Consider the following 56,183-nt stretch of genomic DNA (forward strand, 5'->3'; position numbering starts at 1 on the left):
AATTAATACGTTTAATAATTCAAATCGAAATTGAAATTCAATTTTATTTCTTTTTATTTTTTCACTTATTTGCTAAATTAATATTTAAAATTATTTCAATTACCGTTCGCATATTTTCATTTCATAAATATATTTAATTTTTACTCTATTGGATATTTCACTATTTAATATGTGATTTTTCTCACAACTTCTTATAACTCTAAAAAACATCACTATTTAAGCGATGTTTTTTAGTATCTATTTATCGATCTGTCTCAGTATAACTAATCCCTAAGTACTTATCTGTTCTTGGATCAAATTCCACATTAACAAAAACTCCAAATTCTCTACTTCCATCTTTTACTCTTAACCATAGCTTGAATTTCTCAATTGAGACGGTTAGTGATTTTTGTTCTCTTCCTATGTGTAAATAATCGATAACATCCGATTGAGGATATCGTTGGATTGTTTTTTCTACTGCAATTTTCCCCCATTTTGCATATGGAGGTTCAGAAACAGGTTCTGCTGTCGCTGGATTCAGTTTGATAAATAAACAAAATAGGAATGTGAAAGTGAAAATTACTCTATAGATTTTTTTCAATTGACCTCCTCCTTTTTGCTTCATATCTTACTATTTGACCTCTCTACCCTATCTATCCATTCATTGGTTGTGTAATATATATCAGTTTTTACGCTTTTTGTTAATAAAAAGAAATTTTTTACAAATAGTAATTGTATATGTATTTGATTAAGGAGGATTTATTTTGCAAAAAAAATTTCACTATAAAACTGCATTTATTATCATTTGCATAATTTGTATTTCATTGATTACGGTGAATGCATACTTACCTAAAAAACAAGTTGATGCATTTAGTAATCAAGTGCTCAGTCGCGGTTCAACTGGCCAAGATGTTAAAGAGCTTCAAGAGCGCCTTATATTTATTGGATTTTTAGACGACAAAGCTGATGGAGTTTTCGGCTGGAATACATACTGGGCTCTTCGTAATTTTCAAAAGGAATTTGGTATGAAGGTTGATGGGATTGCTGGGACTAAATTAAAAGAAATGTTAACGAAAGCAACCAAAAATTATAAAGGTACTACATCAAATAACACAGCAAATAACAATACTTCTAATAATAAACCAGCAAAACCGAATACAAATAAACCCAAAAATTCGAATGCGAAACCAAATGATAAACCGATTGCAAATGCACCTAACGGCTATACAGATAACGACATTAAATTAATGGCAAATGCTGTATATGGTGAATCACGTGGTGAGCCATATATTGGTCAAGTTGCGGTTGCTGCAGTCATATTAAACCGTTTGACAAATGCTTCTTTTCCTAATTCTATATCTGGTGTCATTTATCAACCAGGTGCATTTACAGCAGTAGCAGATGGCCAAATTAATTTAACACCTAATGCACAGGCTAAAAAAGCCGTAATTGATGCGATAAATGGTTGGGATCCAACGACTGGATGTATTTATTATTACAATCCTAAAACAGCAACAAATAAATGGATTCGTGGTCGCCCTATTATTTTAACAATTGGTCAACATAAATTTTGCAAATAAATGTAGTGAGGTGTCATTATGAAAGGTAGTTGGATTGTTGCAGGTGCATTAGGAGCCGCTCTTATTGGAACTGGTTATTGGGGATATACTCAACATCGCAATTTGAATGAAATGAATTTAAAGGCTGAAAATAGTTACCAGAGAGCCTTTAATGAATTAACATACGATATAGATTTATTACATGATAAAATTGGTACGACGTTAGCGATGAATTCTAGAACGTCCCTCTCCCCTGCTTTAGCGGATGTGTGGCGAATTTCGATTCAAGCTAAGTCTGACATAGCGCAGCTTCCACTTAAATTTGTACCATTTGATAAAACACAGGCCTTTTTAACAGGCGTAGGTAACTTCAGCTATAAATCAGCGGTTCGTGATTTAGATAAGGAACCTTTAACAGATAAGGAATTTGATTCATTAAAAAAAATATATTCAACAGCTGAAAAAATTCAAGATGGTTTGCGGAATGTTCAAACTAATATCATGAATAAAAACTTAAGCTGGATTGACGTTGGTCAAATGGCTGAAGAAAGAAAAGCACCTCGTGACAATAGTATCGTTAATGGATTTAAACATATTGAACAAGTAAAAGCAACGACTGACAAAGATTTTGGGCCTACATTTACAAATGGGCAGGAAGAATCTAAGGGATTGAAAAAACTTACTGGAAAAAAAATATCTGAAACAGAAGCAAAAAAAATAGCCCAAGATTATGTACCGCTCAAGAATGTAGAAAAAATTCAAGTTAATAAAAGTCAAAACCGTAAATTCGAACCTTTTTATGCGATCACGATGGCTCATACGAAGCCTACAGCTGATACTTATATGCAAATAACAGAAACAGCAGGGTTACCAATCTTTTTTATGACGACACGACCAATGAAAACGCAACAAATTGGCTTAGATGATGCGGTGAAAAAAGGATTAAGTTATTTAAATTCAAAAAAGTATAAAAACATGGAACTATATGACAGCTCTCAATATGATACAGTTGGTGTCCTTCAATACGTTAAATCAGTAAATAATGTACGGATTTATCCTGAAGCTATTCAATTAAAAGTTGCTTTAGATAATGGCGAAGTAATTGGGTTTAATGCGAAAAATTATATTACTTCAAACCATGTACGTAAAATCCCAACTCCTAAGCTTACGCTTGCGCAAGCTAAAGGAAAACTTAATAAAAATGTGAAAGTTGAAGAAGAACGGTTAGCAGTCATCTTAAATGACTTTAATAAAGAAATACTTACTTACGAATTTTTATGTACTTACAATCACGATACGTATGATATTTATATTAATGCGATGAATGGCCGAGAAGAAAAAGTAAAAAAATTATAAGATTAAAAAAGAAAAGCACAAGTTTACGACACCTTGTGCTTTTTCTTATTTAGTACGATTTACGTTAATTGCATTAATATATTTGGATCTTTAATTTTTTGATCTTGAGCTAATAAAATGATTTTTGATAAGATTTCCGCTGTTTTTGGATCCTCATCGATAAACGGTAAAAAGACTTTCCCTCTATGCTGTGAATGTACTGGGATAATATATAAAGAACCTTTTGCATTCTTAAATGCGTTTCCGCTTCCAAGATGTACGTTATATTCTCCAAGTTTTCCGTTGATTTTTGCATGATTTTGAGAGAACTCTACATTCGTGATATTCATCAACCTTAGAGACTCATGAATAATTGCTTTTCTCATTTCGATCGTAGATAAACTAGCTTCAGGATCAACTCCTCCTACGTGAGCAATACTAACTACTAAATCAAGATCCCTCATTACTTCAGAGTAGATAATTTTAGGTATTTGTTCAATTGAAATATTTTCATCTGTTTTTCGATTAAAAAATTCAATTGTCTCAATAGTAGGTGCCTCAACATCTGAAGGTGAAAACCAATCCGCTACAGCAAAAAATCTTGCAATGATATTTTCATTATAATAAACCTTTTGAAGTCCCTCTTCGTAGCTTGCTGTCCATAAACGACTCTTTAATAAAGAGACCGTTTTTCTAGGCTGAACTTGATGACCTGCATAACGTCTAGATACCTTACCGTTCGTTAATTCATCAATTGTTGGTAAATACAATTCTCTGAACACTTGTTTAAATGGCTGAACAATCTTATGTTCAAAAATAAACCTCTGGCATACACTCCACATCCCATTTTCATACAAATGGATAGGATGAGCAATTTTCAGAATATCAGAATCTGCTAGTTGGTATTCTTCTCCATTCGGACTAATAATTTTGTTTTCTTCAAAAAATCCAATCTTATGATCATTTACGAAAATTAGCTTTTTCAGTAATTGATTGACAATCATATTGTTAGTTAAATTGTTCATCTCTTTTACAGTAAAAGTAGTTTCTGAAACCATAGATCGTTCTAATTCTGTTTTCGCTCTTCTTAATTGTTCTTTTATTTCTTTCTTTACTTCATTTATTTTCAGAATATATTCATGCTTTTTATATTTAGCTGGAACAGATTTAATAATCTTATCTTTGTTTTGGATGGATAAGTTCACATTTTCCTTTTCATTAAACGCAAGTTTTACTGTAAGTTCATCAATCTGTTTCGGTTCAAAGTAGGTAATATATTCTTCAGCCTTTTTAGATTCCAAATCCCAAGTCATTCGAATCGTGTCTGAAAAACCTGCGTTTCTAGCTAGATTTCCTAATGCAATTTCAACTATTTTTGCTTCAGAAGCTCTTCTTTGTGCTCCGAATTGCTTACTTTCCTTTAAGAATTGCTGGATTAATTCATAGCGACTTACTAAATCTTTTGTATTTGAATCATCTAAAGGAACTAAACTATAGCATAATAAATGATCTTTATTTCTCTTATCAATAACTGATTTTTTCAGATTATCTAATTTTAACTTACCTAATACAGCATCTGCGAATAACTGTGATCTCCGGTGATTTGACCCACCAGAAATATATTTAGCACAATCATAAAGAATATCAAAACGGTCTGACCCTAACTCAACATACGCCTCATTAAACCAATTAATATCAAATGCACCATCATTAAATTGAATTGGTTCGATTGGAGAATACTGTGCTACAATAGCTGCTTTTTGATCATCAAAATCTTCATTAATATGTGCATGGAAATACCAGGCAGCGCTTTTTAAACCGCTCCAATTTAAATATTCAGAGACTAAATCAAGCCATTGTGGTGCATACATAGCAGCTTCAAGTAATCGTTTATCTGATATCTCTTTTCCTTTAAATAATTGAGTAAATAGTTCGAGGTTATCATATTTACTTGGATAACATGCTTTTAACAATGAACTAAACGACTCTTTTTTCGAAATTTCATCTCCTCCTGAGTAAAAATAGCCTCGAATAAAACCTTCTTCTTCAAGTCTCTCAAGAATTTGAACAAAGTAGCTTGCCCCTTCAAAATAATGAATTCCATCTGCAAAATTCGTAACACTAGTTGCTAAATCGCCACGTTCCAACTCTATTTCCAAAACCCTATTTAATACTTTAAGGACTAAAGGAGTTATTTCTGGATACTTCTTAAGTAAATCACTATTTTCTTGATAGATTTCTCTAAAGAACCTATTATGACTTTTATCACATAGAATTTCTTTAAGTAACTCATTTACATCAATAACATCTAAAACAAAGGCACGTATTAAATCCTCTGGTGAATGTTTAAATAAACGCTTATTACAGTAATGGTAAAGATAATTTTTATATTCAAAGTATTGAATAAATGATTGATCGTCATAAACGGATTCTTCCATCCATTCAATTATCGATTCAGACAAATAATCAAAGATTTTTAAACAATTTTTTCCTTCTGGTATGAGTAAAGAAAATGATTTTAATTGATTTAGCACATAATGAAACTTTTCTTCTTTTGGAAGGTCTTCAAAATAAGCCTGAATAATACAGTTAATTTGTTCATAATACTGCTGTTCTTCAAACGATTCATTTACTTTCTTAAAGCTTGTTATTGGGTAAAATGATAAAAGTAAGTCTTTCTGCCAGTCTTTTAATGGTGCACTATTTTCTGCTTCAGTTAATTCATAATTTCGATACCTATAATCCCAAGGGTCAAGTGTATTAAAGTAATAATTTACTAAGTAACTACTGTTTAAATAAAACCATACTTCAACTAGTTGATTCGTATTTAGCTGACTAGCATCTAAATATTCTTTCCAGACATCTGATAATGGTAATTGATCAATCCATTTCAAATGATCTTTTATAGTATTGTGTCGAACTAATTCTAACTGACTACCTAACAAAACTGTTTCTTTTTGTCCATCCCAATGTTCAATTTCGAATTCATAATCTCTATTTTCATGAATTAATTCAGATAGACCATTTAAAAATGAACCTATTTTATCTTCACTAAGTGTAAACCATTCTTGTTTCTTAAAGGCTTCTTCAATTTCAAGCTTTTGAACTGACCTAGATTTAGTAGGATCATATAAACCAAATCCATTTTTATCGTTCCACTCTTGTTTCGTTAATTTTTCAATCTGTAACCGCTCATTTTCAGTTGGCTTCGTTATTAAAGAAAGTAATTCCTTATATTTTTCAAAGTTGGAGCTATGTAGTTTATTTTCTTTCGTTTGATTCACAATATCTAAAGCACCAAGTCGTTGCGGTGCTTTCTTACTACTAAATAATCGTTTTAACGAATCCGTTAATTGCTCTTCTTTAAGATTTAAAAGTAAATGAATCGCTTCTTTTCGAATGAATGGTGTTTTAAGAGCAAGTAATGACTCAATTCGTGGAATATCTGAGTCGTTTAATTTTAATTTTTTAATCTTATCGATTGCCTCTTCTCTAATTATTACACTTCTATCCGATAACGCATTAAAAAGATATTCCTTTTGAGCTGGATCATCATAATTCACTATAAAATAATTTAAAAACTGTGATCTTGTATCAGCTGTCATATATTTTTTGTAATCCATTAACTTAGTAATCCAATTATGATCTAAGTCATATGCCGTTAAATAAAATAAAATTTGAATGATTGTATCAGGAGAATAGGTTAGTTCCATTTGTTTAAATGCGCTTGAACTTAATACTTTATTTTCCTTTGGACCATTTTCTAACAAATTACGAAAATACATAAACTGATTTTCTCGAACTATTTTATCGTTTAAAAGAGGTTCTTTGTAATAGGTAACTTTATTTTCTTTACTTAAATCGTTATATCGGGTTGAACAACGATATGGATAATTAGTTATTGTCCATGCTTGCAATTCAAAATCCGATTGTACTATATGATTATGTATCAGTGAATAAACAAGCGGTTCATTTTCAAATTGAGCAATAAAATAATGTGCGACGACTTTTTGATAATATTCTCCATTTGAAAGAATATGACTGATCTCATTTATCAAATTAGCTTCCTCATATACACCATTTGCCCATAATGAAATATACAGTTTATCAACATTGTTTTCTGATAGCCATTCATTACGTATTTCTTCTTTCCTTAATGCCATCGAAATATTAGTCATAAATTGATTGATGATTCTTTTGTTATTTGCTTCAAAATCAATACCCGTCCAAACGGCAAGCGCTCTGACAATCGAACTAAAACGGGTTAAATTATTTTCAATGATAACTTGAAGTAGATAACTCATACCTTCAATAGTACCTTGATCCATCGATTCAACGATATTTTGTCTTAAGCCTTCCTGTAAACCCGCTGCTAAAAGTAGTTTTCCTAAAACTTCATAGCTTTCTGGCTGATGAGATTTAAACAACCCTTCAATCATCCATCTACTTAGTAAAGCAGTGTTATTTTCACCAAATATGATTTCGTTTAATGCATTTTTTATTTCTTCATGTTCAGAATCAAGTTCATAAGCAATATAATCACTTAATATTGACTGATAATAGTAATGATCAATTAGTTCAGATGTTGACGTTAGGATTGATTTTAAAGACACATCGTGCTGATTTAATCGAATTAATGACATTGCTTTTCCGATGATTCTATTAGTATGTACTGTAAGATCTTTCGTTCGAAACGGACGTCTTTGATAGCTATTCGCATATGGATAGTCAACAATATGATTGATGATGTAAGTCATTACTTTACATTCATTTTCACCTAATAAGACTTTGATAATTTCTCTAATTGGTTCAAAACAGTCATTAGTAGTTGAATCTTGATTTTTTATTAATTCTTTTTTTATTGGATAAACATAATCATCATAGTAGTACGGATCTTTTTTAGCGCCATTAATCAGTAATCTAGCAATTTTTAAGTGTTTACCTTTAAACACGTCTAATTTTTCTTCTAATCTTTGAAAATATTCCTTATTTTGTTCCATGTTAAAGTCCTTTCTACCACATACGGCCCGTCAGCATCGTTAATTTTATAAATGTAATCTCATCATTCTCATGTAACTCTATGTTTTCCTGAAGACTTTCTATTTCCTTGTCGTTTAAAAATACTTTAAACAGACAATCTTGAAATGCTTGTAAAGCAGTTGAGATTGCTTCATTTAAATCAACGATTGTGTCATTCTTTTTCAAATCAAAACCAATCTTTCCAACTGTAGATTTTAAGTTTATTTCTTCTTCAGTTAAATATGGAAGAAACGGAAGATCAATTTCTTTTTGATTATATGTATTTACATTTAATGAAATTAGTTCTGTTAGTAATTCTTCAAGATTTAATGGAACATTTACAATTTCAATTGGTTTTTTTTCTAAAAAGCCTTTTCGTTTAGATAAACTTTTTAATGTAATAACAATCTGCATCTGTATCTTCTCCTATATGGTGATAAGTTAATTTTAGACGATTATTCTAGAACTTGAAATCTATTAATGATTAAAAATAAGTATGGAATCTTTTAAAATCTCATCGTTTTAATTATACAAAACTAAAAATTATGTAATATTAGGTAAAAATAGTAAAATATGGATATAGATTCACATTACCTAGGATAAACTCTTAGACTTTGCGGATTGTTCACTACAAATTATGGAGGTGGTTTGAAATGATGAATTTTGTTCAAGTCAATAAAAAAGAGCAGGATCATCTGCTCTTTTTTGAATGTACTTAGATTGATTAAAATATCTTCAAATATTGAAGTACAACAATACTAACCCCTAGGAAAATTACATAATAACCAAAAATATTCAGTGATTGCTTTTTTAATAAATTGATCATCCAACTAATCGCTAAATATCCGAATAAAGCTGCGGCTAAAGTACCAAGGAATAATGGGAAAAATGCGATATGTTCAGCTTTCCCTCCTAGAAGATCCTTTCCTTGAAAGACAATTCCACCTAAAATTGCAGGAGTTGAAAGTAAAAAAGAAAAATATGCAGCACTCTTCCGTTCCATCCCTTTAAATAATGCAGCAGCGATTGTTAGCCCTGAACGAGAAACCGCTGGAAAAATAGCAAGTGCTTGAAATGAACCGATGAATAAAGCATCTACCCATGTTAGCTCCTCCATCGTTTTCTTTCCTTTTTTCCTTTTATCAGCAATAAATAAAACAATTCCCGTAAAGATAAACTCCCAGCCAATTGTTTTGCCTGAAACGGAAATTTCATCGAAAAAATCTTTAAATAATAAGCCAACAATGACAGCGGGTAGTGTTCCTACAAATAATAATAAAGTTAATTTTGAAAACGGCTTTTTAATCAAACTTTTCCATTCTTTACTGTAAAAAACAAAGACTGCTAATAAAGTACCAATATGCATTAAAGTATCTAATAACAGACCTGCTTCATCTAACCCAAATAAATGTCTACCAAGATATAAATGGCCTGTACTACTAATCGGTAGAAATTCAGTTAACCCTTGAATGATGCCTAAAATAATTGCTTCAAAACTAGACATAATCAATACTCCTTTCATCCAAATTAGTAAATTATATGCAAAAATCATTCAATTCTTGTCCAAATTATTAAAATAAAAAAGCATCATGTTAGATGCTTTTTACTAGAGGATTCTTCTTCTTTAACTTGAGTTGAAATATAAGCTGTAGCATTTAATAGCTTTAATTCATCAACGCCAGTATCGATCTTAAGTTTATGCAAACATGATATTAAATCTTCTGTTCCAGTCATCCTATTTCTTACTTCAGATGGAAAACAACCTCCGAATCCACCATTTGCTGATTCAAACCGCAAAATCCCATAAGTAAGTGCTGTAAATATGTTAGATAAACCACATCCATAAGTATTATAAAATTGTATTGAACAGCGCTCTTTAGGTACTCTTAATAGTAATTCCTCTAAAAATATCTTAACTTGATGAGGTGTTGCTCTTCCAACAGAATCAACAAAGGATAGCTCTTCTACTCCATCATCTAATAATTGCGATGCCAACTCGATTGCTTTTTGATGATGAACTTCTTCACCATGGCATCCGAATACGGTTGTTATATAAGCACGCGTTGTTATTTCATAATCTTTCGTTACTGTAGTCATTTGTTTAATATCCTTAAGTGACTGTTTAATAGAGCAATTTTTAATTTTTTCATTATACGATTCGCTTGCTGATAGAAAAAAGTTAATCTCGTCTGCATCTACTACAAATGCTCTCGTTAAACTTCTCTTATTAGGAACTAATACTCCGTACGTTAAACCATTTTCTCTTTTTAGCTTTAATACTAATTCAGTCGCTTCATTAAACTGTTGCTTATTTCCGGAGTGGAATAATGTTGATACCTCGATGTGATTTAATCCACTATCGACGAGATGTTGAATCCATTGTAGTTTTTGTTCAATAGATAATCGTGATCCATATTGAAAATTCATTCGAGGCCCAATTTCTTTAATACATACAGACTGTGGCAGGTTCAATATGATCGACTCCTATTCTACTTTATTTTTTACAAATCTACTTCTTTTAAAATATCCTTGTATTAATTCTATTAAGTGGTAAGAGTTATATGTTTAATTGTGTAGAATCTTTTTTCAAAAATAAAAAAGCCCTCGATAAAATATCAAGAGCTTTTCAAAATTATTATTTTAAATTTATAATGAAAGCGAATAAGTGAAACTACCATATTTTGCATAAAAATACATTTTCAAATATATAAACCCGGTGATTTTTGGAAGAATATACATTTATTTGGAAATTTAAACTTCTAAATCTTCGCCTTCTTCGATTACATGGAATAATAAATGAACTAAATGATGAATCGAGCTAGAAGCATCAAGCTCAACTTCTTCTTCTTCAGAAGTTTCATCAACAAATTCTAAATCATTTAAATATAAAGCCATGAATTCATAATAGTCTTTCATTGCAAATGAATAGCACGCAACTGGCTCTTCATCCTCTTCATTGTATTGAAGCACTAAATGAGACACATTCCCTTCATTATCCTCTGAATCTAAAAACACAAAAAAGCCTATATTTGTATCGATTTCAAATAAATGTCTAGTTCCACCTTCAGTGGATTTATGATACTCCTCGTCATTCAATTTTTGAATCATCATATTGTCAACATTATCTTCTTTATGAAATGTTACATTAAAAGATTTCATCCTCATTCTCCTTTTATATGTATTTAAAACGCATGACTTCATTATGTAACATTCCCTATTTTATAGCAATTATTTCCATAATTTAAAAAAGAATAAGTGGGAAATCTACAATTAAAAGGAGTGGGTTTGATTGAGTAGAAAAAATAAAATCTTAGTTCCTGAATCTAGAAAAGCTTTAGATGCTTTAAAAGCTAAAGTAATGAATACTACTAGCCCTGAAGCTGCAAAATTTGAAGCTGCAAAAGAAGTAGGAGTTCCTTTAACAAAAGGATACAATGGCAATTTAACATCCCATCAAAACGGTAAAGTTGGTGGCCGGATTGGTGGAAATATGGTGAAAGAATTAGTTAGGATGGCTCAGGAGAATTTAAATAAACGTTGATGACGGGGTTTATTAATAGTATTTATATTTTGTCCTTCTCTCATAGAATATAGTTTTACTTTCCCATATTCAACCATTAGTTACACCATTTGACTTTTCCTTATTGGTATTTTTGATGACAACATAATATGACTCACGATCTTCAACTAAAGCATGTGTATAAGAACCTTATTTATTGCTATTTATTAAACACTCTTCTTACTGTGCTATTTTGTTGATAAAGTTATAAAATCGTATTTAGATTAATTGAAAATGTTTACTTTTTTAGTCTTAAAAATTTTCTCAAACTGGCCTAATTCTTTTCTATTAATTCTTCATAATGTCCATTAATTTCTTTTTTAACTTAACTTCATAACATTATATTTTTATTAAGTAAATTAGGCTAGAGCCGTTTCCATCCTTCATTTGCCTACATATTTTATCTTGTTATCATAAAAGGAAGGAGCGAGATATTATGTATTACTATGGTAATTATTACACTTATCCAACTCAATCTTCATTCTTACAACATCAATATTATCAACCAACCAATCATGATGAGTATGACGTAGATAGACAGCAAGGACAATTTCAATCTTTTACAAGACGAATAAATGAGTTAGAAAGACGAGTAAATCAGCTAAACAGGGAAGTAAATCAACTTCAACAAACTTCAGAACGTCACACTAGACGCTTAAATAGATTAAATCAGCGACTTCGTGTGGTTGAGCAAAGACTTCATATACCATTTTCATCTCAAGATGAAGGATTTTAGTAAAACTAAAACTTTGAAAAAAAGATTTGGAAAATACTTTATTGAAAGTCAAGTAAATGAGAAAAAATATGTATATTTAAGTGTTTTTATTTAAAGTCATACATGGTATGACAAAAAACGAAGGATAGAAAAACAGATATGATATCTGTTAATTCTATCCTATTTTTGTACTACATTGGACATCATATACTACAACAACATTTTTACCTTATAGAACTACCATGGTAGTTCTATAAGATTGTCAAATAATACTCCATTAGATATGTTCCTGTTTTGGTCGATACCATTTCGTAATTAATATGTAAGCTACATATCCTAAATCGTTATGATGATACGCATTGATTGTTGCCCAAATCGTGAATAAGGGACCAATAGATAGCTAACCCAGCTAATAAAACAAAACCTTCAAAGGTACAAGAACTACTGTATTCCAGTTCGACATACCACCTTATACCGTCTCATACGCCTTAAACCTGTACAATCCCTTTAGTACTAACGATTTAATACCTGTCGTTACATCCCATCAAAACGGTAAAGTTGGTGGCCGGATCAGTGGGAATATTGTGAAAGAATTAGTTAGGTTGGCTCATGAGAATTTGAATAAACGTTACTGTAACTCCGCATTAATCTTGTTATACCAAATATGTGAACGTACTTTTTTATAACAAGATAGAAATAAAATAACCTTGTGCCCAATTAAGGAAACAAGGTTATTTTTATTTTAATCTTACTTTTATTTCTACTAGAAAAGTCCATGTATTATATATTTAACGAAATCAGCAAAACCTTCTCCTACACCTGTATTAACCATTTCGTGATAAGCATTGTTTATACTTAAAACAACCGATATCGTAATAAGGATGGGCACTATAATCATTACTTCCTTTTTCATATACTACAACACCCCTTAACCTAACGTTAGGTTTATCATAAAACTGATTAATAAAAATTAAAAAATAGTTTATATTAAAATTGTATACAATGTGTATGTAATTTTCAATTGTGAAATATTTCCAATAATAAGTCCTAATTTAAACTTTGAATAAAAAAAATCAGATTGTAAGAAGTAGATCAAATTATCAACCTCTTATAATCTGATATATTTTTTAATCTTCGTCCTTTACGTCTAGGTCTTCAGGAATTGGTTCGTTATAATAATCTGCAATTATTTTCTTCGCTTTTTCCATTTGTTCTAAGTGATTATTAAATTGCTCTTTGTAAATTAAGTATTGTTCACCATCGTGGACTACTCTTATTTTTTGATCCTGAATTAATTGTTTAATATAAGATTCATCAAGATTTAAGTATTCCGCTGTTTCTTTAATTGTTAAATACATTTTGTTCTCCTTCGCTAATCATTGTGAATTTATCATACCATAGAATTTAATTTGATTATTTATTTTAGAGCAAAGCAAAAGAACACGAATCAATTGATTTGTGTTCTTTTTTCACTTTTTATATTTTTAACTAAAACTCAGTTGGTGTACCTTGATGAAAATACATTTTCCATTGACCATCTTTTAGCTTCCAAATGGAACTACGTAAGGAATGTTGTTTTTTTATTTCGTTAAATATTCGATAGGTAACTAATGTAATTTCGTTCGATAATGGATGAATTTCAAAATCGCTCAACTCCATTTTTACGATTCCTATCCCATGTTCTAATTGGTCATCTTTATATAAAACTCTTCCAGAACTTCCGAATTCGAAAAATTCATCGGCTAGTAGTTTTTTTAGTTCAATTTGAGATGTACGAATTTCTGGTTTAAGTAAATTTTCTTCTAACGTTCGTAGATGGTCTTTTAAAGAATTTAAACTTTCCATCGATCATTCACCTGCCTAGTTTTAGTTGGTGTGATTAAAATTAGTATGCTTTACCCCAATAAACCATTACATCCGTTTTCTTTCCACAGCAGACACATGTTTTTGCGATTTGTTCTTGTTCAAATGGAATACATCTTGAAGTTAATCCAACTTCTTCTTTTATTTGTTCTTCACAAGCTACGTCTTGACACCACATTGCTTTATAAAATCCTTGATTTTCTTCGCTGATTTGTTTTAGCTCTTCCATGGAAGTAGCTTCAAATGTTTTTTCTGTACGATTGTTTAGTGCTTTTTCATAAAGGGATGATTGGATCTCTTCAAGTAATTTTGTAATGTTATCTTCTAATGTATCTAATGAAACAATCGTTTTTTCTCTTGTGTCTCGTCGGACTAAAACTGCTTGATTCTTTTCGATATCCTTTGGTCCGATTTCTACGCGAACTGGTATACCTTTCATTTCATATTCGTTAAACTTCCAGCCAGGCATTTTATCCGAAGTATCGATTTTAACGCGAGCAACTTTTAAAATACGATTTTTTAATTCAGTAGCCTTTTCAATGACACCTGCTTTATGCTGTGCAATTGGAATAACCATTACTTGTGTTGGTGCTACTTTTGGAGGTAAAACTAATCCACTATTATCACCATGAACCATAATTAATGCTCCGATTACCCTTGTCGTCATGCCCCAAGAGGTTTGGTGAACATATTGTCTTTTTGAGTTTTTATCTGTGTATTGAATATCAAATGCTTTTGCAAAACCGTCTCCAAAGTTATGTGATGTACCGCTTTGTAATGCTTTACCATCATGCATTAGACTCTCGATTGTGTATGTTGCTTTTGCACCAGCAAATTTTTCTTTTTCTGTTTTTTGACCTTTAATAACAGGAATCGCTAAGAAGTTTTCTAAGAAGTTAGCATAAACATTTAGCATTTGAATTGTTTCTGCTTGTGCTTCTTTTGCGGTTGCATGTGCTGTATGACCTTCTTGCCATAAGAACTCAGTCGTTCTTAAAAATGGTCTAGTTGTTTTTTCCCAACGAACTACTGAGCACCATTGGTTATAAAGTTTTGGTAAATCATTATAGCTTTCAACTGTTTTTGAAAAATGCTCACAAAATAGTGTTTCCGAAGTTGGACGTACCGCTAAAGGTTCAGCTAATTCATCATGGCCACCATGTGTCACCCAAGCAACTTCAGGTGCAAATCCTTCTACATGATCAGCTTCTTTTTGTAATAATGACTTAGGTATAAACATTGGCATATATACATTTTCATGATCTGTTTGTTTAAATTGAAAATCTAATTCTTTTTGGATATTTTCCCATAATGCATAACCATAAGGTCTTAAAATCATGCATCCTTTAACACTTGAGTAATCGACTAATTCTGCTTTTTTTACAATATCTGTATACCATTGTGCAAAATCAACATCCATATCTGTAATCGCTTCAACAAATTTTTTTGAACTCATTTTTTAAACTCCTCATCGATTTTTAGAAAACAAAAAAAGCCGAGAATAATCAAAAGGGACCATTCTCGGCGTTACCACCCTAATTATTATATAGAACTATACGAAAATAAGCGGATTATAAACAAAAAACACCATGAATGATCAAAAGGGACCATTCATGGCGTTACCACCCTACTTATTATGTAAACTCTACATAATCTCTTAACATCTTTAACGGGAAAACCGCTGTAGCCTACTTATCGTTCGGTACAGAGACTCCAAGGCTGGTTCAGAATACTTGCTTTAGGAATTTGCACCGACCATTCCCTCTCTAAAAAGCTTATAAACTTACTATTCCTTTTCTAAGTCATTTATTAATTTAAAGCTATAATACGTGAACAAATTGTATCTGTCAATGTGTATTATGCACATTTATTTAAAATTTCTTACATTTCTTACTATATTGCTTCATTTTTTACTTTTTTTGTTCGTCTTTTAGGTAAAGGAACTTCAGATAATAGCATACCGCCAACAATGAATGTCCCACCGATAATTGTTTGAATAGATAATGTTTCATTTGCAAAAAGAACTGCAGTAAATGCCGCAAAAACAGGTTCAAATATAAAAATTAATGCTGCTTTCGTAGAAGAAATATGTTGCTGAGCAAACATTTGAACCCAAAATGCTATACTCGTACAAAATACCGCAGTGATCACTACAGCAAAAATAAACGTCGGATTGATCCAAAGTTCTTTTGAAAAAGACACAGAAGTATCTTCAAATATTAGAGAAAAAATCGAACTACTAATCCCAACTGTTGCAAGTTGAATCGTCGTAAAAGTGATTGGATCCATTTGCTTCGTATATTTTCCTGATAAAATAATATGGAATGCAAAAGCAACGGCACCGAATAGTGTTAGTACATCTCCAAGATTTATAGAGAATGAATCACCTAAAGTTAAGAAACTTAATCCTAGTAATGCGATTAAACAAGCAATTACTGTAGACCAGTTTGAGCGTTCTTTATAGACTAAATATAAAAGAACAGGTACTAATACTACACATAAACCAGTAATAAAACCTGATTTTGATGATGTTGTATACTTCAGTCCAAATGTTTGAAGTAAATAGCCTAAAAACAACATGAATCCAATACCACTAGTAATAGCGATTTGTTTAACCGTTAATTTAGTTTTTTGTTTTCTTTTAACGATAAATGGTAAAAGGACTAAAGTTGCGAGGATAAATCGAAATGCGTTAAATGCAAACGGATCAACGTATGCAATCGCATTTTGGACTACTACAAATGTTGTGCCCCAAAGTAATGTTACGATAATTAATGAGATGGTAGCTATTCTTTCTATTCTCAGGTCTCTCATCCCCCCTCCATATGATTGGCTCCAAAAATTTAGCAAGTAAACGTAAAAAAAGATGTGAAATACACACATCCAAGTACTTATAAATTTATTCGGTTCCACATTTCATTATATCCTTATTTTATCATAGTGTGTAATGAAATTGTCTTATAACTGTAAAATTTCTATCTTATGATAATTTTCAAGTGAATGTTGCTCGAAACTTAATTTTGTTTATCATTGACTCGACAAATCCACATCCATATACTTAAATACAGAAAATAGAAAAAGGTGATTGGATTGGATTTTGAAATTACATATTTATCGTTTTATGTTGTAACTGTAGAAGGTAAAGGTGAACAATCAGATAAACGATATAAACATTTTCAAACAATTGATGAATCAACGTTTGAAGAAAGTGCTTTGAAAGGCTTTTTAGAAGGGGAACTTGAAAGAATTGTTAATCGAAAAGTTGAAAGACATCCAAAATCCGATTCTGTACCTACGAAATTAGGTCACTTTATCGTTGAAGAAGGCTACGCTTTAGACTCAAATCCAAATTATAATTTATTCCAACGTATACGTGATGCAAAATCAATCGAAGAATTTAAGGCAGAAAATGAAACTTTAGTCATTAATTACATTGAAACGAGTGCAGTTCGTGGAGGAGCGTTTTTAGTCATTCAAGCGAAACTAAGAAAATATTTTGACGATCCATTCTTATTTGTACTAAAATGCGATTTCGAACCAAAGGTTGCATCCATTTCAGATGAATCTACCCTTATCAAAACAGTTGAAATGGCCATTACAACAAAAAATATGAAATCGATTCAATACCCTTATATGGAAGAATTAGGGATGATTTCCGAGAGTGAATTAAAAATCCATCAAGCCTCTCATGCAAGATATTTTGAGGACTTCTTAAAATTTGTATCATATTCTGAATCAATGCCTGAAATTGTTAAAGCCCAAGTAATGGAAATGGTTTATGATAAAATTGAAGATGTATTTGAAGAAGAAAGCGTTGAGAGACAACAATTCGATGCAGCAATGGAAGTTTGGGCAGCAAGTCCTAAACGTGAAATTCAAGAGCATTTTACTCCTAATGAAGTAATCGAAGCAGCGGCACAAATCGTGGAACATACCCCAGAAATTGAATTATCATTTAAAGCTGATCATTTTTCGGTAAAAGGAATGCTAGCTGATTTTGGTGATAATCTACATATTGCAAAAGTAAACGGTCGATATGTTGTTATTTTAGAAGCCGATACTTTGCAATTTGAAAAAGGATTTTCTCCGATTGAGTTTTTGAAACCTGATGAGTTAGAAGATGTAATTGAGCGCATTGGCCAGAAAGTGAATATGACTGAATATTGAACTATAGAGAGAACTCATCTAATAAAAAATTAAAAGACAGTTGGCTACTATTAGCCTGCTGTCTTTTTGATTTAAACTAAACCATCTATGCCTATTTTTTAAATTGTACTTTTTTTAATAAGTGGAAGTCCAAAACCATATGGTATGTGTCTCCTATACGTCTAGCAAATATAGACCTTCTCGCTCCTCCTGAACTAATAATCTCGATTCTCCTCAAGAATATCCTCCCTAGGTAACTATTAAAATTAATAAAGCGATCCTAAGTACCTCTTATTATGTAAAACCTTATCCTTTCTATTTCCGTCCTGAAATAGCTCACTTGATTATCTTAAAAATTGACACATTCACTGTTAACTTTTTATGAAAGTTTCCTATCTTAATATAGTATATGTTAACCTAAAAAAATATTTAGTTGACATATAATTTAAGTTTCATTAATATGATAGTTGTTATCAGAAAATTAACATTAGGAGAATCAACAATGAAAATCAAAGAAATTACATTTGTAGCAATGTTTGCAGCAGTTATGGGTGTCCTTGGACAAGTTCCTCCAATTATGTTATCCTTTACACCAGTTCCAATTACTTTACAAACGCTAGGGGTTCTTCTTACTGGTGGAGTGTTAGGTGCAAGATTAGGTGCACTTAGCCAAACAATCTTCTTATTACTAGTTGCTGTAGGTATGCCACTTCTATCAGGTGGAAGAGGTGGATTTAGTGTATTTGCTGGTCCAAGTGTTGGTTATTTAATATCATGGCCTATTACGGCTTTTGTAATTGGTTATTTATTATCACGTTTTAAAACGTTAAAATTAAAATATGTCTTATTGATTAATTTGACTGTTGGTATTCTATTAATCTATTTAATCGGTATTCCAATTCAAGCAGCTATTATGGAAATTCCAGTTTTTACAGCTGTAAAAATAAGTTTAGTTTATATCCCAGGTGATGTGATAAAAGCGATCCTTGCTTCAATTTTAGTATATAAACTAAGACAGCATCCAGTTTTTTCAAACTCATTGACAACAAACTATTCAAAGCAATCAGCAAAAAATATATAATTCGTTTGGGACACTTTTTTCGTGTCTCTTTTTTATAGGGGTGATTTAGAATGGCAAATATTACAGAAACTTATCAGAAATTCGCTACATTATCGCCTAACAAAATTGCGATACATACTAGTATTCAACAAATTACTTATAATGAATGGCATCAATTAATTAACCAAACCGCTAATTGGCTACATACTCAACCTTCAGATACGAAAACAATAGGGATTCTTTTACCAAATGGGATCCCTTTCTTGCAAATGTTTGCAGGAGCTTGTAAGGCTGGTTGGATTGCCGCTCCGTTTGATATGAAATGGAATTTAGCGGATTTAGAAAAACGAGTAAAACTTTCGAATCCCTCAATTATTGTTACGACAAGTGAAATTTACAATAAGTTTAATTCACAAATTCCAAATTTGAAACCAATGGATGAATGCTTGCAAGAAATCGCAAATTACGATTCTCTTTCTTCAATAGAATTGGAAGAGAATTTGCCTTTTTATGTTGGATTTACTTCTGGTACAACGGGAAGCCCAAAAGCTTTTATTCGTTCTCAAGATTCATGGGTAGCTAGCTTTGATTGTAATCGGTTTGACTTTGGATTGGATGAATCAGATCAAACGCTTATACCCGGAGCATTAATTCATTCTCACTTTCTTTATGGTGCTATAAGTAGTTTATATTTAGGTGGAACCGTTTATCTTTTAGAAAAATTTTCACCTAAAACCGTATTACAAATGATAGATTCCTCACCACTTTCCACAATTTATGTTGTTCCGACAATGATTGAAGCATTATTAAGAGAAGGAATTCAAGTCAATAAATCTATAAAAATCCTTTCTTCCGGTGCAAAATGGACTGAAAAATCTAAAATAGAGTTTCGTCAATTGTTTCCTGAAATGACAATATACGAATTTTTTGGGGCTAGTGAACTAAGCTTCATCACCGTTTTATCTGATCCAGATGGTATTGAAAAGGTAAAAACGGTTGGAAAACCTTGTTATGGTGTAGAAATACAAATTCGTCGTCAAAATCAAGAATTGGCTAAAGCGAATGAAACCGGAAAAATATATGTCAGAAGTAAGTATATAATAAATGGTTACTTTGAAGAAAATGAGCGCGTGATTCACTCAATCCAGGACGAAGACGGTTGGGCTACTGTTCATGATATGGGTTATATTGATGAAGAAGGCTTCTTGACAATAAATGGACGAGAAAAAAATATGATTCTTTATGGAGGAATTAATATTTTTCCTGAAGAAATCGAAAAAGTCATTTCTCTTCATCCGAGTGTTGAAGAAGTTGCCGTTATTGGACTTTCTGACCAGTATTGGGGTCAGATTGTGACTGCTGTAATTACTGGGCAATGCACTTCTTTTGAGTTGAAAAAATTTTGCAAGACATACTTATCTTCTTATAAAATCCCACGCAAATGGTTTTTTCAAAATGAAATGCCGTATACAACAAGCGGTAAAATTGCGCGTGCTGAGTTAATTAAACAAATAGAATTGCAGGTGACTAAACATTAAAAGAGCTGTCATTGTCAAAGCAAAGCGAACACCAATCGGAAAAGTCGGTGGTATCTTAAAAGATTATCAACCACATGGGCTTGCGGCTCCATTACTCAAGCAGTTGGCAAATGGATTGGAAAATCAGATTGATGACATCATTTTAGGAAATGTAGTAGGTCCAGGTGGGAATGTGGCTCGCGTTTCTGCATTAGAAGCAGACCTTCCCCTTTTTGTCCCAGGAGTTACAATTGATCGTCAATGTAGTGCCGGATTAGAAGCAATTCGAATGGCTTGTTATTTAGTTCAAGGTGGGGCTGGAAACTGCTATATTGCTGGAGGTGTTGAAAGTACTAGTACCTCCCCGTTTCCTTCAAAAGCGAGATTTGCTCCTGATAAAATTGGTGATCCAGATATGGGTATCGCAGCGGAAAATGTAGCTGAAAAATATTCTATTTCAAAAGAAACTCAAGATCAATATGCTCTACTAAGTTATACAAGAAGCTGGGAATCACATAGCAAAGGAGATTTCAATCAAGAGATTATTCCAATTGGTGATTACGCTCAGGATGAAGTATTTTCTAAAAAAAGAAAAATGGAAGAACTTTTAAAAAGAGCAAATCCTGTATTTAAAAAGAACGGTACTGTTACAGCGGCAAACAGTTGTGGAATTCATGATGGAGCATCTGCAGTATTAGTTATGGAAGAAAATGTGGCTATAAAAAACGGGTTAAAGCCTGTATTACGATTTGTGGATAGTCAAGTTTCTGGCGTGCATCCGAATTATCCAGGTGCAGCTCCAATCCCTGCTATTCAAGACTTATTAACGAGAAACAATTTAACTGTTGCAGATATTGATCTTTTTGAAATAAATGAGGCATTTTCATCTAAAATAATAGCTTGTTCTAATGAACTATCCATCCCTACCTCCAAATTAAATGTATGTGGTGGAGCATTATCGATCGGCCATCCTTATGGAGCCTCTGGAAGTATCCTGATTACAAGACTTTTCTATGAAGCACAAAGAAGAAAACAGCTAGACATGAATTATGTTTTGGCTGCAATTGGAAGTGGTGGTGGAATCGGATTAGCTGTCTTATTCGAGGTCATAAAATAAAAATAAAGAATTTTAAACAAATAAGAAATATAAAGCGAGGAAGAAGTATGAAAGTAATGGGTTCGATCGATAACCATACACGTTGCAAACATTACCATACAGAAAAAGATATTATTGCTATTAAATTCAAGTGCTGTGACACATACTTTGGATGTTTTTATTGCCATGAGGAAAGCACAAATCATGAACCAATAGTCTGGAGTAAAAACGAATGGGCAACAAAAGCAATTCTTTGCGGTAACTGTCATGAAGAATTAACGATTCAAGAATATCGAGATAGCAACTATAAATGTCCAAAATGTGAATCAGATTTTAATCCTGGGTGCAAAAACCATTATCATTTGTATTTTGAATGAAATTAGAATATCTTCCCATCTTTTGTATAGGAGCTGAATAATTCAGCTCCTTATTTTTGTTTTCATCTTTCAAAAGAAGGTTTTGTATTCCTCCTTTTTTACAATCTTTTAGTTACGATTGTGTTTGAAGAGCAACTCTCAAACCCAATCCAATATACACGAACCCAATCATTCTTCCCATCCATTTTGGTCCTTTTGTGTTTTTGCTAAAGATTTTTTTACTGATGACACTTGATAAAAGTACTAATAAAGTTGTGTATAAAATACTAAGTAGTACAAATGTTAACCCCAAAGTTAACAGCTGGAAGAATACGGATTGGCCATTATGTTGAACAAATTGTGGTAAAAGAGCTAAGAAAAATAATGCAGTTTTAGGGTTTAATACTTCTATCAGTACAGCTTGGCGAAATGAAAGTTTACTATTTATTTCTTTTTGTACAGTCGTTTTTTTACTAGTTTTAGATTTTCTTATAAGTGCAGTAATCCCCAAGTAAAATAAATAGGCAGCCCCTAAATATTTCACGACTTCAAAAGCAAATGCTGAAGTCATTAAAATCGCAGAAAGCCCAAAAACTGATGCACAAGTGTGAATCAAATCACCAACAGCGATTCCGACCCCCGTTAATATTCCATTCCATTTCCCACCCTTCATTGTTTGCGATAATGTTAATATTACAGCTGGACCTGGTATCAAAAATAACGTTAAAACTACTAAAATGAATGAAAGCATTACGATGCACTCCTCTCGTTATTTTTTAGCCTATTATACACCATTTTTTTGTAGTAATTACCTAAAACTACCATTATTTCAAATATAATAAGCCGATTTCCACAATTAGAAAATCGGCTTTTCTGCTATTTCTTATCAAATTATACTATTTCAATATACCCTTCAGTTCCATGTACGCGGATTCTTTGTCCGTCTTTTATGAGCTTGGTAGCATTCTCCACTCCGACTATAGCAGGTAAACCATATTCACGTGCAATAACCGCTCCATGAGTCATCAGTCCACCCACTTCAGTCACCAATCCTTTAATCGCTACAAAAAGTGGTGTCCAACTTGGGTCAGTAAATGATGTAACTAATATGTCTCCTTCTTCCAGATTTGCATCTTCCATATTTAAGATGACACGTGCACGCCCTTCTATAACTCCGGAAGAAACAGGAAGACCCACGATCGCATTGGCTGGAAGATTTCCTCGTTTGTATTCACCTTCAATTATTTCACCATCTGATGTAATAACACGTGGAGGGGTTAATTTATTAAATAATTTGTACTCGTCTTTTCTTTTATTTATGATGTGGTAATCAAGTTTTTTTGTACGAACAACTTCATGTAACTCTTCAAAAGTAAGATAGTATATATCTTCCTTTTCGAAGATAACATTAGCTTCTACGAGTTTTTCTGCTTCTTTTAACATTTCTTGTTTATAGACAAAATAGCGACTAATCATTCCGTATTTTGGATATTCACGATAACCGATGAAATTTCTTATTAGGCTAATTACTTCTTTTATCTCTTTCGCTTTTTGTATACCACTTGGTAATTGTTTCAATCGTTCTAAAAGCTCTTCCTCTTTTTTCAATGCTCTTTGTAGCCCTTGATCAAATTTCCTTTTACTTTCATTAGGCTCAAAATTTTTGATGTTACTAAGAATCATATGAATTAGAATAGTTGGTTTTTCGCTCCAACGTGTATTCGTAATATCAATTTCGCCAGTACATCTCATTCCGTATTTACTGAGAAAATCATCAATTGCATCCTTTGTTTCCTGTCCACCATCAAATTTAATTAGTTCGTACAAAAAGTGATCATCTTTAACATGTTCTAAAAAGTGAATGATTTCTGGATAAGGACGAATCACATCTGCTACATCCAATAACGCAAGACCCATTTCAGAAGTAATGTTGTTAGGTGCAGATTGAGTAAGTGTATCCCCTACACTTTTTTCATCTAACCACTCGTTCATTTTTTCATTGATCCATTCCGTTGCATTCATAGCAGACATAAACACCGCCGAACTTCGTGGATCAAATAATAGCTCTCTTAATTTTTGAATATCTTTAAGAATAAAATCCATTAACTCTGTTCCTGATTTCGTTTGAATGTTTTGTTTTAACTCTTCGATTGATGTTTTGTTTTTGTTAATCAATTCAGAAACGATCGTAGGATCGTTTTCGATTAGTGGTTTAAAATTTGACGATGATTGATCTTGGCTGTTTCTAGTTGTGCTCGTATCTTTATTCTCCGGTGATGACTGAATAAAATCTTCTCGCGCTACAACCTTTAAAAGAGCGTCTTTTAAGAGCGGGTCGGATTTTCCGATGGCATCTATAAACATTTTTCTTTTGTCAGGTGAAGAAAGATTTTGAGAAATATCAACAAATAACCTACCTCCAGCTTTACGCATAGGTGCCCTAGTAGTTAACATCCAAAACGACAAACCCAATGGTTTAATTGGATCAGTCATCATTTGTTGATGGCCGACAGAAAGATAGACGTGATTTTCATGGTCATTTAATTCGGGGATTGGAAATAATGTAGTGATGGGGCGACTTTGGACAATGTAAAATGTATCATCTACTAAGCACCATTCGATATCTTGAGGACAGCCAAAATAAGCTTCAATTTGTCTTCCTGTACTTTCCAGTTCTAAAATTTGCTGTTCAGTAAGGGCTTGAGTGTTTTGTAGATACGTTTCAATTTGTTTTGTCTCTGTACCTCCACCTTTTAGTCCAAAGATCGCTAATTTTTTAGTAGCAATTCTATTTTCAACGATTTTGCCCTCTTGTACTTTATAAGAGTCAGCAGAGACTAATCCAGATACAAGTGCTTCTCCTAATCCGAAACTGGCATCGATTGATATGACTTTTCGATTGGAAGTCACTGGATCTGCAGTAAATAAAATACCTGAGGCCTGTGGGAAAACCATTTTTTGAATAATAACTGATAAATAAACTTGTTTATGGTCAAATCCATTTTGCATACGGTATATTACAGCACGATCTGTAAATAAAGAAGCCCAACATTTACTGATATGCTTCAAGATTGATTCTTTACCGATGATATTTAAATAAGTGTCTTGTTGACCCGCAAAAGAGGCATGTGGTAAATCTTCTGCAGTCGCACTAGAACGTACAGCGTATGCATGTTCCTCGCCGAGCTTGGAGAGATAGTTAGAAACTGCATTCACAACATCGGATGGAATTGTTTCTTCCAAAATAATTTCTCGAATTTTCCTGCTTATTTTACCAATATGATCTCGATTTTCTACATTTAGCATTGTTAGTTGATCCAACAAAGCGTGATAGGTTTCGTTTTGTTCTATAACTTTTTGAAACCCCATTGTTGTAACACAAAATCCTTCTGGTACTTTAATATTTGGAATTTTTGATAATTCACCTAAATGTAACCCTTTTCCGCCAACGAGTAAAAGTTGTGTTTTATCAATATCTTGGAAATCGAGAACTAAAGAATTCATTCCACATCTCTCCTAACCTTTAATGTTCTATTGATTTTATCAGTAGAACACAGTAATATAAAGTCTATTTTAGCCATTTTTTTTATGGTATAATTAAAGTAGGGAGAGTTTGTAAAAAAATCAAATGAACTTTACTAATATACATAATAAAAAAGCACAGAATTAAATCTGTGCTTTTTACTATGTTAACCAACCAATCTATTGTTCAATTGACGCAATTGCTTTTCTACCAAATTGTTTATTATAAAGTTCTTTATATAATCCATTTTGCAGCAACAACTCTTCATTTTTCCCTTCTTCTACAATTTGACCATCTTTTAATACAATGATGTGATCCGCGGCCATAATCGTTGAAAGGCGATGAGCAATAACAATTGATGTTTTATTTTTTAATAATCCCTGTATTGCACTTTGAATATAAAATTCAGATAAAGTATCTAATGATGAAGTTGCTTCATCAAGAATAATGATTTCTGGATTTTTTAATAATACACGAGCGATTGAAATTCGTTGTTTTTCCCCTCCAGAAAGTTTAATCCCTCTGTTTCCTACTATCGTCTCATAACCATTTGGTAATTCCATTATGAAATCATGAATATACGCAGCCTTACAAGCATTCGTAATTTCTTCATCTGATGCTTCAGGCTTTGCATATAATAAATTTTCTTTAATCGTTCCATTAAATAAATAGCTATCTTGTGTTACAAGACCTATATGAGAACGTAAAGATTCTAGCGTGAATTCTCTAATATCACGATCGCCAATTTTTATTGAACCTAAAGTATAATCATACAGACGTGGAATTAAGTTGGTAATGGTTGTTTTACCTGCGCCACTAGGTCCTACTAAAGCAGTCATCGTACCGGATGGAGCAATAAAGGAAATATTCTGTAAAGCAGTTTTATCTTTTTGATAGGAAAAACAAACTTCATTAAATTCAATATCTAAATGAGAAACATTCATTTCAGTCGCATCATCACGATCTTTAATGGTTATTTTCATATCATAATATTCAAAAATACGTTCAAATAAGGCAATAGAACTTATAATATTAACATATAGATTTGTTAATTGTCCAACTGGACCGTATAAACGACCAAGTAATGCAACAAAGCTGATAATAGCCCCGACCGTAATCTGACCTTGTATAAATAAAAATCCACCAACTAAATAAATGAGCATTGGGCCGATACTAGTAAAGGTTGATAAAATCATCATAAACCAGCGACCTGCCATAGATTCCTTTATTTTAAGATTTGTAGCCTGTACATTAATATCATCAAAATTTTGAAATTCCTTTTGTTCTTTTGTAAAAAGCTTCATTAATAAGTAACCACTAATATTTAATGTTTCTTGAATAATATGATTTTGCTCACTAGTTTTTTCCTGTGTCTGTTTCGAAATACTCCAACGGACATTCCCCATTTTACGAGTCGGAAGAATAAATAACGGTACAATAATTAATCCGACTATTCCAAGCTTCCAATTCATTATTAACAAAGCTGAAGCGGTAGAAATAAGTATGAATAAATTGTTAGCGAAACTCACAATTGTACTATCAAAAACAGCTTTAACACCAGAAATATCACTCGTCATTCTGGTGATCACTTCACCTTGTTTTACGTTCGAATAAAATTGGAGTGGCATTTGTTGTAATTGTCGATACATTTGGTTTCTCATATCGTAAATAATTTTTTGGGCAACATATGCATTTAAATAATTTTGCCATACACCCAATAGCTCTGAAATAATCGTCGTACTAAGTGAGGCCAGTACGAGATAAATTAGAAGACTTAAATCTTTATTTGGTAAGGCTGTATCTACAATATGTTGAATAATAATAGGCGGTAAAATGCCTAGTACAGATGTAATTAATAAAATAAGTACAACAAGTACTGTTTGTTTCCAATACGGAATAAAATATTTAGCAATTCTAAGCAGTATTGCCTTTGAAATATTTGGTTTTTTGGCGTTTTCATCAAATTTCATTCGCCCAAAACCATGGGGACCCATTGGAGGTCCACCACCCCATCCTGACATAAATAAACTTCCTCCTTATTTCGAACAATTAGTTTGTTCATTTCATAAATCAGTTAAAATATTTTTTGCATGTCTATAAGTATATTAAGCTCATTCATCGAAAATTGTTCCAGTGAATTTGCTAAACTCTTATAGGCTTTTTGATTCTTCCCGATAACGCTGACATAACAGTTCACCATCTGGTGTTAAAAATAATTGAGTTCCCTGCGATGTATTTGTGCAATTAAAAATTGTTAATAAAAAAATGCTGTAGGTTTTGCCCTACAGCATTTTCTTATTAATATATTGAAATTTATATTAATTTGTAACAAGAGTAAACAATAGATATCCTGCTACTCCCCACATGACTAATGCTGATATTTTATTTAATATCGGCAAAAATTTACCAGATTTATCAAGTTCACCAGTTATTCGACCAAGCAGAGCAAGACCAAAAAACCAAATCCATGAAACTAAAATACAAGCAAACGCAAAGATTACTTTTTCTTCTCCTTGGTAATTTATTGAACTAGTTCCTATTACACCTACAGTATCCATGATGGCATGAGGGTTGAGTAAGGAAACAGATGCTGCAAATATTATTTGTTTCTTTAATGGAAATTTATTTGCCTCTACTTCGCGATCATTACTTGGTTTACTATTCCATGTAGTAAAACCCATATAGATTAAAAAAATACACCCTACTGAAATTAAGATCGTCTTAATCAGAAATGAACCTAAAATAACCAATGAAACACCTAAAACTGAAACTAGGATTAAGAGAGTATCACACAAAGAAGCTGTAATAACGACTGGTAATGCTTTAACAAATCGTGGCTGAAAGACCCCTTGATTAAAAATAAAAACGTTTTGGACACCAAGAGGAATAATCAGCCCTAGTGCAAGAATAAATCCATGAATAAATGGTTCTAACATCCTAAGATCTCCTTTTCTATTAAATGAATCAATGGATTTTATTTTAGTTTAAAAAGATGTATCTGTCTCCAACCAATTGGATTGAATCAAGACCAACCAAGTAATATAATAGTTTACAAAAAGGAGAATGTTTTGATGTTTACAACCGATTGGAAGCCAAATAAATCTTCACCAATACCTATACATAAACAGATTACAGATTATATAAAAGAAAAAATATCAAACGGTGAATGGACAGTTGGATATAGGCTTCCTCCTCAACGTACTTTGGCCAAAGAGTTAGGAGTAAATAGAAGTACAATTGTAACTGCATATGATGAATTAATTGCCGATGGACTTATTGAGGGAAAAAGCGGAAGTGGAACAAGAGTAGTTAACAATACTTGGAACTTGTTAGCTACTACCCCGCCACCTGATTGGAATTCATATGTGAAGGTAGGAACCCACAAGCCAAACTTGCCGACGATTCAAGAAATAAACCAAGCTGAATTTATTCCGAACATCATTCGTTTAGGAACTGGAGAATTATCTCCAAATCTTATTCCGAGTGCATCAATGAAGAAAATTTTTCACCAATTGGCGAATAGTGAAATTTCTTATGGATATGAGGAACCTAAGGGATTACTGTCTTTAAGAGAACAAATTTCCAACTATTTAAGTACAATTGGAATATCTGCTTCCCCATCTTCCATATTAATCGTATCTGGTGCATTGCAAGCCTTACAGCTTATTAGTGTTGGTCTATTACATAGGGATTCTACGGTATTAACAGAAAAGCCATCGTATCTACAATCTATAAATGTCTTCCAATCCGCTGGCATGCGTTTAGTCGGCATTCCTATGGATAAAGATGGAATTCAAACAAATCTTATTCAACAATATAATAAACAACAAAAAGCTGCTTTATTTTATACGATCCCTTCATTTCATAATCCTACTGGTACATTAATGACTGCAAAAAGACGTCAACAATTGCTGGATATTTGTCAACAAGAACAGCTACCTTTAATTGAAGATGATGTATACCGAGAATTATGGTTTGATGAAAGTCCACCAAAACCAATTAAGTCTTTTGACAAAAATGGACTTGTACTTTATTTAGGAAGTTTATCTAAATCTTTAAGTCCTGGTCTTCGTATTGGTTGGATCGTTGGTCCAGAACCAGTAGTAGAACACTTAGCGGACATAAAGATGCAAACAGATTATGGTTCAAGTTCATTATCACAATGGGCAGCAGTAGAATGGTTTTCCAGCGGGTTATATTATAAGCACATTAAAGAAGTAAGAGAACAGTTGAAAATTAGACGAGATTTTACTTTAACTAGATTAAACAAGTATTTTTCTAATATTGCAGTTTGGCAAAAACCAACTGGTGGATTTTACATTTGGTTGCGCTTGTTACCATCACTCTCTATGAGGAAATTATTTGAAATTGCACTTTCAGAAGGAATATTACTGAATCCAGGAAATGTTTATGATCACCAATCTGAACAATATCTACGCATTTCCTATTCTTTTGCTTCTCTTTTAGATATAGATGATGGACTTAAACGATTAGCAAAAATTATTAAATCCATTGCAGAATAAGGGCTACTTTTTAAGCCCTTTTGATCGATTTTTATTTTAATTTCCATCTTTGTTTTTACATATTCATACTTATCCCAAATATCCATTCTATTTCCTCCGAACTCTTAGATGAAATCATATACTACATTCTAGTGGTAAATATATCACAAATGGGAACAAAAAAACGACTATCCTTTAATTTGGAAAGCCGTTTGAAGAGCAAAATTAACAAACTATTTAACCTAATAACAAACATATTATTGGTATCTTAAAGTAGCCTTAAAAAAGACTTGCTTCTTTTGCCGCTTCAAAACTAACTCTAGTAAATTCAACCGGATCTAAGGTGACATTCTCCCAATGCATATACATTAAACGTGGTTTATCAAACAGCCAATGGTTATGAACTGCCGTTACTGTAATTCCTCTTTTTCGTAAAGCAGACATTAATGGGTTAATCTCTTTCTGACGTACTACAGATTCACCTAAGTTTAAACCATTATCTTCAAAGGATAACATAAATGGAAGTGCTAATGGCGAACGAGTGCGACGCCCTAAAATCGTTGCATCAATATCTCGAAGACGCATTATTACACAAACTGGAGTAGCTTGAACAACTACTCCTCCAATCATATCTGCAAGTTTTTGACAAGTCGACATAGTTACCACTCTCTTCAAATTTTTACTTTTACTTTGCATCCTAAGAAAAGAGTGCAAGGCTGGTGCCTAATTTTACCCATTATTAAATTTTGCTTAACGTATTAACTACTAACTTTATAATTTTAAATTTTTATTATTGACTTTATCGTCATTTTAGTTTCTTCTACCATAGATTTTAGTACGTGTCATGTTTTTATTTTTCTTATTTCATGGTATTCTTTATGAAATTAATCTATTTCTCTATATTCACATTCCTATGGTATATTGGAAAATGTGGGGAGTGATCAAATGTTTTTCTTGGATTTGTTCAAGCAAGTGCCTTTTAGAATTTTAATGGTGGCACTGCTGATTATATTAACAGTTTATTTAATTCGTAAATCAATTAAACTTTTTTTTGACAAAACAAGCTTGTTAGATGAAAGGCACGAAGAGACGTTAATGCATTTTGCAAACCAGGTGACAAAGCTAATGGGACTGGTTTTCTTTTTAATCTATGTTCTTAGCCACTTCGTCAACTTCCTACCAAAGCTAATCACCGGATCAGCTGTGGTGGCAGGTGCCTTAGCATTAATCCTGCAACATATTATCCGCGATTATATTATGGGAATAACCTACTTGTTTGAACGGCAGATACGTCACGGAGATTTTGTTATTATCAATGGAAACCGTCAGGGGAAAATCGAGGAAATCAGCTTGCGACACATAAAAATCCGCCAATATGACGGATATCTTTATACAATCTCTTATAGTAACATTACAGAACTTCAAAACGGTAACCGTGGAATGCGACGGGTTAATGAAAGCCTGCTACTCAACTATAAACAAAACCCAGATGAAGCTTTTAAGGTAATTGAGGAAGTTGCAGAAACATGCAATCAAAAATACACTGAATACTTGTTAAAGGATGAGTTTGGCGAACCTGTGGAGTGTTACAAATTCAACAAAATTACAGAACTAAACGTTGATCTCAGAGGACACAAGTATTCATTATCAGGTCTTGTGAATGAAGGAGACTTCGTTGAAGCGAGCAAAATGGTGAGGTACGAACTCGCTTTGGCTGCCTATAAGAATGACTTGTTAATGGTCGATAGCCTAGAGACTAGTAATGAATAATAATCAAAAATAAAAAGAGTAAAAAAACAAAAAGGCAAAACATATTTTATATAAAAAATATGCTTTGCCTTTATTTAATTTAAGTAAGTACTATAAACAGATTCATTGTTTGATTGTTTTTCAAAACTTGTCATAACAAAATAACCTGCAGCTAATCCAATAATTGTCATTAGAGTAGTTGTTGAATGACCAAAGTAACCACCCATCATTTGTTTTAAAAAGGGAAATTTTATAGAAATAACATGTATTATAAATAAATATGGGATAATAGCAAAATATAAAGTAGGAAGACCAAGTACAATAAATCTTACCCAATTGAATTTCCAATCCCCCTGTTTTAGGAAGTTTTTAAAAATCGATGGAATCGCTAATAATGCTCCAATAATTAATGGAAATAAAATTTGAAATTTATAATAATCAATTAAATCATAGGTAATACTACTCTGCTTGTAAAGACTATTCTGATGCTTTAAACCAACTATGATTACATTACCTAAGATGATTAAATATACCAAATACCCTACTAAACTTTTAAATTTTCCCACTTAAATCCCCCTTGATTCCTTACTTAAAAACTTTTAGTAATAATATAAAAAATTAAACAAACAAATAAATTAGAAGATAAGCATTTCCCGTACCTTTTCAATAATGACAAATTTTCAACACCTTATAGATCCAAACTTTTAATTATTCTATAAATATCTTAATATTCACTTAATTATAACGATAATCTTAATCTTTATTCCAAAGCAAATTATCCTATTTATTTAACTTTATATCAAAAAAATAGAGGTTGATCAATTAATGATCAATCCCCTATTTTCTGTACATTTATCTAAATTTAGATTGTTTTCATCACATCAATTACTTTATCAATATCATTTTTCGTAATCCAATAATGTGTCGCAAAACGCATCATACCATCTTCATCTGGAGCAAAAATAATAATACCGTTCTCTTTAAAAATTTGATCAATTTCCGCTGGGCTTCTTTTCATATCAGTCATTTGGAAGAATACTAAATTAATATGAAGTTGAGATAAGTCAACTTTGATACCTGGTATTTCGCTTAAACGATTAGCTAAATATAGAGCATTTTCATGATCTTCATGTAAACGATTTGTCATTTTTTCTAAAGAAATAATACCAGCGGCTGCTAAAAATCCAGATTGTCTCCAGCCGCCACCTAGTAATTTACGCTTCTTTTTCGCTTTTTCAATAAATTCTTTACTTCCTGCTAGGATTGAACCTACTGGTGCGCATAGACCTTTTGATAAGCAAAACATCACAGAATCGCTATATTGAGATATTTCTTTTACGTCCGTTTGCAAATAAGTAGCTGCGTTAAATATTCTTGCACCATCTAAGTGAACAGGTAGTTTTGCATCTTTTGCAATGCTATAAACTTGCTTCATATAATCAATATCTACTACAGATCCATTTGAATATGCATTTTCTATACAGATTAACGAAGTATCCGGATAGTGTATGTCATCAGGTCGAATAGACTGTTTAATTCGTTTAATATCCATTTTGCCGTGAGTTGTTTGTAATGTTCTTAAGTGAACGCCAGCAATTATTGAGGCTGCGCCTACTTCATGCTCGAATATATGGCAATCCTCACCAAGAATGACTTCAGTTCCACGATCACAATGTGTGAACAATGCAAGCTGGTTACCAAATGTTCCACTTGGTACAAATAACGCAGCTTCTTTCCCAATCATTGAAGCAGCTAGTTTTTCTAATTTTTGAACAGTTGGATCATCCCCATAAACATCATCTCCAACTTCGGCAGAAAACATTGCTTGTCTCATTTCATCAGTAGGATTAGTTACAGTATCACTTCGTAAATCGATAAACTTCATTTTCATTCCTCTTTCCCTTATTATCAGAATTATCTAAACTAGTTTCATAGACGCATCGAGAATTTATTTCTAATATAATGACCAAACTCATTGTCGTAAATTGGCATGTTATTTAGTCGAAAAATGAATTATTTTTTTCGAATTCTTTTAAACCCATTCGTAAAAGTTTCTCTGTAATATCCTCAATACCAGTGTGATGGCCCGTTGCTATTTGTTTAATCTTCTCTTTAATTGAATCTTTTACAAAAATTGTCAATTGCTCTTGATTACTTGTAAATACGATAAAACCAGGTCTACTAGAAAGCTTACCATCAATTAAACAGTTTTGTAAAATTTCAAAATCTTGTTCAATTTGGGCATCATTATATGGTAATTTTATAGGTTTTATTTCAACCTTTATTGTGTTGCTTTCAATAAAAAGATTCATATTTTGGTGTCCAATATTCTCGTAAAAAGAATCAATAATTCCAAATATTGGGGCATTAATCGACTGAGGAATAGGGAATTGGAAGATAATATTGCCTCTTTTTGTACTATGATTGGCTTGTTTCAGTTCATAAGCTTTTTTAAAGCCACGGCTTATGAGCTCTTCTTTATTTAAAAGCTCCCCCATATTTGTTTTTGCTACAATCTCATTTGTCTCATTAAGCTCGATAATCCGCGCTTTTTCATTTGAATTTGGTATTACATATAATCCGAACAAGTAAAATTCCAAGTCCTTTGTAAAAAAAGTCTTTTTTCTAGATGCATTTTTATGTGCGATTTTTAGTTTTTCTACTTCTTCATCTGGAATAAATAAAGTTTGTCTACCTTTAAAACTTATCTTACTTGAGTTAATTTTCCCCGCTTTTATGTACTGATGAATTGTTGCTTTCGATACGCCTAATAAATTAGCTGTTTCAAGAACAGTTAGTCCTACCGGTTTGACAGTTTGAGTTTTTAATTGATTAATATCCTCTAGGAAAAACCTCATCGTACCATCAATTTGCCAATCTTCATAAACAAGTTTCAGCTTTCCAGCTTTTACGTAATTGTAAATTGTTTGCTTAGAAACCCCTAAATGATCTACTGCCTCATTTGTTGTAACAATCTCTTTCATTTTTTGATCTTGTTCTAACATTTGAATTCTTCCCTTTTTCGTATATTATTATCTAATTATATCATAATTATTTCCAACAAATTGTTAAAAAGTAATTAATTCAATAAAACTAGATTTAATTATTTATAAATAATTGATTATACGAGAATTTATTAAAGTAGAATAATAGTGTATTTTTCTACTTTAATCCCTCTTTGAATATTACTATTTATAAAATATCTATTTTTATGGCTTAATTAGAAAAAATTACTAAATTTATACTATCTATTCAGTATTTTATGTATAATAGATTACGAGGTGAGTAAAATGTTAGTAAAATCAAATCTACTTATTTCAAATTCGGCACAAATAACAGATACAACTCTTAATGGATCGAAAATAACTGAGTACTTAATAGATGAAACATACTTTCCAAGTCTTCTTCAGACAAAATTTGAAAATGAAAAAAATCACCGTATGATTTATGAAGGATTTTCTGATTTAGAAATGATCTACTATTTTGTTCATCAACGAAAAGATATTCAAAAATCAAAACAACGTAAAGATAGTACAAAGATGGAATACATAAGAGAATTACTACAGTTTTATCGTTACTTATTGAAAAGTGAAGATTTTTTACGTCAGGATGTAGAGGCTTTTATAGAGGCTTCTTATTTCAAAAATTTAAAGCAAAGGCATATTGATTCATATCAACAATGGTTATCTACATATCTGTATGGTGTAAAAAATCAGCCATATCGGGTTACTACTCTCTCAAGAAAACTTGTAATTTTAAAAAGCTTTTTTAAATTTTTATTTGATACAAATTATGTTCAAGTTCCGCTATATACACGAATATTAAATGCAAAAATTACTAAAGATGACTTACCAAATCGTGACTTAGAAGAAAGTGAAGTAAAAGCATTATTGAATTTTTATAATGGAAACATAGTAAAAACTACTATTATTAAGTTATTAGCTACAACCGGTATGCGAATTCGAGAACTAGCTGATGCAAACTGGGGCAATGTCTCAAAGGATTCTAATGGATATTGGCTTGAAATTATTGGAAAAGGTAATAAAAAACGTGAAGTTAAGATTTTAAATCATGTATTTGTGGATTTATGTAATTTGAGGAGTCGACGTGGTTTACCAAATTCAATTTCGAATACTGATTCAAATCCATTCTTTCCAAATAAACTTAATAAACATTACTCTTTTAAGTATTTATCAAAATATGTAATTGAAATAATACAAGAATCTGAATTATCTTTTGTGAAGAATCAAAATCGAACTGGCAATATTAGCCCCCATTTTTTTCGACATCATTATGCATGTCGTTCAATTGAAAAAGGAGCTAGTATCTATCAAGTTAGTCGAAGCTTAGGTCATGAGAGTATTCAAACTACTGAACTTTATTTAGCAAAAATGATGAATCGATCCCAGCATGCAAGTAATGTATGGGATGATGATGAGTATTAATTCCCCCCTTAAAAAGGGGTTTTACTTTTTTCTTTTATACATTAGTTTAGTTTACATAATGTTATTATATAAAACAAAATTGGAACTAATGGTTGATGATTTACTAATAAATAACTTTCAATCTTAAAAGCCCAATTTCTAAATTTAAAGCGAAGAAATTAGGCTTTTTTCTATGTTTATATTTATATGTCATAAGTAAAAATAATCAGATTAAACTGTTTTTCTCTCAAATTAGTTCATTGTTTTTACAAGTTCTTAAGTTTTAGATAAATTGACATCTAGACGTAGTTGTTTCATAAAAAATATGATTTAGAGTCTTTATTTAAATCTTCACTACTACCTCAGTTCCATCCTTTAATTTCGTATCAACAAGGATCACTCCTTTGTGCTTTGAAATTTCTTGCAAGAATGGCTTCAAATCTTTTCTTTCTATTGCTGGCATAATGAATTTGCTGCCATTCTTTTCAATGGCTTTATTTATGATCCGATTTATCCTTTTTGAAGTAACAATCAAGCTAGCCAAATTTAATACCGTGTAAGGAACAGGAATGGAGAAGCGTTTTCCCTCTACTTTCAACTTGACTTTTAACATAATCTACTCAATCACCACAAAAACTTTATCACCATTGGCTGATGTGATATCTACAATCTGTCCTTCTAATTCGTTTTCAATTGCTTCTATTAGAAGGTCAACGTTAATATCCTTTACATATTTTTCTGCTTCAGGGATTTTTTCAGCAATATTTGTGCCTACTTTTAAAAGTGCTTTTACTAGATTAATCGGTACATTCACATTTACATTATCGCCAACTTCCGAGTTCACACGAATCTTTAACATTTTATTTCCATATTGGACTACTTTTTTTCTCGTGACGATTTCTGTCTGATCACTAGCTTGTAAAATTGTGATTAATTCACTTGCTTTGTCCTTGTCAATCTTTCCTTCTTCTACTAACGTTAAGATTCTCGAAATTTCATCTTTCATCATACTTCCCCCTCTTTTAATAATTGAATGGCTCTTTCAGCAGTAATTTCGCCGTTTTCTAATAATGTTACGATTTTTGCTTTATCAACTTCGGGTTTCTTTTGAGTAGAATATCCTAATGCAGAGATAATTTCATCTAATTTTCCTCTGACAGTTGGATAGGAGATTCCTAGTTCCTTTTCGACTTCTTTTATATTTCCACGGCATTTAAGAAAAATCTCAATAAAATGTAGCTGTTCTTTCTCTAGAGCTGCCAATTTTGAAACTTCAAATTCATTTTCTACTGTTGTCTGACAATGGTTACAATGTAGCTTAGTAATTTTAAGCGCTTTCCTGCAAACAGGACAATTAGTTAGTAAAGGATACGCCATACTGTTCTCCTTTCTATTATTTAATCATATCATACACTGAATTATCAAAATATTAAACACTTATTTAATTTTTTTTATATTTTTTTGTATTTTTATTAATTATTTAAATTCTAACTTTAAATAATTTAATTATAAATCGAATAAATAAAAAAACAGACACAATAACGAGTCTGTTTTTAGGGTCTAATATTATTTAACTACTTCTAATCATTCATCTTTTACCAATACTCTCATTTCGATGATAAATTCTTCATTCTGATCTTGAGAATAATTATTATGTATTAATGATTCATATACATCACTGATAACAGTTATTTGATGTTTTTCTACATATTTTATTAGTTTTTGAAGGTTTGTAAAATAATCATCTGATGATATGGTATTAAATGTTATGCATAAGTACTTTCCTTCTGGAATTTTTGCAACCTCGGTATCTGGCAATAATAATGAAGTCTGTTTTTTTGTTAATACGGGTGTAAATAAATATTGATAGGATACTTCATTAACTTTTGCATAAGGCTTATAAGGGAAAATGGCTCCATATCCATTATTTCTAAACCCTTCTGTTGATGCAGCAAATTTCTTCAATTTACTATATGAAGCATTTAATATATTTTTAGGGTCAATCCCTTTAGCTTTCGTTTGAATAATCTGCATTTCTTCTTCATACGAAAAAAATACCTCGCCGAATTGTGGATAATCTTTTTGCCTTTGTAATCCTTTTTTAGCATTTGCGATTATTTTTTCAATTTCCATTAAAGAATCAATTTTTTCTCTAACAATTTTTTCTTGTTCGGTTAAAAATGAGAAAAATTCGTCTCGCTTAAGCCCCTGTACCTCTTTCATTTCTTCTAATGGGGTGCCAATATATTTTAGAGATTTGATTAAATCGAGGAGATGGATTTGCGAGTCTTTATAATATCGATAATTCGTATCAGGGTCGACATAAGCTGGTTTAAATAAGTTGATTCTGTCATAATATCGGAGTGCTTTAATCGAAATATTAACTAATTTTGAGACTTCTCCTATTGTATATAGTTTTTCCTTCAACGCGTTTACTCCTTCTTTATTATTTTAATAAAAGAAGCGTATTCTTTATACGTAATGTTAGAATACGCTTTAAGATTTATTGGGCTGTTCGATAAACTGGCATTTTCCAAGCAATCGTTAATCCTACACCGCTTGCTAATAAGACTGTTGCAAAATAAAATGGATAGTTTAAGTCTATATCAAATAAGATTCCACCAATTATAGGTCCTATTACATTACCAATACTAGTAAACATTGAGTTCATTCCGCCGACAAATCCTTGTTCATTACCTGCAATTTTTGATAAATAAGTTGTTATTGCTGGACGCATTAAATCAAACCCTAAAAATACGGTAATCGTAACAAGTAAAATTGAAAAGTATGAATTCACTACAGTCATTAAAAATACTAGTATTGTACAAAGAATTAAACTATATCTAATTAAACGAATTTCTCCCATCCATTTTGTTAGGCGATCAAATAATGCAATTTGTGCAATCGCACCAATAATGCCTCCACCTGTAATCATGATTGCAATATCTTTTGGTGTAAAGCCAAATTTATGATTAGTAAATAAAGAAAATAATGATTCAAATGCAGACAATCCAAATTGTGAAATTAATAAAACCATAAACGAAATAAAATACATTGGTGCAAAAATTTGTTTAAAACCTGGTTTTTGTCCTTTTACCTCACTATTTTCTTGATTGCGTTCTGGTTCAGGAAGTACTGTAATGGATAAGATCCCTGCGAGAACAGCCAATCCTGCTGCAAAGAAAAATGGTATGCGATTACCAAACTCAGCTAAAAATCCACCAATGCCAGGACCAACTATAAAGCCTGTTGAAATTGCAGCCGACATATAGCCGAGTGCTTTTGCTCGTGTTTCAACCGTTGTAACGTCAGCAATAAATGCAGTTACGGCTGGCATAATAAATGCGGCACTTATGCCACCTAACATACGTGAGATAAAAAGAACCTCAATTGTGTTACCAACTCCAAATAAAAACTCTGAAAAACTAAAGGTTAATAGACCGATAATAATCATTCTTTTACGTCCGAACTGATCTACCCAGCGTCCTGCAATCGGTGAAAATAGTAATTGTGTAATTGCGAATGCGGCTACCATATAACCTACAATTGTACCAGATATATTTAATTCATTCATAATTGAAGGTGTAACTGGAACGACTAACCCGATCCCTAAAAAAATAATGAATACGTTCATTAATACTAATGATAACATCATGTTTTGTTTTTTCATTTTGTTCAACTCCTATTAAATACTCTACAAAACATAATGTAAAGCCTCCCCTGAAGGGAGAGTCAAACAAATTTTATTAGATTAACCTGTATTATTTATGTATCCGATTTCTTTTTAATCTAACTAAGGCATATATCAATAATCTCATAATATAAAAAAGAGCTTCTTTTTGAGAAGCTCCTAATTGTAGGTATATATCATGCAACCTTTTTTAAGCAGGTCGAACTTTTAGAAACGAATTGATAATACTCGATGTAACTAAACCGAGTACAAGAGCAAACGTTATATGTTGATAAAGTCCAACATGATTGACCGCTCCCATATGATGCCATATATCGTTTGGAAGCGATTTCCATATAAACCATATGCCTGTTGTCACTATAAACGTAATCGTCGTAATCGCTTTTCGTTTCCCAAACGATGAAATAATAAACATCATTAATGCCAATCCAAGAATTGGCGTACTACCGAAAAACCATTGAAGTATATGAAAATCGATGTTCTCCATCCATATCCCTCCTCATACTAAGTGTATGTAGAGGGTTTGCCAAAAAGAAATGAAAAACTATTCTAAGGAGATGAAATTCATTATTAAGACATGGAATATCCTAAATAAAGCAAAGGCTCACTTGGCCTTGCCTATCTATTTGACAATAACTTTACCTACCATACCTACATTAAAATGGTACTTACATATCAGGTCATATGTATTTGCTTGTTTTGGCTCTACAGAAATTGTCGTTTCTTTACCCGGCTGGACTTCAACATCAATATTGAGCATTTTGACAGTAAATGTGTGAGGTTTACTGCCTTTGTTTTTCAATACTAATGTTGATTTTGTCCCATTCGGAATAACGATGTTTTTTGGATTAAAGTAATCATCGTTTAACTCAACCACGATTGAAGATTCTCGATCATCTGCTTGTGAAACTGCAGATTCAGCAAAAACTAAGTTACTACTTGGCGTAGCAATCAATAGGACTACCATTAAAAATAATATTACTCCTGTTAACCAACTTCTTAAAATCAAATGTATCCCCCCCCTTTCCTATGCACTATTCTTTTCCAATTTATAAAAAATTATCACTAGATTTATGGATAGTAAAAAACTGTCTTCTATATAGAAAACAGTTTTCATTTATACAATTTATTGATTTGATTCCCAATTTGAGATCTCTTCTCGAACGATTGGTGCAATTTCTTTACCTAATAGCTCAATTGCTTTCATGACATCAACGTGTGGCATCGATCCAACTGGTACATGTAGCATAAACCTTGTTATACCTACGTTTTTTCGAAGGTGAATAATCTTTTGTGCTACAGTTTCAGAGTCACCCACATAAAGTGCGCCTTCAAAACTTCTTGCTTCATCAAAAGTAGATCGCTCATAAAGTCCCCATCCGCGTTCCTTTCCAAGCTTGTTCATGACTTGTTGAGTTGGTAAGAAAAATTTATCTGCCGCAGTTAAGGTATCTTCTGCGATAAATCCGTGTGAATGTGAAGCAATCTTTAGTTTGTTTACATCATGACCAGCGTGAGCTGCTGCTTTTTTATAAAGCTCGACAAGAGGAGCGAACTGAATTGGTCGGCCACCTATAATAGCAAGAACAAGTGGAAGTCCTAATAGGCCCGCACGAACAACTGATTCTCTATTTCCACCGCTTCCAATCCAAATTGGTAATGGATCCTGCACTGGACGTGGATAAACACCTATATTGTTAATCGCTGGACGATGCTTTCCACTCCAAGTTACGAATTCAGATTTTTGTAAAGTTAATAATAAATCTAGCTTTTCTTCAAAAAGCTCATCATAATCATTCAAATTATAGCCAAATAAAGGGAAAGATTCGATGAACGAACCTCGACCTGCCATGATTTCCGCTCTTCCATTTGAAATACCATCAAGTGTAGCAAATTCTTGAAATACACGTACGGGATCTGCTGAGGAAAGTACAGTTACGGCACTTGTCAGTCGAATTCGCTTAGTTTGTGATGCAGCTGCAGCAAGTACAACAGCAGGAGATGATGCAGCAAAATCGTTACGATGATGTTCCCCTACTCCAAATACATCTAGTCCTACTTGATCAGCAAGCACAATCTCCTCTACAACTTCACGCAATCGTTTGGCATGACTTATTACCTCACCATTTTTTACATCAGGTGTTGTTTCTACAAATGTACTGATTCCTATCTCCATTAACATAATCCTCCAAATTTTTTAATTAACTTAAATATACCTCAAATTCGAGATAATTTCTAACAATCAAAACTTCTATTAAACTTATAGGATTGTTCATCATATCAATTGCCATAAAAAAATACATTTTCTGAATATTTAGAGTATAATAATGTATTAGTATTACTTCTAAGTATTTTACAAAAATAGTGAATCTGAAAAATATTCCAAATTAATAAGAAAGGAAGTTTAAGTATGAATCGAACTAAACCTACTGAAATAACAGTAGATGGATCTTTCAAACGTCAGGTAAATCGTTTTTCAACGCTATTTGGAAATAAGCCGGAAGAACTTCCTGTTGAAGCGGGTCGATATCGACTCATTTGGTCGGCAGCTTGCCCATGGGCACATCGATCAGTAATTGTTCGAAAAGTTTTAGGGTTAGAAAATGCGATTAGTTTAGGAACTGTAAATCCAATGCGTCCAAAACTAGCTCATGTGGATTGGGAATTTTCATTGGATTCAGGTGGAGTGGATCCAGTATTAGGCATACAATTTATGAGTGAAGTGTATAAAAAATCTGATCAAAATTATTCGGGTCGACCGACTGTTCCAGCTATGGTAGATATCAACTCTGGTAAGGTTGTTAATAATGATTATTTTAAACTAACAAATTACTTCGAAACAGTTTGGAAACCTTACCATAAGAAAAACGCACCAGATTTATACCCAAGTTCGATTCGTCAAGAAATTGATGCACTAAATGAAATCATTTTCAACGATGTAAACAATGGCGTGTACAAATGTGGTTTCGCTCAATCTCAGGAAGCTTATGAAGATGCTTTTGAAATATTATTCAATAGATTAGATGAGCTAGAACAGCGATTATCTAATCAACGTTTTTTATTTGGTGATAAAATTACGGATTCAGATGTCAGGCTTTATACAACTCTTGTAAGATTCGATACTGCCTACTTTACAGCGTTTAATACGAATCGAAACTTAATACGCGAGTTTAAAAATCTATGGGGCTATGTACGAGACTTATATCAAACACCAGGGTTTGGAGAAACGACTGATTTTGATGCGATTAAAAGACATTATCATCTATCAATTACCATTTCACCAGATAAGGAAGAACCAAAAATTTTACCAAAAGGTCCTGAACTTTCGCTCTGGAATACGAAACATAATCGAGAAAATTTAAGTGGGCAAAAAGGAAAGTTTCTCATTCATTAAAAGAAAAAGGAGATAAAATCGAAATGGTGACATTAGATATTCGAAATGCAGAAATAGAAATGTATTCATCCATACGTGAACAAAGAATAGAAGCTTATAATGAATACGCTAGCGTACTTCCAGTTAATCACTGGAATGCCTTAAAAAAGTCCATCTCTTCAAATGTAGATGAACAAAAAGGCGTGGAATTGATTGTTGCTACACTTCAAGGCAAAGTTGTCGGAAGTGTTGCTTTATTCCCAGCAAAAACAAATGCTTATGAAGGTTATGTCGACGAGCTTGACTACCCTGAAATCCGAATGCTTTCTGTTGATTCAGCGTATCGCGGTCAAGGTGTTGCATATGCGCTAATTTCAGAATGTATAAATCGTACAAAAGAAAAAGGATTTAAAGCAATTGGATTACATACAGGTGAATTTATGAAAAATGCCATAAGTTTATATGAACGCTTAGGATTTAAACGCTTGCCGAAATTTGATTTTGAACCAGCAAATGACGGGATTATTGTTAGAGCTTACCAATTGGATATTAAAGAAATGGAGTAATTTTTACAATTAGTAAAAATCATAATAAAAGGGCTATTCAAAGTTATACCGACTTTAAACAGTCCTTTTAATTTATTTTAATTTTCATTTGCAAAATAAAAATCAAAAGTCTCATAGACTTTTTGTCAGCATATTTATTAGAGAGTTAAGTTTAAAAATTTCCTTATTAAGAAGGAGTTTATCTAATGACTGGACTCGAAAGAAAAATGGGGATTTACGCGAAAGTTCTTATAATTTTAATAGCAATAATCGTACTTTTTTTAGCTACAAATTTATATAAAGTACCAGAAACTCATCAAAATATAAATGGAACTTATCTATGTGGAATGTTACCTTTTGCATCGATTGTATTTGATGAAGAGGACCATCATGCCTTTTATTATTATGATGTTAATGCATCTGACAGTGGCACATTTTCACAAGAAACAGACAAAGGAACCTATTCACAAAAATCAGATTCATTGTATATCATCAATAGTCAAAAATTTCATAACGTAAAAATTATGTATAATAATAAAAGTCAATCATTTAAAATCAACTTAAATAATGAAACATATACATTTAAACAATTTGATTCAAATCCAATTATTATTGAAACTGATGAATAACATTCTATCATTTCTTCTACTTTACAAACTATTGACGTGAACAGAGCAAAGGAGTGAGCTTTCACTCACTCACTTATTTATGATTAGATTTAGAAGCGAGTCCTCGTCCTATTAAGTTTGCAGAAATAGGCTTTTTACCTAACTCCCTTGCCCAGATTGATAATTGTCCGATATGGTGTATTTCATGAGCGATTACATGTCGCATAACTTCTCCCCAGGTATCTGTCTCAATTCTACCATCAGGAAGGGTATCGTAAAATAATTTATTGTCCATACGATCTTCCCATTTGTTCACAAAGTTTTCTACTTCTATGTGAAATTTAGCATCTAATTCTCGAACCTTGTCCAAGCTATTGTAATGTTCGAAATCCTCCTGAAAATCATCTTTACCTTGCAATACACGAATCCAACTCCACTCTACATCAACAATATGAAAAAGAGTTTTTAAAATACTTTCCATTCCACCTGTTCGTTTTCGTAGTAACTCTACTTCGCTTAACTCTTCACACCAACGATACCAATCTTTTCTTACCAACCAGTTATATTTAAAAAATGTCTGCAAAAAGCATATCCCCTTTATTCCAATTTTAAAGTTTGCCAGTTATATAAAAGTAAATAGCGAATATGTAAATAATTATATGTACCCATGCCCATATTTTACACAAAAACATTAAACACCCTTCTTCACCACTTAAGAAAATAAGAAATCCAAGTGCTAATATTACTGTGATGATATATAAAGGACTATAAGTTAATTGTGCTAGTAAATTAGTTAAAGGTTGTTCCATTAAGTCGTTCATGCTGCCTCCAATTAGTTTGACACTTTACTTACAGAATGCATAATCTAGTAACATTTCATTTATTCTATTATTCTATATAGAACTATTCTGTAAACGCATCCGCAACTAAATTACTGAATTCCCTTAAATAATAAAGATAATTATCACAACCATAGTTGTATCTTTTATTATACATCTTAGCCACAACTACATTATATTTAGGAATTACAAGAATAGTTGGACCAGTTATTCCTAAAATTTGATAAGACCCAACTGGCACTCGATTGCCTATTTCACTTTTATTACTTGGCGTACTTTGTACAAACCAAAACAGACCATTTTTTGGATATTCTTCATTTTTATAACTCGGGTTTTGTACTTGTGTAGCTAATTCAATGACTTTTTTTGGGATTATTTGCTTTCCGTTAACAAAACCTTTATTTAAATGAAGATTACCCCAGTATGCGAATTCTCTAGTAGAGACATGCAGGTTGGACCCGGAACCATCTTTTGTATCCCCTAACTTAAATGAAGCATCATAATTTGGATCATCTATAACTTTCACTAGGCTTGTCTTTTCTTTTGTTTCCCATTTAGTTTCTTTAAATCCTAGTGGAGAAAAGACTCTTTCTTTTAGTAGTTCAGGAAAGCTTTTGTTATAAAGTTTTTTTATAAGATTTGTCATCATTAATATATTAATACTTCTATATGCCCACCCTTGTCCAGGTTCAAATTCTCTGAAAATGGTTCCTTGTTTTGTCTCATTCAGGCCATGAGAATGTGTAACTAACTGTCTTATCGTTGTTTTTCCAAGCAACTTTTTATCTATCGCATCAAAATATACAAAAGCATAATCATCTAAACTTCTAATTTTCCCCTCATATAATGCAAATGCGATTGCTAAACCTAAATAACTTTTTCTAGCTGAGGCAATATTAAATCGAGATGTTTCGGATATTGGCGTTGAATGATCGGCATTACTATGGAAACCATTATAATTTTCTAAAATAATTTTATTATCTTTCATGATGATTAAAGCTGAAGCTGAACTTTGATTCCGTACTTTTATATCTTCAACCCAGTTCAAAATATTATTGAATTTATCACACATATTTAATTAAGCCACCTATCACTTGTTTAAATCATTAATTTCAACAAAAAATTAAGTTTTCCTTTTTGAAATAAAATCTGGATGCTTAATCATTACGTATTTTCTCTTTCTTTAACACAAATTTATTGATTATTGAGAGTTACAAATAACTTACAAGAAGGCACAAACATATAGAAATGAACAAAATGGGTATATGGACAAATGTGTAAATTCGTTTTACTTCTGAAAGAACAAAAAATAGGGATTTATGAAATTGGATGGGTTTTTTTACCTCAATCACAATGAAGGGTACCGCAATAATCGGGGTTATGCGCAAAAAAAGTTAAAGAAACTCCAGAGTAAATCTAAAATTCTAGAATTCTCTCAAGATACTCAAATATAATAAGTAGATGCTACGATTATGCAAAAAAAGCCGATTCCAATAGTGTATTGGCTCAGCTTTTATGTATGTTTTATTCAAAATAAAATAATGCGTCGTGAGAAGTATTTGTCTGATAGTAATTTACTAAATCTTCTACAGATATTCCTCTTATTTCAGCAATATCATTAAAACTCATATCATAGTGATATGACAGTTCATGTAATGATAAAGCTGGATTATTCGCTAATAATTCATAATCAGGTATATTTTCAAATTGTTGAGACATACTCATCACTTCCTTTACAGTTTCTTACTATCCTTTCCTAAAATTTACAAATTTAGTCAACGTTCATAAAAAGAATTGATTTGTACATAAAAATTATAATAATTTTTAAGTTTTATAAGGATTTATCTTGTTAAAGGAGTCATTGCTGACTTGAAGAAAATGCAAGTTTAAGTTTCATTCTTAAACATGCATTTTAAATTACAACAAATTATTAAAGAAAGTGAAACTGAGACAATGTTAAAAATGCTTCAATTATTCTTAATAGTTTTTCTTTTTCTTCGGTATTTAAAATTGAATTAGCTTTCCGAATGAGGTTAGTACCTTCTATCCATTCATTCTTTTCGATTGGTACATAACCTGCTAATTGAAACAATTCAATAATAGGAACACCAAGAGGTTCAGCCAATTTAATTATAATCCCTGGCGAAGGAATTCCTTTTTTTCCATTTTCAATTTGTGAAATATAAGAATGTGAAACATTTGCTTTTGTTGCAAGGCATTTAATTGAAAGGTTATTTTTTAATCGAATCTGTCTGATAAATTCTGCAAAAATTTTTGTTCGATTAGCTTCACTTTGTTCCTTATAAACCATATTAAATTTTAGATTACCGTTCTTTTCTCTCTTGGCAAGATTAATTACTTCTTCTGAAATATTCCGTAAAGGAGTTCTTAATTCCTTCGGTGCATTAAAAATATATGCACACCAAATTAATTCTTCAGCACTACCACCTGTTACTTTTGCAATCGCTCTAGTTAATTTTTCTTCAGGCGGAGTTAATTTCGCGTTTTGTAATTTGCTTAAATAGCTCTTGTCTTTCGAAAAACCCATCTTATTTAATTCGTTGGCTATTTCAGTCAAACTTAAATTTGAATTTTTTATATATTGCTTTAATAATTTGTAGTACATATTCACACCTTATTCCTTAAATAGCTACTCTAATTTTATTTTTATGTGTACAACATGTACCTTGACACTAATCTAAATTGGGTTATTTTAGAGATTATTTATTTTTTGAGAATATATTTATATTTCAAGCTAATAGAAATGAATTTAAGTCAATTAGAACTAAAAGAGGCTGTCCCAAAAGCCCTGTTTGATTAAAAAACCATCAAATTAAAAACGGAAGAATGTTGTCAAATCAACATTCTTCCGTTTTGTTTTTTAAATTTCAAGGCTGAAATCTACCTTTTGGGACAGCCTCTTTAATGAGTATTTTTCCATAGGACTGTACTTTATTCTTCGATTATTTCTAATATTCTAATATGTCCCTCTGTTACTTTAAATTCCAGCTCCTGATTCAGTACCTGCTGATCTTGCCTGATGGCCATTGTACAAATGAAAGATTTTTTTAAGCAGTTGGACTTCTCCATTGATTTTTACTACATATGAATAATAATTTTATAGTACTCACACCTTAAAAGTTATTTGTTTTTCACTAAATAAATATGGGCTAAATGATGTTGGCTATGCCATGCATATAAAGCCAATATGAAATCGATGCTAATATTAATGTTAAGCTCAGGGTGATAACAAGTTCGTTTAAACTGTTCTTCATTTAATGATTCAAGTAGGACTACGTATCTTTCATGAATTCCTTCAATAATTTTTAAAGAACTATGAAAATCAAAGTTAGAATCACTTAATGTAATCCATGCATTTTCATCGTACGCTTTGATTGTAGGATTTTCTTCTGTTAAAGCTAACTTTACTCTTACTAGACTATTCATATGACTGTCTGCAACATGATGAATAACTTGTTTTGGTGTCCAGCCACCTTCACGATATGGTGTACTTTGTTGTTCGTTAGTAAGAGATGTTATTGCCTCTTTAAATTTAGCCGGTGCCTCTTTAAGCATTTTAATAAAATTTTCTCGTTGTTGCCTATTGTAGTTTGATGGTGCGGTAAATCTGCCAATTGGATATTTTAAGTTCTCCATTTCAAATCCCCCATTTCCATATTTATTTATAAAAAAACAACAAAGCCTTACTTAGACTTTGTTGTTAATAATTGATTAAAGTGTATTAAATGTTTCAGTTAATACTGGAACGATTTGTTTTTTACGAGATACTACACCTTTTAAAAGTGCAGTATTATTTTCTAATGTTACATTGTATGCTTTTTCTACTGCATTTGTAGCAGATCCTTTAACAACTGCAATTGAATCATTTGTTAAAATATCAGTTACAACGAATAAGAATAAGTCTAACCCTTTATTTGAAATGATGCCTTCAAGCACATTTTCTAATTCAGCTTGACGAGAAAGTACGTCATTTGTATCAACTGCATTTACTTGTGCAATTTCTACTTTGTAGTTACCCATTTGAAATTCTTTTGCATCAAGTGAAACTAAGGATTCAATTGATTTATCAGCAAGGTTTGCACCAGCTTTTAACATTTCAAGACCATATTCATCTGCATTAACGCCTGCGATTTCAGCAAGTTCTTTTGCAGCTGCAACATCTTGCTCAGTACATGTTGGTGATTTAAATAATAAAGTATCAGAAATGATTGCTGAAAGCATTAAACCAGCAACTTCCTTTTTAATCGCGATATTATTTTCTTTATACAATTTGTTTAAAATTGTAGCTGTACAGCCTACTGGCTCACAACGATAGTATAAAGGATCGCTAGTTTCAAAATTCGCAATACGGTGATGATCAATTACCTCAAGTACACGAACTTGTTCGATATCATCAGCACTTTGTTGACGCTCATTGTGGTCAACTAAAATTACGTTATTTGTTTCAGCTGCAACTTTTTCAACTAAACGAGGTGAATCAGATTTAAATGTATCAAGTGCAAATTGTGTTTCTGCACTAACTTCTCCTAAACGAATCGCTTCAGCATCTACGCCTATTGCTTTTTTTAATTCTGCATATGCAATTGCAGAGCAAATAGTATCTGTATCTGGGTTCTTATGGCCAAAAACTAGTACTTTTTCCATGATGATTCTCCTAACTATATATTGTTTTTCAATTTTTTATGTATTTAATGCCATTAATTGGCTTTAATATAAAACGCTTCAATAATAATACCATATCAAAATAAAAAAAAATAGCCAAAATGGCTATTCTTTGCAGTTAAAAGATAAAGTCAATTTAAAAATATCATCTGAATTAATGAAACCGCTTAAATAATTTGATTCTAAAATTATTGATTAAAATACGTTACAATTTAAGCGAACTTTTCCAACCTAAAGTCTGAATTAATCTTTTTTGTAAGACCATGTTTCTGTTATCGGTTCACTTTTTGGTAACCAATCAATCGGTATATCATCTGTTGTATTAATTTCTTCTAGTAATAATTCATCAAAATTAGCTTGAGTCGAGTTAATTGAATTTTTCTTTTTTGATTTGCTCATCTTTTTTACCTCACTTATTCATAGTTTGATTTGACTATAGTTTGTGTAAAAGATGGCCTAACTAATACTTATTTTACGTTTTTAATAATAATTTCAGGTATTGATATATTTTTACGTGGTTTTATATTTTCAATAATGATTTCAGCAATATCATCTGGATTCATCATTTTTGATGTTTTATCTTCATCAAAAATACCTGCCCAAAAGTCAGTATTCATCCCACCCATATATGCTGCAAAAACGGAAATTGGTGTACCAGTTAATTCAACATTCAAACTTTCAGTAAAGCCTTTAACACCGAACTTACTTGCGCAATAAACTGATTCAGTTGCTTTACCAATTAAGCCAGCAGTAGAAACTATATTTACAATGGTTCCACTATTTTGTTTTTTCATTTGTTTTAATACTTCTTGGGAACAGAATATGGTTCCTTTAAGGTTGATATCGATCATATTATGTACAGCTTCTTCAGTTAATTCCTCTGCAAGTTCAAAAACTCCAACACCTGCATTATTAAATAATAAATTAACTTTTCCATATGTTTGAATGATTGTATCGAATACTCTTTTTACATCCTCTTGCTTTGAAACGTCTACAGTATGTATTGAATAATTATTCGGTAATTGTTTACCAATTTCCTTAAGTTTATTTTCGGTTCTTCCTAATAAACAAATATGAGATCCATTTTCAGAATACTTTTTAGCTAATGACGCTCCTAGTCCACTTCCTGCACCTGTAATAATAACTACTTGATTACCCAATTTAAGACCAACTTTCTATCATAAAATATTTATCCGAATAAATTCATTATAGCTATTAAAGCAAAACATGATACAATTGTAAAAGTGTTTGTTTAGGAGGTCGATAAAATGAATACTACTAAAAACGGGAAAATATCACATTTTTTTAAGCTACTATTTCCGATTTTAATTACTCAAGTGACTTTATTTTCGATGTCATTTTTTGACACGATCATGTCTGGTAATAGTAGTCCAGGGGATTTAGCAGGAGTTGCGATCGGTGTTAGTATTTGGACTCCTATCAGTACAGGTTTAACAGGCATTTTAGTCGCTATTACAACAATGGTCGCTAATTTAAATGGTGCAAAAGAGGATGAAAAAATAGCTCCTCTCGTAATGCAAGCATTATATTTAGCTGGAATTATTGCAATTGTAATTATAATTATAGGTATTTTCACTATTCATCCTATCTTAAATCATATGAATCTTGATCCGAAAGTGCATCGAGTTGCTCTTCATTTCTTATTCGCATTATCATTTGGAATTTTACCTTTATTTTTATATACAGTCATTCGACAATTTATTGATGGTTTAGGTAAAACAAGAACTACTATGGTCATTACGATTATTTCAGTACCTGTTAATGTTATATTAAATTACTTCCTAATATTCGGTAAAGCTGGTTTTCCACAATTAGGTGGCGTAGGTTCTGGCGTTGCGTCAGCAATTACGTATTGGATTATTTTTGGAATAGCTTTTTACATTATTCAAACGAAAAAGCCGTTTCGCACATTTAATTTATTTAAACATCTTCCTCCAATTTCATTTGATGCTTGGAAAAGTATTTTAAAATTAGGAGTTCCAATTGGATTAAGTATCTTTTTCGAAGTAAGTGTATTTTCTGTCGTTACATTATTATTAAGTGAGTTTGATACGAAAACAATTGCTGCACATACCGTGGCAATGAATTTTGCAAGTCTCCTTTATATGGTTCCTTTAAGTATTTCGATGGCTTTAACAATCGTTGTCGGTTATGAAGTTGGAGCAAGAGATTTTCAAAATGCAAAAGTTTATAGCAAAATTGGCTTAGTAATGGCAGTTTCCATTGCCTCAGTATTTGGTATAATTATTTATTTATTCCGTTATAATGTAGCTGGTTGGTATACGAATGATCCATCAGTTCAAGTTTTGGCAGGCGGATTCTTAATCTTTGCAGTCATGTTCCAATTATTTGATGCAATCGCTGCGCCAATTCAAGGTGCATTACGAGGCTATAAAGATGTAAATGCCACATTAATGATGATGATTTTAGCTTATTGGGTAATCGCATTACCAGTTGGTTATGTATTATCTCATACAAGTCTTGGTGCAAAAGGATATTGGGTAGGTTTAATCATTGGATTAGGTGTATCAGCTATTACGCTATCTTTCCGTTTAGTTCAATTACAAATTCAAAAATTAAAGCTATCTGAGGCATAATGAAAAGGATGGGAAAGCATTTTTGCTCCCATCCTTTTTACATATTTATTCATCTTCAATTGTTATATTTGGATGATGATCGTCAAAATTATCGAGTAATTCGCTCGGGATATGTTTTGGAATTACATCTGGTGGAAGTTCACCATCCATACCTAAATAATAATGTCTGATTGGCTTTAGTTCATTCGTTAATTCATAAACTAATGGGATGCTAGTAGGTATGTTGAGTGAGGCAATTCCGTCCGCAGAGACTTGATCTAAAAATTGGACGATTCCTCTTAACGTGTTCCCATGTGCAGATATGATAATTTTTTCACCTGATTTCAATGCAGGTGCAATTTCGTCATTCCAATATTTCAAAACTCTTTTTTCAGTATCCTCTAGACTTTCGGTTAATGGATATTCACCTTTTAATAAGGTTTTATAACGAGGTTCATTTATCTCATATCTTGGATCATCTGGTTTCAGAGCAGGCGGTCTACTATTCATAGATCTTCTCCAAATGTTAACCTGTTCGTCTCCATATTTCTTTGCTGTTTCTGTTTTATCCAGGCCTTGAAGTGATCCGTAATGACGTTCATTTAATCTCCAAGTCTTATGTACAGGTATCCACATCATATCAATTTCATTTAAAATAATCCATAATGTCCGAATTGCTCTTTTCAGCACAGATGTATAGGCAACATCGAATGTGAAGCCATTTTCCCTTAAAATGATACCAGCTTCTCTAGCTTCAGTAAGTCCAGTTTTCGTTAAGTCAACATCAGTCCAACCAGTGAAACGATTTTCAACATTCCATAAACTTTGTCCGTGTCTGATTAATACAAGTTTAATCATATTGTTCTCCTTTTTAGTCCATTTACCTATAAATTAGTTTGCTGAAATGTTAATAATTTGATTCAAAATTGCTTTTGAAGAACAAGAGATATTATAATTGAATACTCTAATCCCAATCATTAAATAATACATCACCAATTGATTCTAGAGATCCCTAAGATTAACTTGTTCTTTTATCGAACTCACAACTTTTACCTCTTTATTCTCCACAAATCAAAAGGTTCACTCAAATCGCTAAATTGTGGAAACAAAAAAACCAATTTCTCAGTTTAAGTGAGAAATTGGTTTATAATATGATCCATCACTTAGCTACTTTCAATTGTTATGATGAATGTGAAACTCTAGCAATTTTAATCATTGTTTATAAATATGAGCGCTTAGCTGGCCAAGAACCTTGGAGTTTACGAATTTGAACAATTTGTCCTGTATGATATGCATCGTGCAAAAGGATATTTAGATATTGTTGCCAAACTGGTAGTGAAGGAATTGCTTGATCCAGTTCTGCTTCTTGAATGGATGCTAATGAAGATTGTAAGGCATCATGCACTTGAAGTGTTCGTTTCACTGTTTGTTGCCATGCATCATCATCATTAGGTCCACCTTGGACAAACGTTTCATCATTATTTCGCGGAGCAACAAATGTGTTATCTTGATGTAAGCGTGAAAGTAAGCGCTCTTTAAAGATTAATAAATGGTTTACATTTTCCCAAATTGTATTACTGGACGTTCCTTCGGGTTTCCAACAGGCTTGTGCAGCGGTAAGATTCTTAATAGCGTCAGAAATTGGAGGATACCACTCCTCTTCGTAAAATACTTGCTTGACTCCATTTTGCAAGATTTCTTTCTTACTCATTATATAGCCTCCTTTTTTGGATAAATAAAATCATGACCTTGGTGTATTTATATGTAATGGTTTCATGTTGATTCTTTATACTCACATTATTAAAACTAAGTATGTTAAAAATCATTCTATTTTCAGATCCCTGAAATCATTTTTGATAGAAAATTAAACATTTAAAATTACCTTTAATAATGAAATAAATATAATTAAGCAAATTGGTTCAAATTCCTTGAATTACTTTACTGTTGTGTAACCTTGTTCATGGATGGAAAAAACTTTAAATACTATACTATTATTCTAATATTAAATTTTTTTTAAATACTTTTTGTGATTTAGTATTTTCGAAACCGATCTTCTTATAAAAAATAAGTGTCTCTAATCTAGTTTCATTTGTCCTCACTCTTATTTCTTTAAACCCGGATATTCTCGACCATTCTTCGCATTTTTCCACTAGATTCTTACCTATTTTTTGCTCCCTATAAGTACTGTCAACAATCAAGCCACCAATTTCAATATATGGAGGAGATTCAATCAAATATCGACCGTGAGCATGAATCCAGCCAATAAGCTTACCTTCAATTTCTGCTACAATTACAACATTATCTTTCAGATTTAATATTTTATTTAATCTTTCAACGACTTGAATTTTTTCGACACGGTAACCCAATTGACCTGATAATCTAGCAATTTCTGAACAATCATTTGTTGATGCAATTCTATATAGTATGTCCATACCGCACCTCACTTTTTAACTTGTACTTTTAAATTGTTTTAATATTAATATTTAATGCAAGTTGTTATTTAACTAGTTTTTGATTTAATTCCATAAGTTTTTAAAATTCTGTAGATAAATCCAATTATTAAAATAAAAATTATCTACTTTCTTAAACCTCGCTAGTTTAAAGGTTTGTAGAAATAACAAATGTAAGAATATTCCTATTTTATCATTAAAATTAAATAACCTGTGCTAGATTTTAGAATTAACCCAGCTCTTTCTCCTCCAGCTAAAATGCCATTTTTTCGCAATAAAGAATGTGGTATGCTAATAGAAAACCAATCAAGGAGTGGAAATGATGAAACCGACATCAACTGTTCAACTTGAACAATCCATCGTAAAGTTACGAAAAGTGACTGACGAACTAAACAAGCGAATTAAAGAAGCTTCTTCAGAACAAGTAGCGAATGAAACCATCCGACTTAAAGAGGAACTGAAAACTATCGCAGAGACGCTTTTCCAAATTAAAAAACGTGAAAACGAAGAAATATAAAGAAGCTTAGACTCATATACAAAATACTCGTTAAATATTGTACAAAAAAAGGATCTTAATGGAAGATCCTCAGAGTGTAGAGAAACCCCTGAAAATTTCTCTACACTCTTTTTTATTCCATCTTTCTTAGTTGATTTAATCGAAAAAAATAGTGTTATAAACAAAAAAATACACCTATGCTGTACGTGCTAGATGCATTGCGATCTTCTTTATGTTCTGAACTACAGCTGAAAGCAATGCTTGTTCTGTAGCTCCTTTAATTCCGCGTAACTTATAATAGCGTAGTCCAGCTCTTTTGAATCTGCGAAACTACGCTCAACTTGTTCTTTTCGATATTTATAAAATAATTTTCCAGATTTTGAAAGTCTATTTAATCGAACTTTCTCTTTTTGTTCTTCCCAAACATGAAGTGTTACTACTTTTTGATGATTTTTTGATTTTGTACACTGTTCCAACAATGGACATACTACACACTCTT

At 31.9% G+C, this 56,183-nt stretch carries 55 protein-coding genes, 1 pseudogene and 1 other annotated feature; of the genes and pseudogenes, 17 read left to right on the top strand and 39 right to left on the bottom strand.

Annotated elements, in window-relative coordinates; translation table 11 throughout:
- Positions 1 to 241: 241 nt before the first annotated feature.
- Complete coding sequence (locus tag COC46_RS16320) at positions 242 to 580, bottom strand: DUF3889 domain-containing protein (RefSeq protein WP_255294938.1); 339 nt, start codon at positions 578 to 580, stop codon at positions 242 to 244.
- A gap of 196 nt (positions 581 to 776) precedes the next feature.
- Here COC46_RS16320 and sleB point away from each other — a divergent pair, with 196 nt between their 5' ends.
- Positions 777 to 1,559 (top strand): spore cortex-lytic enzyme, encoded by a 783-nt coding sequence (gene sleB, locus COC46_RS16325; RefSeq protein ID WP_369700062.1) that lies wholly within the window; start codon positions 777 to 779, stop codon positions 1,557 to 1,559.
- A 15-nt stretch (positions 1,560 to 1,574) separates the two neighbouring features.
- The gene (ypeB, locus tag COC46_RS16330; RefSeq protein ID WP_098810976.1) at positions 1,575 to 2,894 is read left to right on the top strand and encodes a germination protein YpeB; all 1,320 of its coding nucleotides are present in this window, start codon (positions 1,575 to 1,577) and stop codon (positions 2,892 to 2,894) included.
- A gap of 59 nt (positions 2,895 to 2,953) precedes the next feature.
- On the opposite strand, the gene COC46_RS16335 is transcribed toward ypeB, so the two are convergent.
- From COC46_RS16335 to COC46_RS16355, 5 genes are all read right to left on the bottom strand, one after another.
- Positions 2,954 to 7,873, bottom strand: coding sequence for a DUF4132 domain-containing protein (locus COC46_RS16335; protein WP_098810978.1), 4,920 nt, complete (start codon positions 7,871 to 7,873; stop codon positions 2,954 to 2,956).
- A gap of 13 nt (positions 7,874 to 7,886) precedes the next feature.
- Positions 7,887 to 8,306 (bottom strand): hypothetical protein, encoded by a 420-nt coding sequence (locus COC46_RS16340; RefSeq protein ID WP_098810980.1) that lies wholly within the window; start codon positions 8,304 to 8,306, stop codon positions 7,887 to 7,889.
- Positions 8,307 to 8,616: 310 nt separating this feature from the next.
- On the bottom strand, positions 8,617 to 9,396 hold the full coding sequence (locus tag COC46_RS16345) for an undecaprenyl-diphosphate phosphatase (protein ID WP_098810981.1): 780 nt from the start codon (positions 9,394 to 9,396) through the stop codon (positions 8,617 to 8,619).
- A gap of 83 nt (positions 9,397 to 9,479) precedes the next feature.
- Positions 9,480 to 10,364, bottom strand: a complete 885-nt coding sequence (locus tag COC46_RS16350; RefSeq protein WP_098810982.1) for a beta/alpha barrel domain-containing protein — start codon at positions 10,362 to 10,364, stop codon at positions 9,480 to 9,482.
- A gap of 279 nt (positions 10,365 to 10,643) precedes the next feature.
- The gene (locus tag COC46_RS16355; RefSeq protein ID WP_098810983.1) at positions 10,644 to 11,051 is read right to left on the bottom strand and encodes a cytosolic protein; all 408 of its coding nucleotides are present in this window, start codon (positions 11,049 to 11,051) and stop codon (positions 10,644 to 10,646) included.
- 130 nt (positions 11,052 to 11,181) lie between these two features.
- Here COC46_RS16355 and COC46_RS16360 point away from each other — a divergent pair, with 130 nt between their 5' ends.
- Together COC46_RS16360 and COC46_RS16365 are read left to right on the top strand one after the other, a co-directional pair.
- Positions 11,182 to 11,433, top strand: coding sequence for an alpha/beta-type small acid-soluble spore protein (locus COC46_RS16360; protein ID WP_098810984.1), 252 nt, complete (start codon positions 11,182 to 11,184; stop codon positions 11,431 to 11,433).
- A gap of 454 nt (positions 11,434 to 11,887) precedes the next feature.
- On the top strand, positions 11,888 to 12,187 hold the full coding sequence (locus COC46_RS16365; protein ID WP_098810985.1) for a hypothetical protein: 300 nt from the start codon (positions 11,888 to 11,890) through the stop codon (positions 12,185 to 12,187).
- Positions 12,188 to 13,293: 1,106 nt separating this feature from the next.
- Here the strand turns inward: COC46_RS16365 and COC46_RS16370 are convergent.
- The 4 genes from COC46_RS16370 to COC46_RS16385 form a co-directional block, all read right to left on the bottom strand.
- Positions 13,294 to 13,524 carry an excisionase family DNA-binding protein gene (locus tag COC46_RS16370; protein WP_098810986.1) on the bottom strand — a complete coding sequence of 77 codons (231 nt, stop codon included), beginning with the start codon at positions 13,522 to 13,524 and terminating at the stop codon, positions 13,294 to 13,296.
- Between the two features lie 130 nt (positions 13,525 to 13,654).
- Positions 13,655 to 14,011 (bottom strand): nuclear transport factor 2 family protein, encoded by a 357-nt coding sequence (locus tag COC46_RS16375; RefSeq protein WP_098810987.1) that lies wholly within the window; start codon positions 14,009 to 14,011, stop codon positions 13,655 to 13,657.
- A 40-nt stretch (positions 14,012 to 14,051) separates the two neighbouring features.
- Complete coding sequence (gene proS / locus COC46_RS16380; RefSeq protein ID WP_098810988.1) at positions 14,052 to 15,485, bottom strand: proline--tRNA ligase; 1,434 nt, start codon at positions 15,483 to 15,485, stop codon at positions 14,052 to 14,054.
- Between the two features lie 143 nt (positions 15,486 to 15,628).
- Positions 15,629 to 15,838: a binding site (T-box leader), on the bottom strand.
- 84 nt (positions 15,839 to 15,922) lie between these two features.
- Positions 15,923 to 16,843, bottom strand: a complete 921-nt coding sequence (locus COC46_RS16385) for a DMT family transporter (protein WP_176545195.1) — start codon at positions 16,841 to 16,843, stop codon at positions 15,923 to 15,925.
- Positions 16,844 to 17,119: 276 nt separating this feature from the next.
- Here COC46_RS16385 and COC46_RS16390 point away from each other — a divergent pair, with 276 nt between their 5' ends.
- The 5 genes from COC46_RS16390 (at position 17,120) to COC46_RS16410 (ending at position 22,225) form a co-directional block, all read left to right on the top strand.
- A complete protein-coding gene (locus COC46_RS16390) occupies positions 17,120 to 18,196 on the top strand; it encodes a DUF3900 domain-containing protein (RefSeq protein ID WP_098810990.1) in 1,077 nt (358 codons plus the stop codon).
- A 481-nt stretch (positions 18,197 to 18,677) separates the two neighbouring features.
- Positions 18,678 to 19,256 carry a biotin transporter BioY gene (locus COC46_RS16395; protein ID WP_098810991.1) on the top strand — a complete coding sequence of 193 codons (579 nt, stop codon included), beginning with the start codon at positions 18,678 to 18,680 and terminating at the stop codon, positions 19,254 to 19,256.
- 50 nt (positions 19,257 to 19,306) lie between these two features.
- Positions 19,307 to 20,773, top strand: coding sequence for an AMP-binding protein (locus tag COC46_RS16400; protein WP_098810992.1), 1,467 nt, complete (start codon positions 19,307 to 19,309; stop codon positions 20,771 to 20,773).
- Complete coding sequence (locus COC46_RS16405) at positions 20,769 to 21,869, top strand: acetyl-CoA C-acyltransferase (protein ID WP_098810993.1); 1,101 nt, start codon at positions 20,769 to 20,771, stop codon at positions 21,867 to 21,869. Before COC46_RS16400 ends, COC46_RS16405 begins: the two co-directional genes overlap by 5 nt.
- A 47-nt stretch (positions 21,870 to 21,916) precedes the next feature.
- Positions 21,917 to 22,225 carry a CHY zinc finger protein gene (locus tag COC46_RS16410; RefSeq protein WP_098810994.1) on the top strand — a complete coding sequence of 103 codons (309 nt, stop codon included), beginning with the start codon at positions 21,917 to 21,919 and terminating at the stop codon, positions 22,223 to 22,225.
- Between the two features lie 112 nt (positions 22,226 to 22,337).
- On the opposite strand, the gene COC46_RS16415 is transcribed toward COC46_RS16410, so the two are convergent.
- The 4 genes from COC46_RS16415 to COC46_RS16430 form a co-directional block, all read right to left on the bottom strand.
- Positions 22,338 to 22,955: a LysE family translocator gene (locus COC46_RS16415; protein ID WP_098810995.1), complete on the bottom strand. Its 618-nt coding sequence runs from the start codon at positions 22,953 to 22,955 to the stop codon at positions 22,338 to 22,340.
- Between the two features lie 140 nt (positions 22,956 to 23,095).
- On the bottom strand, positions 23,096 to 25,708 hold the full coding sequence (gene ppsA / locus COC46_RS16420; protein ID WP_098810996.1) for a phosphoenolpyruvate synthase: 2,613 nt from the start codon (positions 25,706 to 25,708) through the stop codon (positions 23,096 to 23,098).
- Positions 25,709 to 25,906: 198 nt separating this feature from the next.
- Positions 25,907 to 27,748, bottom strand: coding sequence for an ABC transporter ATP-binding protein (locus tag COC46_RS16425; RefSeq protein WP_255294939.1), 1,842 nt, complete (start codon positions 27,746 to 27,748; stop codon positions 25,907 to 25,909).
- Between the two features lie 297 nt (positions 27,749 to 28,045).
- The gene (locus tag COC46_RS16430; RefSeq protein WP_098810997.1) at positions 28,046 to 28,663 is read right to left on the bottom strand and encodes a LysE/ArgO family amino acid transporter; all 618 of its coding nucleotides are present in this window, start codon (positions 28,661 to 28,663) and stop codon (positions 28,046 to 28,048) included.
- 135 nt (positions 28,664 to 28,798) lie between these two features.
- Here COC46_RS16430 and pdxR point away from each other — a divergent pair, with 135 nt between their 5' ends.
- Entirely contained in the window at positions 28,799 to 30,250 is a 1,452-nt protein-coding gene (gene pdxR / locus COC46_RS16435) for a MocR-like pyridoxine biosynthesis transcription factor PdxR (protein WP_098810998.1), read from the top strand.
- A gap of 258 nt (positions 30,251 to 30,508) precedes the next feature.
- Here the strand turns inward: pdxR and COC46_RS16440 are convergent, their stop codons facing one another.
- The gene (locus COC46_RS16440; protein ID WP_098810999.1) at positions 30,509 to 30,886 is read right to left on the bottom strand and encodes a DUF1259 domain-containing protein; all 378 of its coding nucleotides are present in this window, start codon (positions 30,884 to 30,886) and stop codon (positions 30,509 to 30,511) included.
- Positions 30,887 to 31,174: 288 nt separating this feature from the next.
- Between COC46_RS16440 and COC46_RS16445 the strand changes: the two genes are divergently transcribed.
- Positions 31,175 to 31,999 carry a mechanosensitive ion channel family protein gene (locus tag COC46_RS16445; protein ID WP_098811000.1) on the top strand — a complete coding sequence of 275 codons (825 nt, stop codon included), beginning with the start codon at positions 31,175 to 31,177 and terminating at the stop codon, positions 31,997 to 31,999.
- 74 nt (positions 32,000 to 32,073) lie between these two features.
- Here the strand turns inward: COC46_RS16445 and COC46_RS16450 are convergent, their stop codons facing one another.
- The 3 genes from COC46_RS16450 to COC46_RS16460 all read right to left on the bottom strand — a co-directional run bounded on the left by COC46_RS16450 (position 32,074) and on the right by COC46_RS16460 (position 34,983).
- Complete coding sequence (locus COC46_RS16450) at positions 32,074 to 32,544, bottom strand: hypothetical protein (protein ID WP_098811001.1); 471 nt, start codon at positions 32,542 to 32,544, stop codon at positions 32,074 to 32,076.
- Between the two features lie 296 nt (positions 32,545 to 32,840).
- Positions 32,841 to 33,863: a low-specificity L-threonine aldolase gene (gene ltaE / locus COC46_RS16455; RefSeq protein WP_098811002.1), complete on the bottom strand. Its 1,023-nt coding sequence runs from the start codon at positions 33,861 to 33,863 to the stop codon at positions 32,841 to 32,843.
- Between the two features lie 112 nt (positions 33,864 to 33,975).
- A complete protein-coding gene (locus COC46_RS16460; RefSeq protein WP_098811003.1) occupies positions 33,976 to 34,983 on the bottom strand; it encodes a helix-turn-helix domain-containing protein in 1,008 nt (335 codons plus the stop codon).
- Between the two features lie 285 nt (positions 34,984 to 35,268).
- On the opposite strand from COC46_RS16460, the gene COC46_RS16465 reads away from it, so the two are divergent.
- The gene (locus COC46_RS16465; protein ID WP_098811004.1) at positions 35,269 to 36,423 is read left to right on the top strand and encodes a tyrosine-type recombinase/integrase; all 1,155 of its coding nucleotides are present in this window, start codon (positions 35,269 to 35,271) and stop codon (positions 36,421 to 36,423) included.
- A 322-nt stretch (positions 36,424 to 36,745) separates the two neighbouring features.
- Here COC46_RS16465 and COC46_RS16470 read toward each other — a convergent pair whose 3' ends face one another.
- The 8 genes from COC46_RS16470 to COC46_RS16505 all read right to left on the bottom strand — a co-directional run bounded on the left by COC46_RS16470 (position 36,746) and on the right by COC46_RS16505 (position 42,269).
- Positions 36,746 to 37,015 (bottom strand): hypothetical protein, encoded by a 270-nt coding sequence (locus COC46_RS16470; RefSeq protein ID WP_098811005.1) that lies wholly within the window; start codon positions 37,013 to 37,015, stop codon positions 36,746 to 36,748.
- Positions 37,016 to 37,018: 3 nt separating this feature from the next.
- Entirely contained in the window at positions 37,019 to 37,408 is a 390-nt protein-coding gene (locus COC46_RS16475) for an SHOCT-like domain-containing protein (RefSeq protein ID WP_098811006.1), read from the bottom strand.
- Positions 37,408 to 37,779 (bottom strand): DUF2089 domain-containing protein, encoded by a 372-nt coding sequence (locus COC46_RS16480; RefSeq protein WP_098811007.1) that lies wholly within the window; start codon positions 37,777 to 37,779, stop codon positions 37,408 to 37,410. Before COC46_RS16480 ends, COC46_RS16475 begins: the two co-directional genes overlap by 1 nt.
- A gap of 207 nt (positions 37,780 to 37,986) precedes the next feature.
- On the bottom strand, positions 37,987 to 38,829 hold the full coding sequence (locus tag COC46_RS16485; RefSeq protein ID WP_098811008.1) for a MerR family transcriptional regulator: 843 nt from the start codon (positions 38,827 to 38,829) through the stop codon (positions 37,987 to 37,989).
- A 76-nt stretch (positions 38,830 to 38,905) separates the two neighbouring features.
- A complete protein-coding gene (norA, locus tag COC46_RS16490; protein WP_098811009.1) occupies positions 38,906 to 40,072 on the bottom strand; it encodes a multidrug efflux MFS transporter NorA in 1,167 nt (388 codons plus the stop codon).
- 211 nt (positions 40,073 to 40,283) lie between these two features.
- Positions 40,284 to 40,580 carry a hypothetical protein gene (locus tag COC46_RS16495; protein ID WP_098811010.1) on the bottom strand — a complete coding sequence of 99 codons (297 nt, stop codon included), beginning with the start codon at positions 40,578 to 40,580 and terminating at the stop codon, positions 40,284 to 40,286.
- 135 nt (positions 40,581 to 40,715) lie between these two features.
- A complete protein-coding gene (locus tag COC46_RS16500) occupies positions 40,716 to 41,060 on the bottom strand; it encodes a cupredoxin domain-containing protein (RefSeq protein ID WP_098811030.1) in 345 nt (114 codons plus the stop codon).
- A gap of 159 nt (positions 41,061 to 41,219) precedes the next feature.
- Complete coding sequence (locus tag COC46_RS16505) at positions 41,220 to 42,269, bottom strand: LLM class flavin-dependent oxidoreductase (RefSeq protein ID WP_098811011.1); 1,050 nt, start codon at positions 42,267 to 42,269, stop codon at positions 41,220 to 41,222.
- Positions 42,270 to 42,503: 234 nt separating this feature from the next.
- Here COC46_RS16505 and COC46_RS16510 point away from each other — a divergent pair, with 234 nt between their 5' ends.
- From COC46_RS16510 to COC46_RS16520, 3 genes are all read left to right on the top strand, one after another.
- Positions 42,504 to 43,487, top strand: a complete 984-nt coding sequence (locus tag COC46_RS16510; RefSeq protein WP_098811012.1) for a glutathione S-transferase family protein — start codon at positions 42,504 to 42,506, stop codon at positions 43,485 to 43,487.
- Between the two features lie 23 nt (positions 43,488 to 43,510).
- A complete protein-coding gene (locus COC46_RS16515; protein WP_098811013.1) occupies positions 43,511 to 44,032 on the top strand; it encodes a GNAT family N-acetyltransferase in 522 nt (173 codons plus the stop codon).
- Between the two features lie 185 nt (positions 44,033 to 44,217).
- A complete protein-coding gene (locus COC46_RS16520) occupies positions 44,218 to 44,640 on the top strand; it encodes a hypothetical protein (protein ID WP_098811014.1) in 423 nt (140 codons plus the stop codon).
- A 73-nt stretch (positions 44,641 to 44,713) separates the two neighbouring features.
- Here COC46_RS16520 and COC46_RS16525 read toward each other — a convergent pair whose 3' ends face one another.
- The 9 genes from COC46_RS16525 to COC46_RS16560 form a co-directional block, all read right to left on the bottom strand.
- Positions 44,714 to 45,202: a DinB family protein gene (locus tag COC46_RS16525; protein WP_098811015.1), complete on the bottom strand. Its 489-nt coding sequence runs from the start codon at positions 45,200 to 45,202 to the stop codon at positions 44,714 to 44,716.
- A 25-nt stretch (positions 45,203 to 45,227) separates the two neighbouring features.
- A complete protein-coding gene (locus COC46_RS16530) occupies positions 45,228 to 45,440 on the bottom strand; it encodes a hypothetical protein (protein WP_098811016.1) in 213 nt (70 codons plus the stop codon).
- Between the two features lie 82 nt (positions 45,441 to 45,522).
- The gene (locus COC46_RS16535) at positions 45,523 to 46,530 is read right to left on the bottom strand and encodes a serine hydrolase domain-containing protein (RefSeq protein WP_098811017.1); all 1,008 of its coding nucleotides are present in this window, start codon (positions 46,528 to 46,530) and stop codon (positions 45,523 to 45,525) included.
- A 452-nt stretch (positions 46,531 to 46,982) separates the two neighbouring features.
- Entirely contained in the window at positions 46,983 to 47,177 is a 195-nt protein-coding gene (locus tag COC46_RS16540; RefSeq protein WP_098811018.1) for a hypothetical protein, read from the bottom strand.
- A 211-nt stretch (positions 47,178 to 47,388) separates the two neighbouring features.
- Positions 47,389 to 48,084 carry a helix-turn-helix transcriptional regulator gene (locus COC46_RS16545; RefSeq protein ID WP_098811019.1) on the bottom strand — a complete coding sequence of 232 codons (696 nt, stop codon included), beginning with the start codon at positions 48,082 to 48,084 and terminating at the stop codon, positions 47,389 to 47,391.
- Positions 48,085 to 48,599: 515 nt separating this feature from the next.
- The gene (locus COC46_RS16550) at positions 48,600 to 49,115 is read right to left on the bottom strand and encodes a YfiT family bacillithiol transferase (protein WP_098811020.1); all 516 of its coding nucleotides are present in this window, start codon (positions 49,113 to 49,115) and stop codon (positions 48,600 to 48,602) included.
- A 75-nt stretch (positions 49,116 to 49,190) separates the two neighbouring features.
- Positions 49,191 to 50,123 (bottom strand): manganese-dependent inorganic pyrophosphatase, encoded by a 933-nt coding sequence (locus COC46_RS16555; RefSeq protein WP_098811021.1) that lies wholly within the window; start codon positions 50,121 to 50,123, stop codon positions 49,191 to 49,193.
- 261 nt (positions 50,124 to 50,384) lie between these two features.
- Positions 50,385 to 50,540 carry a hypothetical protein gene (locus COC46_RS22320; RefSeq protein ID WP_176545197.1) on the bottom strand — a complete coding sequence of 52 codons (156 nt, stop codon included), beginning with the start codon at positions 50,538 to 50,540 and terminating at the stop codon, positions 50,385 to 50,387.
- Positions 50,541 to 50,608: 68 nt separating this feature from the next.
- A complete protein-coding gene (locus tag COC46_RS16560; RefSeq protein ID WP_098811022.1) occupies positions 50,609 to 51,301 on the bottom strand; it encodes an SDR family oxidoreductase in 693 nt (230 codons plus the stop codon).
- 108 nt (positions 51,302 to 51,409) lie between these two features.
- Here COC46_RS16560 and COC46_RS16565 point away from each other — a divergent pair, with 108 nt between their 5' ends.
- Positions 51,410 to 52,759 carry an MATE family efflux transporter gene (locus tag COC46_RS16565; RefSeq protein ID WP_098811023.1) on the top strand — a complete coding sequence of 450 codons (1,350 nt, stop codon included), beginning with the start codon at positions 51,410 to 51,412 and terminating at the stop codon, positions 52,757 to 52,759.
- Between the two features lie 45 nt (positions 52,760 to 52,804).
- On the opposite strand, the gene gpmA is transcribed toward COC46_RS16565, so the two are convergent.
- From gpmA to COC46_RS16580, 3 genes are all read right to left on the bottom strand, one after another.
- The gene (gene gpmA, locus COC46_RS16570) at positions 52,805 to 53,596 is read right to left on the bottom strand and encodes a 2,3-diphosphoglycerate-dependent phosphoglycerate mutase (RefSeq protein ID WP_098811024.1); all 792 of its coding nucleotides are present in this window, start codon (positions 53,594 to 53,596) and stop codon (positions 52,805 to 52,807) included.
- Positions 53,597 to 53,957: 361 nt separating this feature from the next.
- Positions 53,958 to 54,449: a DinB family protein gene (locus tag COC46_RS16575; protein WP_098811025.1), complete on the bottom strand. Its 492-nt coding sequence runs from the start codon at positions 54,447 to 54,449 to the stop codon at positions 53,958 to 53,960.
- A 280-nt stretch (positions 54,450 to 54,729) separates the two neighbouring features.
- Complete coding sequence (locus COC46_RS16580) at positions 54,730 to 55,170, bottom strand: GNAT family N-acetyltransferase (protein ID WP_098811026.1); 441 nt, start codon at positions 55,168 to 55,170, stop codon at positions 54,730 to 54,732.
- Positions 55,171 to 55,510: 340 nt separating this feature from the next.
- On the opposite strand from COC46_RS16580, the gene COC46_RS16585 reads away from it, so the two are divergent.
- Entirely contained in the window at positions 55,511 to 55,705 is a 195-nt protein-coding gene (locus tag COC46_RS16585) for a hypothetical protein (RefSeq protein ID WP_098811027.1), read from the top strand.
- A 174-nt stretch (positions 55,706 to 55,879) separates the two neighbouring features.
- Here the strand turns inward: COC46_RS16585 and COC46_RS16590 are convergent.
- Positions 55,880 to 56,183: pseudogene (locus COC46_RS16590) on the bottom strand (transposase); the annotation flags it as partial.

The organism is Bacillus sp. AFS041924 (genome assembly GCF_002577195.1).
Lineage (GTDB): Bacteria > Bacillota > Bacilli > Bacillales > Bacillaceae_G > Gottfriedia.

Excerpts from the sequence above, each read along its gene's own strand:
- COC46_RS16335 (WP_098810978.1), bottom strand. The coding sequence starts at position 7,873 with ATGGAACAAAATAAGGAATATTTTCAAAGATTAGAAGAAAAATTAGAC.
- COC46_RS16340 (WP_098810980.1), bottom strand. The coding sequence starts at position 8,306 with ATGCAGATTGTTATTACATTAAAAAGTTTATCTAAACGAAAAGGCTTT.
- COC46_RS16345 (WP_098810981.1), bottom strand. The coding sequence starts at position 9,396 with ATGTCTAGTTTTGAAGCAATTATTTTAGGCATCATTCAAGGGTTAACT.
- COC46_RS16355 (WP_098810983.1), bottom strand. The coding sequence starts at position 11,051 with ATGAAATCTTTTAATGTAACATTTCATAAAGAAGATAATGTTGACAAT.
- COC46_RS16365 (WP_098810985.1), top strand. The coding sequence starts at position 11,888 with ATGTATTACTATGGTAATTATTACACTTATCCAACTCAATCTTCATTC.
- COC46_RS16370 (WP_098810986.1), bottom strand. The coding sequence starts at position 13,524 with ATGTATTTAACAATTAAAGAAACAGCGGAATACTTAAATCTTGATGAA.
- COC46_RS16375 (WP_098810987.1), bottom strand. The coding sequence starts at position 14,011 with ATGGAAAGTTTAAATTCTTTAAAAGACCATCTACGAACGTTAGAAGAA.
- proS (WP_098810988.1), bottom strand. The coding sequence starts at position 15,485 with ATGAGTTCAAAAAAATTTGTTGAAGCGATTACAGATATGGATGTTGAT.
- COC46_RS16385 (WP_176545195.1), bottom strand. The coding sequence starts at position 16,843 with ATGAGAGACCTGAGAATAGAAAGAATAGCTACCATCTCATTAATTATC.
- COC46_RS16395 (WP_098810991.1), top strand. The coding sequence starts at position 18,678 with ATGAAAATCAAAGAAATTACATTTGTAGCAATGTTTGCAGCAGTTATG.
- COC46_RS16400 (WP_098810992.1), top strand. The coding sequence starts at position 19,307 with ATGGCAAATATTACAGAAACTTATCAGAAATTCGCTACATTATCGCCT.
- COC46_RS16410 (WP_098810994.1), top strand. The coding sequence starts at position 21,917 with ATGAAAGTAATGGGTTCGATCGATAACCATACACGTTGCAAACATTAC.
- COC46_RS16415 (WP_098810995.1), bottom strand. The coding sequence starts at position 22,955 with ATGCTTTCATTCATTTTAGTAGTTTTAACGTTATTTTTGATACCAGGT.
- ppsA (WP_098810996.1), bottom strand. The coding sequence starts at position 25,708 with ATGAATTCTTTAGTTCTCGATTTCCAAGATATTGATAAAACACAACTT.
- COC46_RS16425 (WP_255294939.1), bottom strand. The coding sequence starts at position 27,748 with ATGTCAGGATGGGGTGGTGGACCTCCAATGGGTCCCCATGGTTTTGGG.
- COC46_RS16430 (WP_098810997.1), bottom strand. The coding sequence starts at position 28,663 with ATGTTAGAACCATTTATTCATGGATTTATTCTTGCACTAGGGCTGATT.
- pdxR (WP_098810998.1), top strand. The coding sequence starts at position 28,799 with ATGTTTACAACCGATTGGAAGCCAAATAAATCTTCACCAATACCTATA.
- COC46_RS16440 (WP_098810999.1), bottom strand. The coding sequence starts at position 30,886 with ATGTCGACTTGTCAAAAACTTGCAGATATGATTGGAGGAGTAGTTGTT.
- COC46_RS16445 (WP_098811000.1), top strand. The coding sequence starts at position 31,175 with ATGTTTTTCTTGGATTTGTTCAAGCAAGTGCCTTTTAGAATTTTAATG.
- ltaE (WP_098811002.1), bottom strand. The coding sequence starts at position 33,863 with ATGAAGTTTATCGATTTACGAAGTGATACTGTAACTAATCCTACTGAT.
- COC46_RS16460 (WP_098811003.1), bottom strand. The coding sequence starts at position 34,983 with ATGTTAGAACAAGATCAAAAAATGAAAGAGATTGTTACAACAAATGAG.
- COC46_RS16465 (WP_098811004.1), top strand. The coding sequence starts at position 35,269 with ATGTTAGTAAAATCAAATCTACTTATTTCAAATTCGGCACAAATAACA.
- COC46_RS16470 (WP_098811005.1), bottom strand. The coding sequence starts at position 37,015 with ATGTTAAAAGTCAAGTTGAAAGTAGAGGGAAAACGCTTCTCCATTCCT.
- COC46_RS16475 (WP_098811006.1), bottom strand. The coding sequence starts at position 37,408 with ATGAAAGATGAAATTTCGAGAATCTTAACGTTAGTAGAAGAAGGAAAG.
- COC46_RS16480 (WP_098811007.1), bottom strand. The coding sequence starts at position 37,779 with ATGGCGTATCCTTTACTAACTAATTGTCCTGTTTGCAGGAAAGCGCTT.
- norA (WP_098811009.1), bottom strand. The coding sequence starts at position 40,072 with ATGAAAAAACAAAACATGATGTTATCATTAGTATTAATGAACGTATTC.
- COC46_RS16495 (WP_098811010.1), bottom strand. The coding sequence starts at position 40,580 with ATGGAGAACATCGATTTTCATATACTTCAATGGTTTTTCGGTAGTACG.
- COC46_RS16500 (WP_098811030.1), bottom strand. The coding sequence starts at position 41,060 with ATGGTAGTCCTATTGATTGCTACGCCAAGTAGTAACTTAGTTTTTGCT.
- COC46_RS16505 (WP_098811011.1), bottom strand. The coding sequence starts at position 42,269 with ATGGAGATAGGAATCAGTACATTTGTAGAAACAACACCTGATGTAAAA.
- COC46_RS16510 (WP_098811012.1), top strand. The coding sequence starts at position 42,504 with ATGAATCGAACTAAACCTACTGAAATAACAGTAGATGGATCTTTCAAA.
- COC46_RS16515 (WP_098811013.1), top strand. The coding sequence starts at position 43,511 with ATGGTGACATTAGATATTCGAAATGCAGAAATAGAAATGTATTCATCC.
- COC46_RS16520 (WP_098811014.1), top strand. The coding sequence starts at position 44,218 with ATGACTGGACTCGAAAGAAAAATGGGGATTTACGCGAAAGTTCTTATA.
- COC46_RS16530 (WP_098811016.1), bottom strand. The coding sequence starts at position 45,440 with ATGAACGACTTAATGGAACAACCTTTAACTAATTTACTAGCACAATTA.
- COC46_RS16535 (WP_098811017.1), bottom strand. The coding sequence starts at position 46,530 with ATGTGTGATAAATTCAATAATATTTTGAACTGGGTTGAAGATATAAAA.
- COC46_RS16540 (WP_098811018.1), bottom strand. The coding sequence starts at position 47,177 with ATGTCTCAACAATTTGAAAATATACCTGATTATGAATTATTAGCGAAT.
- COC46_RS16545 (WP_098811019.1), bottom strand. The coding sequence starts at position 48,084 with ATGTACTACAAATTATTAAAGCAATATATAAAAAATTCAAATTTAAGT.
- COC46_RS16550 (WP_098811020.1), bottom strand. The coding sequence starts at position 49,115 with ATGGAGAACTTAAAATATCCAATTGGCAGATTTACCGCACCATCAAAC.
- COC46_RS16555 (WP_098811021.1), bottom strand. The coding sequence starts at position 50,123 with ATGGAAAAAGTACTAGTTTTTGGCCATAAGAACCCAGATACAGATACT.
- COC46_RS22320 (WP_176545197.1), bottom strand. The coding sequence starts at position 50,540 with ATGAGCAAATCAAAAAAGAAAAATTCAATTAACTCGACTCAAGCTAAT.
- COC46_RS16565 (WP_098811023.1), top strand. The coding sequence starts at position 51,410 with ATGAATACTACTAAAAACGGGAAAATATCACATTTTTTTAAGCTACTA.
- gpmA (WP_098811024.1), bottom strand. The coding sequence starts at position 53,596 with ATGATTAAACTTGTATTAATCAGACACGGACAAAGTTTATGGAATGTT.
- COC46_RS16575 (WP_098811025.1), bottom strand. The coding sequence starts at position 54,449 with ATGAGTAAGAAAGAAATCTTGCAAAATGGAGTCAAGCAAGTATTTTAC.
- COC46_RS16580 (WP_098811026.1), bottom strand. The coding sequence starts at position 55,170 with ATGGACATACTATATAGAATTGCATCAACAAATGATTGTTCAGAAATT.
- COC46_RS16585 (WP_098811027.1), top strand. The coding sequence starts at position 55,511 with ATGAAACCGACATCAACTGTTCAACTTGAACAATCCATCGTAAAGTTA.